Source organism: Amygdalobacter indicium (genome assembly GCF_029101545.1).
Classification (GTDB): Bacteria; Bacillota; Clostridia; order Saccharofermentanales; family Fastidiosipilaceae; genus Amygdalobacter; species Amygdalobacter indicium.
In genome coordinates, this window is sequence record NZ_CP118866.1 from 1,395,074 (window position 1) to 1,451,188 (window position 56,115).

The following is a 56,115-nucleotide window of genomic DNA, read 5'->3' on the forward strand; positions in this document are numbered from 1 at the left end:
AGTATCTTTGGTACAGGTGTTGATGCTTATGGGACGGGGCAGCATGTTAATGTCGCTGAATCCTTTAAGCATGAAAAATTGTCCCGGCTGTACTTCTCTTTTGCAGGCTACGGTCAACTCGTAAACTTCGCCGGCAATCGGATAATTGCCGATAATTTCCACTTTTTCATAAGCTGTTTTATGCGCCATAAATATCCTCACGCATTTTGATGACAGCTTCGCGCGTGTAGTTGGCAAATTTTGCCTCTGTCGTGTCACCGTCGGCGAATTTTTGATAGTACTTAATAATGCCGCGGGAAGAGTTGACCACGCCGCCGTTAAAATCCGTCAGATAATTTCTGATATTCTCGGCTTTGGCTCCCTGAGCGCCGTAACCGGGGAGGAGGAAGAACTGCTTGCTGTAGCGCTGTCTGATTTCGCTTGCTTCTTCAGCGTGGGTGGCGCCGACAACCAGGCCCAAGGGTGAATAAGGTTCGTTGTCAAATTCTGCTGTTAATTCCTGCAAAGCGTCGCCGATATGAAAATACAGCGGTTTGCCCTGATAGTCGAGACATTCTATATCTTCAGCGCCGGAGTTGGACGTTCTTAACAGAACGAAAACGCCTTTGTCGCCCCGTTTGAGGTAATCCAAATAAGGCGTGATGCTGTCCAGGCCCATATAAGGGTTTAAGGTCACAAAGTCGGCGGCAAATTCGCCGTCAAAATGGGCTCTTGCATATTCTTTGGCCGTGGCTGCTATATCGCCCCGCTTAATGTCGCCGATGCTGAGCAATTCGTGTTGTTTGAGATATTGCAAAGTGTTGCGGTAGGCTTTAAGTCCCGCAATGCCGTTAGCCTCGTAGTAAGCTATCTGTAATTTGTAAATGGCGGTGATGTCGCTTGTAGCGTCGATGATAGCCTGATTATATGCCGTTAAACAGGCTTCCGGATCATTGTTGTACTTTTTCTTGATATAAGTCGGGATATAGTCCATGTGGCTGTCGAGGCCGACACAAACAAAACCTTTTTCGCGGATAGTTTCGTATAATTTGCGGCTGATGTAACTCATTTGTCCGTTTCCTTTCTCCATTTAATTTTGCCGTTATGCATCGTCCAGAGGATTTCTCCCCGATATGTGCGGCCGGCAAAGGGGGTGTTATGACTTTTAGAATGGAATTTCTCCGGTTTGATTGTCCGGCTTGCCGTTAAGTCGACCAGAGTCAAATTCGCCTTGTAGCCCGGTAAAACTCGGCCTTGTTCCAAGTTAAGGATTTCTGCGCCGCGCAAGCTTAGCAGCTGTGACAGCTTTGAGAGACTGATTTTATTCTCTTCTACCAGGACGGTGTATAAAACGCTGAAGGCCGTTTCCAGACCGACTAAACCGGGAGCGCCGGCTGCTTTGTCCGCTTCGCTGTGCGGGGCATGGTCGGTACCGATAATGTCAACTGTGCCCTTTCTGATACCATCGATTAAAGCTTGACAATCTGCAGCGCTTCTTAGCGGCGGATGGACTTTGTAGGGGTTATCGGCCAAGGCCAGATGATGCGGCGTAACTTCACAAATCACCTGCACGCCGTTTTGTTTGGCAATTTCCACCATTTTCAAGGCTTTAGCCGTGCTGATATGGCAAAGGTAGACAGGTGCTTTTGCGGCAGCTGCCAAAGTTAAGTCGCGGGCGACCATGGTTTCTTCAGCTAAGCCGGTAATATCGGGGGCAAATTCCGGATTTTCTTCATGCAACTGTAATATTTTGCCGTTCGCTGCTGCTTGTTCGAGGGCCTTGTACATAAGTTTGTCGTCGGCAATGCCTTTGCCGTCATCGGATAATAACGGAGTCAGGGAGCTGCTGAAATCGGTTAATTCTTCTCCCTGCATATTGACAGTTATCGCCTGTGCCTGATAAATGTCGATTAAGTCCAAGGCTGCCGCTCTTTGCATAACGGCCGCCTGCTTCTCGCTTGTATCGCATACGGGTTTGGTGTTCGCCATCAAATTGACTGCCGTGTAACCGCCGGCTAATGCTGCCTGCGCTCCGGTTAGTAAGTCTTCTTTGTAAGTCAAGCCCGGGTCACGAAAATGGGCGTGCAGGTCGACAAAGGCCGGCATCAATGTTTGACCCTGTGCATCTATGACTGCAGCTTCCGCTTCCAAGGCACTGAAAGCGTCGATAGAACCGGTAGCGATTATGCGTTCATCCTGCAACAGAAGCGAGCCTTGGCGGTCAATTTCGCTGTCGACCAAGCGGGCGTTTTTAATAACAGTCAGCACTGCGAACCTCCGCACTTATATAAATTGTCACAATAATGGCAGCTGTACAAACCGGCACTTGCGCTCAGCAGGCTGAAGCGGTTGCCGATATTCTGATGGTTGGTGATGCAGCGGGGGTTTTTGCACTTGATAAAATCGTAAACTTCCGTCGGCAATTTGACGCTGTATTTGCGAATAATTTTCTCGCCGGCAATTTCGTTGATTGTAATGTTCGGGTCAAGCAGGCCCAGAACGCTGTAATCAATATCGTGCGCCTGTTCGATTTTAATCATGTCTTTCTTCCCCTCTTTGCAGGAATCCACGTTAATCAGTAAAGCGACGCTTTCACCGCATTTGTCCAATTCCAGCAGTTGGAAAATTTTGTAGCCCGAACCGGCTTTGATGTGGTCAATTACTACTCCGTTTGTGATGCTGTTTACCTGTAACATTATTTTTCCTCCAACAAAAACTTAATTAAGGCCATGCGAACATACATGCCGTATTTGACCTGGGCAAAATATTGCGCTCTGGGGTCACTGTCCACTTCTTCCGCTATTTCGTTGACGCGCGGCAGAGGGTGCAGGATAATCATGTCTTTTTTCGCCTGCAGCAATTTGCTTTGATTCAGAATGTAACTGTCTTTCAGACGGACATAATCAGCCTCGTTGAAAAAGCGCTCTCTCTGGACTCGAGTCATGTAAAGGATGTCCAAGTCGGCGATGACGTCTTCCAATTTGTTTACTTCCTGATAAGGGATATGATTTTCGTCCAGATAGAGGCGTAAATAGTCGGGGATGCGCAATTCTTCGGGGGAGATGAAGATGAAGCGGTTGTTCTTGAATTGGCTCAAAGTTTTGACCAAAGAGTGAACCGTGCGTCCGAATTTCAAGTCGCCGCACAAACCGACGACGGAATTTTCCAAGCTGTGTCGATTCTCATAAATGGTCAATAAGTCCGTCAAAGTCTGAGTCGGATGCTGATGGCCGCCGTCACCGGCATTGATGAAAGGCACGCAGCTGACTTCCGCCGCTAAAGTACCGGCACCTTCATGCGGGTGGCGCATGGCGATAACATCGGTGTAAGAGGCAACCGTGCGAATGGTATCTTTCAAGCTTTCGCCTTTAGTCGTCGAAGAAACGTTAGGTTCGGGAATAGTTACGACGCTGCCGCCCAGGCGCAACATGGCCGCTTCAAAACTTAATCTGGTTCTGGTTGAAGGTTCGAAGAAAAGTGAGCCCAAAACTTTGCCGCGGCAAACGTCCGCATACTTGGCCGGTTCTGCCGCAATCGCTGCGCCCGATTTAACTATTTCGAGCATTTCTGCGGGGCTTAAGTCGGCGTTAGTTACCAAACTTCTGATTTTCTGCATGTTTTCCTCCTAAAAAAAAGGAAATGAAAAAATCATTTCCTTCTATTGCTTTTTTATAATTATTGTTCATATGAATCTGAATTGGAGTTTGCATTTGTTCGAGGAAACAATTGCCGTAGCGGCGGTATACCCGATTAGCAGCAATGCAAACTCGGCTGCAAGGCAAAAATAAAGGACTGAACGATGATAAAACCATCAACTCAGTCCTGTTATTAACTGTATCGACAAAGGGAAAATGCGCCGCCGTCCAATCGCCTATGTGATTGGAGATATAAACTGCAGCTGCTGTCGTGCGCCCGTTGAGTTCTCTTCTCGGCATAATCATCCCTCCGCATTTCTTGTTATTCTAAAGGATAAGTTGCCGTCTGTAAAGGCTCAGGCGAGCTTCCGGCAGTTTATTGTTTATTAATTTCTGCCTGTCGGGTGTTCAGGCGAGAGATTAGCGGTCGGCAGGCAGAGCGGCGGCAGGAAGTTGCTCATCACTCTGTCTGTCGGATTTTAAACTTTTTATCGCCTTAAGATTTTACCCTCTTAATAACTTTGTTGACTTCATAATAAATACGTTCGACATCAAAATTGGCAGCGTATTGTCCCTTTTCATAAAGGATTTTGCCGTCAACCATAGTCAACAGAACATTACTTTTGCTGCCGCTGTAAACCACGTTTTTGACAATATTATTCAAAGGCTGCATGTTCGGCTGCTGCAAGTCCAGAATGATTAAATCGGCCAGTTTGCCGACTTGAAGGCTGTTTGCCGCCTTTAAGTTCAAAGCCTCGGCACCGTTGACGCACGCCATTTGCAAAACCTGTTGCGCCGGCACGCAGGCAGCGTCTTTTTCCCGAATTTTGGCCAAAGCTGTCACAAGGAACATTTCGCGGAACATATCCAGCGCATTGTTGCTCGCCGGGCCGTCCGTGCCGATAGCCAAATTGATGCCTTGCTCCAGAATTTTGCAAACGGGGGCTATGCCGGAAGCAAGTTTGCAGTTAGAGGCGGGATTGGTGACGATAGATAATTTGCGCTCCTTGAAAATCCGCAAATCTTCGTCGCTCATGTGGATGCAATGGTAAGCACCGCCGCCATAGTTGTAAATGCCGAGGCGGTCGAATAAAACTGTCGGTGTCAGCTCGTAGCGGCTCAAACAGTCCTTTACTTCCTGCGCCGATTCGGAACTGTGCATATACACGGGCGCCTGCAATTTGTTCGCTAAGGCGGCGATTTGACGCAGCAAATCAAGAGACGTTGTATATTCGGCATGGAAACCGAGGAAATACGAGATTAACGGGTTAGTGTTGTTGTAGCGGTGATATTCCTCTTCCATGTTAGCGACGGAAGAATAAAAGTTATTCAAAGCGGATACCAATACTGCTCTGTAGTTCGAGTCTATCATCGCTTGAACAAAGTTCTCCGGATAAAAATACATGTCAAAAATTGTCGTTATGCCGGAACTCAAGTACTCCAGCACGGCGAGGCGGCTGCACCAATATACGTCCTGCGGCTGCAGTTTGGCTTCTAACGGGAAAACCTGTTGGTGGAGCCAATCCAATAACGGTAAATCGTCGGCATAGGAGCGTAAGAAGGTCATGGCGGAATGGGTGTGGGCGTCTTTGAAGCCGGGCAGAATTAAGTTGCCCTGAACGTCTATTTCCCGATTGAATGGCGGTAAAGTTGCTCTTGCCGGGTCTTGCGCTGAGCCTGACAGCTCGGCGGGTGTTTTGCCGACATAAATAATTTTGTTGTCTTCGGTCCACAATTCGCCGTCAATGATATTTCGGTCCAATTCGCCTGTCGTTTGTTGTTCGGCAAAGGTGATGATGCGGGCATTGTAAAATCTGATTCTCATGTTACTTCTTTCTTCTTTTCGGCCGATTTTGGGGTGATTAGGGCCGGTTTTGGAGGCGCTTTTGGAGGCGACTTTCGGGTCGCTTTGGGGGCGACTTTTGAGCCGCTTGGGGGGCGACTTTCGAGCCGACTTTCGGGTCGCTTGGGGGGCGACTTCAAATCTCAAGCTTCAAGCGGCAATTTTCGCGGGCAGTTTCGCGCACGTTTAAGCCATTTGACGGATGACACTTAAAACCAGTTCTTGGAACTGTGCGCCGACTTTGTTCGCTATTTCTTTGACATCATCATCGCTCAAAGGAACTTTTGAAATGCCGGTTGCCAAGTTGGAGATGCAGGAAACACCGCAAATTCGCATTTTCATGTGGTTGGCCGCTAAAGCTTCACAGGCCGTGCTCATGCCCACGGCGTCTGCTCCCAACATGCTGTACATTCTGACTTCTGCCGGGCTTTCGAAGTTCGGGCCGCTTGTCTGCAAATATACGCCTTTCTGCAGGCGGATACCCTTATTTTGCGCCGTTTTGCTGATTAAGTTCTGCAATTCAAGATCGTAAATCTGCGACATATCGGGGAAGCGCTCGCCTAATTTATCGGCGTTGGGGCCGATTAGAGGGGATGGAACGAACGAGCTTATCTGGTCGGTTATGAGCATGAAATCGCCGACTGCAAATTCAGGGTTGATGCCGCCGGCCGCGTTGGTCAAGAAAAGGGTTTCTGCGCCCATAAGGTGCATCAGGCGGGTCGGCAAAACGACTTCTTCCATGCTGTAGCCTTCATAATAGTGGACTCGTCCCTGCATGATTACTGTCGGTACTTCGCCGATATAGGCAAAAACGAAACGGCCTTTATGCCCGGCTACGGTCGAGATAGGGAAGTTCGCTATCTCGCTGTACGGTATAGAAGCGACAATTTCGAGTTTTTCTGCCAAATCTCCCAGGCCCGAGCCTAAAATCAGGCCGACTTTCGGGAGAAATGGTAAGCGTTCCCGCACGCTTGTATAACATTGTTCCAATCTTTCCTGTGCTGTCATTTGGTACTCCTTCAGTTTAGTTGTAAGTGTAAATGAAATCATAAATTTTATCCAACCGCCGTATAAAAATACTGTACAGTTGAATTTATGATCATACTTACTATATTTTGCATATTATCTCTAACCAATAATCTATAAACGCTGATAAATCTATTCCGGTAGCAACTTTAGCCTTAGTTTTTTTATCAATTTCAGAAATAAATTCTTCTACTTGAAATTGCATAAAATCAACATTCGGATAGTTTTCAGCTATTACTTTGATTGTACCATAGGTCCACGTAAATAATTCCGGATGAGCAATAGCAAATATCGGTAAGCTATCCACAAGTAACGCCGATGCATCCATTTTATGGCAATTATAAGCAAATACGGAATTTCTTAATAATCGGGAAGATACCGTATTTATCTTAGTTGATGCATTAAACAATTTAAAAAAATCATGCTCTGACCAATTACCATATATATCCAAACCTGTAATTGTTAAATTTGGACATTCGGTAAATACTTTATTGGCCGCATTCGGATCCAACTTTATGTTATAACTTAATCTTGCTCGTTCTACAGGGCAAAGATTAAAGTAGCTTCCTAGAGTATAGATGGAAAAATTTTCATTTGACATTGCTCGATAAAGTGCAGAAATATCTGTAAGAGGTGCAATGGAAATTAGATCATATCCGTCTTTTTTTTCTTTCAATTTTACAATTAATTCAGTAATATCTCTTATTTCAGGATTTAAATTAGTTAGTGATTTTTTACCTGCTTCAAAGTCCTTAAATAAATCCACTTTACTTTGTTCTAACAAAGTAGTTAATTGTACACCGCATAAACCGTCATTATCACCATATCCCTGCCAATTTAACTTTAATTTAGTATTTATACCGGAAAAATCGGCACAAGCAGCACCCCTGTAAATAGAACAATTGATTTGAGGTAAAATTTTCAAAGCCATAAGACTGTTACGCAACGTTTGTTCTACATTAGTATTACCATATGTACTACAAATTCCTTTAACTCTATGTGGGAAAAAATATGCTGCTGCACATAAAGCTAATAAATCATCTAATCCGGGATCACAATCTATAACTATTCCTTTATTTTGCACACGCTACCTCTAAGAAACATGAAGGCCTCAATAGCAATATTACTATTGAGGCAAATAATTCTAACACATACTAAGAAGATTTATCTATGATTCCGGATTCAATTTGTAATATTCATCAAAAGCTTTCTGAACACCGGAAGCTAATTGAGTCTGTGCTTCATCCATACTTATTTCGTGCTTGCCAAATTTCAACATTGTTTCTTTAATAATCTTATTAACAATATTTTGAGCCGGAACAAAAGCAGAAACAACATTTTCGCCTGTGTTTTTCAACGTATTGAAAGCAACTGCAATTTGTGGATTATCTGTCAGCGCTTTTTTATACGCTTCAGACTCTAAAACTTTTTGATTAACCGGAACATAACCCGTCTTTTCTAACCACATTGATTGTGCCTCATTACTAATCATAAATTGATTAAAAATCCATGCTGCTTTAACCTTATTCTTATCATCACGATTAATAATGTACAGACCGGCACCGCTAGGAAAAGCTCCCTGTTTATCATCAGCATTAACGGTAGGTATAGGAGCGACATTCCATTTAAACTTATCACCAATTAGTTTCTTCATTGCCGGAATACGTGAACTGGTCATAATAACAATTGCACTGTCTTTATTAGCAAACTCTTCTTTTATACTATCATTCTGTGGCTTATAGGCATCAGTAGAAACAATGTTTTGCCATGCTTTCAAGAAGGAAGTAAGCGAGCCGTTTTCGGCAGCAGCAAATTTATTCAAAGGTCCTGCATGTCCACTATCATTATTTCCAAAGAAAGTACCTTTCTTTCCTTGTGTTGCAATCCAGTTTTCCAATTCAAACTGACTTACCTGTACATTAAGAGCATGTTTAACATTTGTTTTATCCTTAAGTTCTTTCATAGCTTGGGCTAAATCTGCTAAATTTTTGGGAACTTCTTTTATACCTGCTTTATCAAATAAATCTTCGTTATAATACATCAACAAAGCAGATATATTGTAAGGCACACCTATCATTCTCCCCTTTATAGAATATGAAGAAATTGTATTGGCTAACAAATCCTGCTTTTTAGTTAACTCAGAATATTTAGCAAACATATCTTCGGCCCAAACAGTCCGTTTATAATTACGAATTAAGCTGACATTCTCAGCGTACAATTGAATTATATCAGGCATATTAGCAATATCATCGGAAGACATGGCCATAGTTAAAGCGTTTGTACCCGGCCACTCTTGGAAAACAGCTGTGACATGTATGTTGTTCTTTTTGCCGATTCCTTCATTGAAAGTCTTAACTTGACGATTCAACACCTCCGCATAAGCTCCATCCATCGAATGCCAAAAAGTAAGTTCCGTCATTTTGTCATTGGCTGAATTCGGCTCTTGTTTTTTCTCTGCAACAGATGTTTGATTTAAGTCATTTTGCTTATTAGGCTGTTTAACACTCGAACATGCAACTAAGCCACAAATGCAAATAAGACTAAGTACAGTTGAAAAAAACTTTTTCATATAATTTATTACCTTTCTACCCCTACAAGAGGCATTTAATAATTTAATTAAATATTCATCCTTTAGCAGAACCTGACATCATCCCTGCTACAATTTTACGTTGGAATAAAGCAAAAATTAAAGCGGTAAAAACTAAAGAAACAACTACACCGGCCATTACCGGGCCAAAAGCTGTTGATTCACGGTCCTTAAGCATCGTAATACCGACTTGAATTGTCCTCATTTCATTTCTATTAGTTACAACTAAGGGCCAAACATATTGATTCCACAAATTAACGAATGAAGATAAAAAAATTGTAATTATTATCGGCTTAGCAACGGGTAATAAAATTCTACTAAAAAACTTAAATCTAGTACATCCATCAATCTGCGCTACTTCCCACAACGACTTATCTATTGACATAAAATACTGTCTAATAATAAAAATATTATTAGCTGATACCAAAAACACGACACATATACCTAAATAAGTATTAATTAAACCCAATCGTGACACGGTTGTAAAATTAGATACCATAACCACTTCGGTCGGAACCATCATTGTACATAAAGCCAACATAAAAAGTATTTTCTTACCTTTAAATTCAAAAAACACAAAAGCATACGCAGCCATTGCACCCAGTACAATTCTGGAGCAGCTGGAAATCATAGCTACAACGAATGAATTAAAAATATATCTGCCTAACAAAGTCCTGGAAAAAGCTTCTTTATAATTATCTAAAGTAAAACTCACCGGAAAAAAGTGCGGAGGATTGGTCAAGATGTCCTCAGGTCTCATAAAAGATACAAAAACAGCATATAAAATTGGGAAAATAACAACAAAAGCAACGAGCAAGCAGAACATCTGGTAAATATAGTTATTTAATTTTTGCCTAATCATTGATAATGAACTCCTTTCTTTTCAAATGCAAATCCTAATAAAATAAATCCCAGTGTAATTATAAAAGCAATCATCGTTGCGGCATTTGCATAAGTATTGTTTCCTACTAAAGCAATTTGATTATAAATATACAACATCACGGTCATAGTTGAATTATTAGGACCGCCCTGCGTCAAAACGTTGTTCAAACTTACCATCATAATACTAAAGGGAATATCCATGACTATTAAATAAAACATAGTTGGTGAAATCAAAGGTAATATAATGAATATCATTTTTCGCCAGCCGGTTGCTCCATCTATAGAAGCACTTTCCAATACTGCTTCAGGAATATTTCTAACAGCGGATAATAAGAAAACAAAAGCATATCCTGATGACAACCATATTTGAATCAAAGCAATAGAAAACATAGCTACTTTAGGATCAGTTAACCACCTTATTTGCAACCCTGTAATCCCATTTATAAAACCTAAAGTCGGTACATATAATAACTGAAAAATCATAGCTGCAGTCGAAGAAGCGATAGTCATCGGAATAGCAAAACTTGTTTCATACAAAATTGACAATTTATGTTTATGATAAGCCAGCATCGCTAATAATAATCCTATAATTTTCGAAGCAGGTACAGTCAACAATGCAAAATACAGTGTGTTCAAAATTGCCTGTATAAACTCCTTATCCTTCAAGATGTATAAGTAGTTACCGGCACCAACAAACTTGCGTACCGCTCCCAATGAATCAACAATATAAAAGCTCTTATAAAGCGTAATAAAGAATGGATAAAAGACAAATAAAGCAAACAGCACAAAACTTGGTGCCAACCACAAATAAGGTTCAATTTTACGCTTAACAGTTATATTCAAACTAAATACCTCTCTTAACCCTAATTTACGATTCATATATTTTTCGTAAGCAATTCAGTATTCCTTCTGCTCCTTTTTTCTCGCACAAAACATCTGCCACCGAGCACAAATCAGGATGTGCATTAGCAACAGCTATTCCTAAGTCGGCAGCTTTCAAAAAATCCACGTCATTAAGATCATCGCCACATGCAATTGCGCTTTTAGCACCTAAATATTCCATCAAATCTTTCAATCCTAAAGCTTTATCGGATTGTGCCGCAGTTATATCCACAGAGCGATCATTATAACGAATAATATTTAGTTTTTCTCTAAAATTAATGGGAATTGTCTTCAATACCGAATCTATTCGACCCGGTTTTTGGGGATCAATAATCATAATTTTATCCAAATTTAGTCTCGACCATTCAGTTCTATTCGCTGTCCAAATGGTTTTATAACGATCAAAACGGTCTATTTGATTTTGTAAATAGTCATTATACTTATAAGCATATTCATTCATACCTACAGTATAAACGATCAACATATCAAGTTGAGAAGCTGTCCAAATAGCTTGCCACAAAGGTTGTGCTGAAAATGAATGTGTCCAAAGTACCCTTTCATTGTAATAGGCTGTACCACCATTATTCCCCAGCACAGGAAGTTCCGGCTCAAAAAAATCAATTAATTTCTTCAAACCCGGCCAAGATCTACCGGAAACGAATGTAAAAGGAATTTTTTTCAGTTTAATAAATTGCTTCAGTTGTTGATGAACATCCGTCAATTGCTCATCATGATCAAGTAAAGTACCATCAATGTCACAAGCAACTAGATCATATAAAACCATTATTCACCTGCCATTATTACTATCGTCGACAATCAAAGTGGAAGAGTCGGCCAGGCAAAATAACTTTTGGCCAATTTGATGACACAACTCAAGTCCTGTAACTAGAACTTCATCCGGTAACCAATTAGTAAAATTATGAGATTCAAAACTAAAGCAACCTTTATACCCAATTTTATGTAAAACAGGCATAATGGAGCCCCAATTATTACCTCTGCCAAAAAAAGGAGGAACGTGCATCAAATCCGTATCTACATTACTCAGGCTATCTGAAACGTGAGTAGCAATCAACACTTTTTTTAACTCATAAAGGATTTCCTCTTGCTGATGTCGCATCAATAATCCATGTTCAAAATCCCAACACAAACCAAGCCGCGAATCATTAACCGTATCAAAGAAATCAGAAATCTCTTCAAAACTTACAAAATACTTTCGCTGATATGGAGAAAATTTATCGCACATATTTTCAACTGCAATTCTCATTCCATACTTCTCTGCATAATCCGCCAATCGTTTCATATATCTAAAAGCCAAAGACTTAGAATCTTTAACCAAATGAATAGTTCTACGAGTAGAAGGATGGGTTACACAAACTTTAGTTCCTAATATTGCTAAGCAGTCAAGTGAGCGCTCGACTAATTCCTGTTGAGACTGATATTCGCTACTCTCTTCAGATAAAGCGGCATAATCAAAAGTATAAGCATGTCCTTGGATAAAACTAACACCATTTTGTTCCGCTGTTCTTTTAACAGAATCAATCCAACTACGCCAGTTTGAAGTTAAAAACGGCGAGCCGGGTAAAGCCCAATCATAAAAATTCATATCTAAAATTTTAAAACCGGCCTGAGCCAAAAGTGGAATTGCCTTCTCTAAAGGCATAATAGATCTATCCGGACGTTCCCAACACAAATTCGTTGATGTGGTTAAAATCATAACAATAAGCCCTTCTATCCTATTCAATTTGGACAAAATACAGCAATTTTTTCTTTAATTGATCGATATTCATAATCATTTAAATACTTTAGCTGCTCATCTAAGTCATTAACGTTATCCAATTCAAATAATATTCTACATATGTTACGTTCAAAATTATTTTGGCATATATATCCTCTACGCAGTTGATCCAATTTATCCACTGTGAATAAAACAACACCGCGAACAAAACAGAATCTCTCCCAAGCCAATGCCACTTGATAATTAATATTATGCCATAAATAAGCAAATACAGCTTGCTCCCAAATCCTATTCACATTAGACAATTCTTTAGCTTTATTCTGCAAATAATCTGTAACAGACTCTTCCGCTTCTTTAGTATCTGAGCAAATACCATACACGCTCAAAGCTAGAAAGAAAATATCTACAGGGTCAAAATTCAATTTATACTTCTGCAAGATGTTGTTAAACCCATTCATCCAATTAAGTGATTTTTCCATCATACATTTTCTATGCAATCTGTAATTTAAGTTTCACAGGTCTGGAATGATAAGTTTTGCCTGTTTCATCAAGCGCCTCTGCTCTTAATTCCACATTTCCACGCCATTTAGAGTCTAACTTAAACTCATGCTCAAATTCCAATATTGATTGTCTCTTTCTGCCTTCTAATACACGTGTTAAGCCGATATTCTTAATTATAATTTCTTTCTGATTTCCCTTACTGATGATATAACGCACTGCAGACAAGCGGTGTTTAAAATCAAAAGTATTATCAGAATTGCTAATTATAGAAGATTGCACATTTTGAATAGGCTTAACTAAACCGGTAATAGCAAATTTTCGACCAACAGAAATAATTTCATTCTCTTTGGGTGATAATATTGAAGTAGATTTTTTCAACTTGCTCGGTTCCAGCATATTATCATTACCATCACTATTAAGATCCAATCTAGTTAAAGCTAAAAATTCATCACGATTAAACTTTAAAATTTCAGCCGACTTAGCACCTTCTATCTGTGGCTCGCCATAACTATAATAATATGACGTAAATCTATCATTGTTTTCAATAATTCCTTGCTTTTGAGCTGTACCTATTTCCACCTGATAAGTTGCTGAAGTTTCAGAAATATTATAATCAAACAAATGGATATGATTGTTTTGATATTCAGTTAAGTCGTTCCAACGCCATTTCGGCAATATTTCTGCAAACAGAGAACTATTATGAAATTCTGAAAAATTATCAGCAGGATGCCAAAATCCCACTAAAGGATCCGAAAGAATTTTTATGCCATTTCTTTTCGCATATTTTTCAATTTGGCGGTAATGATTAGCCGGAGAAAAACGAAAACATGCAATGTCCTTGCTGACTCCAATTTTTATATTTTTTACGTTTTTTGCTACTTCTGAGCCATCTTTAAGCAGCTTAACCACAATCTTATACTCTCCTTCGGGAAGTATTTTCCAACTATTTCCCCGCTCAGAATTAAGATTTAGATCTCTATTATATGCTCCACCTGAAACTAAAACGGCAAAATGGTGTGTATCAAAGCAAATTTTACGCCAAGCATCTTTAAATGTATCCGGATTATTTCTGTCATATACTAAGTCCGGCATCAAAGAACTATATAACGGTCTGCGATCTGTTCCGGCATAATAGCTAAGAAATTTATAATTAACGTTCGTATTTTCCGGCTTATGAAATGAAGTTGACCTAAAGCTGCGTACAGCATCACCTTTTAACGTGAGTAAATCCACTGTTAAAGTTAAATTATCTTTAGTATTGACACCATATAAGTCTCCCAAAACATAAAAATCTTTACCGGGAGGTATAACACAAGCTTGTTCTTTTGAAGGAATAGAAATATTAATAGAATATTCCGCCGCAACTTGAACACTAAAAGCGGAGCAAAGGAAACCTATTAAAAAAAGTAAATAAACACCAACATTTAATTTTTTTCTCATAAATTAATCTCCAATCCCACCATTACATTATATTTTTGATTATAGCACAATTTAGTATTTATATTATATTTTCAGGTAAAATCTCACATCTTTTTTCTTTTTTTAAGCGCTTATTTTGTGCATAATGCATATTTTCAGACCGTATATAAATTTTAGTCTGAATAAAGCATAAATTATTTAAGAATTAAAATATTTTCGATAAATGAGTCAATCTGCAATCCTATATCCGGTTCGTCGGAAAAAGAGAAACCAAAGGGATTAAGAGCCACTTTCTCACCTATCCTATCTAATTATTACAAAACTCATAGAAAAGCCTGCGCTTTTGACCTTTATTTTGGTAGTATAGCACAAAAAAACGCCTCAGGAAAAGGACATTCCCGAGGCGCGGATAAAATTAATATGAACGCTAGTTAAAAATTACTTGCGCTTACTGCAAGCAGCAGCAGCCAAAGTCAAAAGCAAACCGAAGCCGCTGACAACACCGGCAACTTCACCGGTCTTGCCGACCTGACCTTGTTTCATAGTCGAAGCGGCACCGTTATTCTGCGGAGCTGTCGTCTTCACATAATAAGCTTTAACTGTAAAGGCCGGAGCAGCATCAATATTGTTAGCCCATTGTTCGGACTTCTGAGGCTGTTGGTTACGAGCATCGTTTGCTAAAGCATAATAACCGAGCAAATTCTGCGGCAAGTTGGAGCCTGCTTCTACCACCATACTCGGATTAGCTACCGTCAAAGCGGTGACGAAACCGTGGACGCTGATATAATTGCGGCTGACAGTTGTGCTGTAAACGCCTAAACGATTACCGTTAGCATCATAAGCTTCAACGTTAATAGCAATAACCTTGGAAACTGCCAAAACATTGATATTCCCCGCCTTAACTTCCAGTTTGCCGCCGACAAAAGGCATTGTCTGCCGTTCTGCCAAAACATAACCGTTCAATCCGCTCTTTGCCAGTAATTCCGCCGGTGTGTATACACCTTCTGTAATATTGAAGTTAGCTACATCCTGATTGCTGGCAATATCAACAACCTTCACTGTTGCCGTACCGGCCTTCTTATTAGTGCTTGCACCGTTTAAGGTTGCAGTCTGTCCTGCTTGCGGAGCGTTAAGATGTACTGCACCGTTGTTGGACGCTGCTTGTGGACAAATGCTTAACCAGGCAGTTAGCGCCATCGCCATGGTTGCTGTTAAAATACGTTTCATTTTACCTACCTCCAAAGATAAAGTTGCTTCAGAGAATATGTCCTGTCGGAGCAACTTAACTACAACTACAATATAACACGATTTTGCCCGAAATTTCGGGCTGTTCGCAAACTATAATATAAGCCTAATATTTCGCAGCATTTTGTCTCAATTATGCAAAATTCGGCGCTTTTTGTAATAGTGGTGTAATGAGGCAGGCGGCAACCGCTGACAGTTACAGCGCTGCACTTAAGCGAAAAAAGGCACCGCCTGAAGCAGTGCCCTTTTATCTACTTTAACGCCTTAGAGGCGGCTGTTATAGTTCAGCGAACTTCCTGTCTGTTCGACAATTAATGACGCTTTGTAGCAACTACTACACCGGCTAATGTCATCAAAGCACCGATACCTGTAGCAACTGTAGCAACTTCACCGGTCTTACCGACTTGGCCGTTCTTTGTGCCCTTAACAGGTTTACCGTTCTTGTCTGTGTACTTCTTGGCTGTAGCCTTTGTGTAAACAGCATAAATGTCAACAACACCGCCCTTGGTGTAATTACCGACATAAACGTGCTTAGCATTTGCGGGGCTCTCTGTATCCAATACGAAGTAACCGTTTACATCTACGCCCTTAACGCCGGCTGCATCAAATGTCAATTCCTTCGGAGCAACTTCCAAAGCTGTAACGAATTTTGCAACTGTCTTCTTTGTAACATCAAAAGCATGACCTAATGAACGACCTTCTTCATCCAAAGGATGGATTGTGTACTTGATCAAAGGTTGAACCTTAACCAGGACATTAGCATGTCTGTGATCCTTGATTTCGAAAACAGCTTCTGAACCCTCAGCAGCTACTAAGCCGTCCTTGGAGTTCTTCTCAGCGCCTGTCAATTCGATCAATTGTGCCGGTGTATATGTGCCTGCAGGTACTTCTACTGCATCAGCGTATACTTTGCCGGTTTCTTCATCTTTGATTGTTACATAACCGTAATCGTTAGCTTGTAACTTCTTCTTGGCATCTTCGAGAGCTTTTTTAGCTGTCTCAACTGCTTTTTCTAATTGACCAAGCTTCTCTAAAGTTGTAGTCTTGTCTTTCTTTGCAGTTTCGACTGCTTCTTCAGCTGTTTTTACAGCTTTCTCAGCGTCTTTTACTTTCTTTTGCAACGAAGCATAGTTGTTGGAATCTGCCTTCGGCAATACTGTCAAACCTAATGTCATTACAGTAGCCAAAGCCAATGTGATAATCTTCTTCATGGTTATTTCCTCCATTTAATTTATTGAGTACGGTGGTTGATGTGCCCGTCTCAGTACACGCATACTTTAGCACAGCTTCTTACCCCTGAAACAACTTTTCCCGCAACCTCACTTTTGTCTCACCTTAACTTCACATTGTTTTCACAGTTGTGCATATTCTATAGGTAATTAAATTATTCCGGTAAATAAGAAAACACCGCCTGAGGCGGTGTCTTCTCATCAACTCTTGTTTAACGCCTTAGAGGCGGCTGTTATAGTTCAGCGAACTTCCTGTCTGTTCGACAATTAATGACGCTTTGTAGCAACTACTACACCGGCTAATGTCATCAAAGCACCGATACCTGTAGCAACTGTAGCAACTTCACCTGTCTTACCGACTTGGCCGTTCTTTGTGCCCTTAACAGGTTTACCGTTCTTGTCTGTGTACTTCTTAGCTGTAGCTTGCTTGTAGTAAGCATAAACATCAACAACGCCGCCCTTGGTGTAGTTACCTACATAAACATGCTCATGGTTTCTTGCATCTTCTTCATCCAATACGAAGTAACCGTTTACATCTACGCCTTTAACGCCGGCTGCATCAAATGTCAATTCTTTCGGAGCGACACCATCTTTACCTGCAGCTGTAACGAACTCTGCAACTGTCTTCTTTGTAACATCAAAAGTATGACCTAATGAACGACCTTCTTTATCCAAAGGATGGATTGTGTACTTGATCAAAGGTTGTACCTTAACTGTAAAATAAGAATGTTCGTGATCCTTGATTACATAAACAGCTTTTGCTTCCTTACCAGCTACCAAACCGTCTTTGGAGTTCTTCTCAGCGCCTGTCAATTCGATCAATTGTGCCGGTGTATATGTGCCTGCAGGTACTTCTACTGCATCAGCGTATACTTTGCCGGTTTCTTCATCTTTGATTGTTACATAACCGTAATCGTTAGCTTGTAACTTCTTCTTGGCATCTTCGAGAGCTTTTTTAGCTGTCTCAACTGCTTTTTCTAATTGACCAAGCTTCTCTAAAGTTGTAGTCTTGTCTTTCTTTGCAGTTTCGACTGCTTCTTCAGCTGTTTTTACAGCTTTCTCAGCGTCTTTTACTTTCTTTTGCAACGAAGCATAGTTGTTGGAATCTGCCTTCGGCAATACTGTCAAACCTAATGTCATTACAGCAGCCAAAGCCAATGTGATAATTTTCTTCATGGTTATTTCCTCCATTTAATTTATTGAGTACGGTGGTTGATGTGCCCGCCTCAGTACACGCATACTTTAGCACAGCTTCTTACCCCTGAAACAACTTTTCCTGCAACCTCACTTTTGTCTCACCTTAACTTCACACCGTTTTCACATTTGTGCACATAAATCCCGTTTCCGTCACCTGTTTGAAATTTAGCTCCGCCGGCCGCCGGCTGCCGGAGAATCTGAAAGAGAAGCAAAAAGGCGCTCAGGATAATAAACCTGCGCTAAAGTCAAACCTTCAGGCGGCATCGTCATCCCCGCCCGTGTCCGCTCACCGGCAGCAAGCAAAGCCGCAACTTCCGCGACAGACAGCCGCCCGCGGCCGACATCCGTCAACGTCCCGACAATAATACGCACCATATTATAGAGAAAACCGTCACCGCTGATAACAAAACGCAAACATGGCAAATTAAAAGGCGCCGCCAACGTAAACTCCCGCAGCTGCAAACTCAACACCCGCCGTCTGTAATCCGTCACCTGCGCCTTCGCCGCACAAAAAGCCCGAAAATCATGCTCCCCGACCAACAGCGCCGCCGCTTCCTGCATCTTATTCACATCCAACTGATAATAGCAGCGACAGAGACTTGGGCGCAGCAAAGCCGGCACAAAACGCGCCAAAAGCAAATCATAATAATACGTCTTAGCCAAAGTTGAAAAGCGGGCATTAAAATCATGTTCAACCTCCACCGCCTCCAACACGGACACGGACGGCGGCAACAGCGCCTGACAGGCTAGAGGAAAAGCGGCAAGCGGAATTGCCGCATCCGTATAAAAATTCGCCACATAAGCCAAGGCACTAACCTTAGCATCCGTCCGGGAACAACCGTAAATTAAAATATCCTCCCCGCACAAACGACTTAAGCAGCGCTCCAAAACCTCCTGCACCGACAAAGCATTCTTCTGCCGCTGAAAACCGGCAAAATCCCGCCCGTCATACTGCAAAAGCAAAGCAATATTCCGCCGCCTGTGATAATCACGGAAATTACAATTAAAAACCGGCTGCGGCGCCGCTTGCAAAAAAGCTGCAAGCTCAGGTGTCTCAGCCGGCATAAATGCCGCTTTCACCGCATCATCCGCCAACAACACATTTCACCTCACAAATAAACTTGCCCGAGCAACAAAAGCACCAAAGCTCCGATCAACGAAGAAGCCAACAAATAATCCCGCGCCTGCAATTTGAACTGCTGCAAACGTGTCCGATGCTCCCCCCCGTGATAACAGCGAGCCTCCATACTCGTAGCCAAATCCAGCGCCCGATTGATCGCCGAAACGAACAACGGCACAAGAATAACCACCATACCTTTAGCCTTTTTAATAATACCGCCGGTATCAAAATCAGCCCCGCGCGCCAACTGCGCCTTCTCCAAAGTCTCCATCTCCTCGGCAATCGTCGGCACAAAACGCAACGCAATCGACAGCATCATAGCAATCTCGTGGCCGGGAAACCCGAATTTGGAAAAAGGCTTAAACAAATCTTCCAAAGCGGCGGCAATAACTAATGGCGAAGTTGTCAACGTCAAAAATAAAGTCGAAGTCAAAACCAGATAAACAATCCGCAGCAGCATCTTAACCGCCTGCAACAAATTTTCCTGATAAATCACAATAAAACGCCAACGCCACAAAACCGTCTCGCCCGTACCGATAAACAGATTCATCAGAAAAATAACGGCCGAAATAGCGACAATCTGCTTCAAACTTTGCCAAAAACAGCTCCAGGGCAACTTGGCACAGGCGAACAACGCCAACAAAATCAAAGCATATGCCGCCAGCGCCCACAAACTTTGCAGACAAAAAATCAAAATCATCAGCACGAAAGATGTGACAATTTTCAGCCGCGGATCAAAATTATGAATCAGCGAATCGGCTCGATAATATTTACCTAATGTTATACGCACTGTATCTTGCCTCTTTCCGTCGCAGCGCTACTCTCCTGCCGCTTTACTTGCTGCTTTACCTGCTGCGCCTCGGCAACTGACGGAGCAATTGTCGTAGCAACTGTCGCGGCAACAAAATCCAGAATAACCTGCAAAGTCTGCAACAAAGTCGGAGCATACGTCGGCAGCTGCCAACCCAAACGCGCCTGCAAAAGCTGCAGACACGCCGTAAACGTCGGCTGCTCCAAAGCATTGGCCGCCAACAAATCCCGATCCGGGAAAATCACCTCAGGTTCTGCCAACTTCACAACCTTACCATGCTGCAAAATTAAAACCCGATCGGCAAACTCCGCCACATCTTCCATATTATGCGACACAACCACAACGGTCTTGCCCAAACTTTGCAACAACTTAATATAATTGAACATCTCTTTCCGCCCCAAATCATCCAAACCGGCCGCCGGCTCATCCAAAACCAGAATCTCCGGCCACATAGCAATAATTCCGGCAAAGGCCACCTTGCGCATCTGACCGCCGGACAACTCGAAAGGCGATTTCTGCAAAACATCTTTGTCAAAGCCCAACATCGTTACTGCCAGATTGACCATATTATCCACCTGAGCGGGCGAATACGCCAATTTCGTCGGCCCGTAGGCAATATCTTTATAAACAGTCTCGGCAAAAAGCTGATGCTCGGGATATTGAAAGAGCAATGAGACCTTGCGCCGAATTGCCAGCAAATTACTTTTCACGGAAGCATCAAGCCCGTCAATAATTACTTCTCCCGGCTTATTCGCCAACAACGCATTAAGGTGCATAATCAAAGTCGATTTGCCCGAACCGGAATGGCCGACAATCGCCAACACCTCGCCCCGCTTGACCTCGAACGAAATATCGTCCAATACCGGCGGCGTGTTTTTCTCCTGCTCCTCATAGCGATAAGTAAGATGTTCGACTTTAATAATAGGCTCAGGCTCAGCTTGAGCGGATTGCACAGCCCCTACGGCGCCTGCAGCCGCAAAAACCTGCATCAAAGACTTAACCTTCGCCGCCAAACGAGCCGCAAGCTCCTGTTCATCCTGCGCCAACAACGCCATCTGCCCGCGCAAGCGCTGCATAAGAAGCGCTCCTTCACCTTTATCGGTCGCCGCCTGCAACAACGCCGCCGCACTTTGCAACAACGCCTTTTGCACCGTCGCCGGCAACAAATCCGGCAAAGTTAAAAGCTCTCGTCCCTGTACCGTCTCCAAAACTTTCAACAGCGCAATCTCCCCCGGCACGCTGAGCTTCAGCTCCCGAATCAAAGCCGCATCGTTAAAAAGATCCAACGGCGAATAATTCCGCACCAAATGTCCTTGCTGCAAAACCAGAACCTTATCGGCTGTCAAAATTTCATCCAGATGATGCGTCACATTAACAATCGTCAAACCCTTGGACAAACGTAACTGCCGAATAAAAGCCAAAAGTTCCCGCCGCATCGACGGATCCAACATACTTGTCGCCTCGTCCAGCACGACAGCTTGCGGCTCCATCACCAAAATACCGCCGACGGCCAATTTCTGCTTTTGACCGCCCGACAAATTGCTCGGCGCCGTATCTTTATAAGCCTCCATATGTAACAACTGCAGCACCCGCTTAATCCGCGCCGCAATCTCAAGCGGCGGAATCGCCAAATTTTCAGGCCCGAAAGCCATATCCTCCGTCACGGTAGTCCCGATAATCTGATTATCCGGATTTTGAAAAACCATCCCGACCAAACGTCTCAGCTCAAACAGCTGCGTATCATCCTGACTGTCAATCCCGAAGCTGCGTACCTTGCCGCTATCGGGCAACAGCAAAGCATTCAAATGGCGTGCCAAAGTCGACTTGCCCGAACCGTTACGCCCGATCAAAGCCGTATAAGAACCCGGCACTAAAGAAGCAGTAACATCAGCCAATGTCACCTGCCCCTCTTCATAACTGAAATTAACATGTTTCAGCTCAAAAGCAATATCCGACTGCACAATTCACTCTCCCGCTTCAGTTTTCATCGTATTTTAACACAGAAAAAAAGTCGCAACCGAAAAAATTGCGACTTTTCTCACTTTCTTCAAAGCTGATACAACTATTATGACTAGTTAAAGCTGCATTACACCAACTCAACTAAAGCCATCTCGGCTGCATCACCGCGGCGCACACCCAACTTGGTAATTCTTGTATAACCGCCCTTGCGATCAACATAGCGGGGAGCAACAACATCGAAAAGATGATTCAAAGTGTAAACCTTATTACCGTCCGCATCGTTCATGGATGTAACATGCAACATAGCCTTACGTCTGGCAGCCAAACGAGCCGGGCTGTCAACTTTGACAGTCTTAGTCGTCAATTCACGACTGACAACATCATACTCCACCGTCTTACCGTTACGCTCAACCTTCTTGCGCTCCAAAACTTTCTTACCCTTACCGTCCAACTTGGCATGAGAAGCGACAACCTCACGAGTTGTGAACTTATCATGTACCGGAATAGCAATAGTAATCAATTTCTCGGCAATCTTCTGTGCTTCTTTGGCACGCATATATGTAGTTTCAACTTTACCGTCAACTAGCAAACGGGTAACAATTCCGTTCAACATCGACAAACGATGACTAGTCAGGCGTCCTAATTTGCGATGACCTGGCATTTAACTTTCCTCCTATATTCGCTTATTCGTTCTCAGTCTCGCCTTTGGAGAGGGCAAAACCTAAATCTTTCATCTTCTGCATAACTTCTTCTAACGACTTTTTACCCAGATTGCGAACTTTCATCATCTCATCTTCGCTTCTAACTGCCAAATCGCCCAACGTATTAATATTGGCACGCTTCAAACAGTTATAAGTCCGGACGCTGAAATCCAAATCTTCAATAGCCGTATCGTAGACCTCGTTATATTCCGGACCGGCAACGGGCTTACCGCTCGGTTCGTTAATAACGATATTACCGCTCAAATCCTTGAACAGGCTCAACTGTTCAATCAGAATGGATGCCGCCATCGCCAAAGCCTTGTCAGCTTCGATCGTGCCGTCTGTCCAAACTTCCATCGTCAAACGGTCAAAGTCGGTTACCTGACCGACACGGGTATCTTCAACCGCATATTTCACTCGCTTAATCGGAGTAAAAATTGAATCGATGGCGATAACGCCGATCGGTTGATTAACCCATTTGTTCTGTTCAGCCGTATTATATCCGGTTCCGTTCGTAACGGTAAACTCGGCGAACAAGCGCTCGCTGCCGTTCATCGTACAAATCAAATGATCCGGATTCATAATCTCAACTTCTTCATCCGTCGTAATATCGCCGGCGTAAACATCGCCCTTGAAGCCTTCAGCTCGAGCCAAGTAAATTGTCTTCGGGGCATCAACGTGCATTCTGGTGCGAATTCCTTTTACATTCAGAATGATTTCGGTCATATCCTGAACGACACCCTTAACAGTGGAGAATTCGTGCAATACATTATCAACTCTTAAAGAAGTTACAGCTGATCCTGGTAAGGAAGATAACAAAACGCGTCTTAAAGAATTGCCTAAAGTCTGGCCGTATCCCCGCTCCAGCGGTTCAATCACAAAGCGACCATATGACTTGTCACTTGACAATTCCACAGTTTCAATATTGGGCCTATTAGTATCTAACATTCATTTCCTCCCATCACCAACGTAAATAAAGTTATCATCAAATAAAGTAATGATTAAACCCTACGTTTCTTCGGCGGACGGCAACCGTTATGAGGAATAGGTGTCACATCTTTAATCAAGCTGACTTCCAAACCGGCTGTTGCCAAAGCTCTGATGGCAGACTCCCGACCTGAACCGGGTCCCTTAATGTAAACTTCAACAGTTCTCATGCCGTTGTCTTTAGCCACTTTAGCAGCCTCTTCCGAAGCCATTTGAGCGGCGAACGGAGTTGACTTACGTGAACCGTGCATACCTTGAGCACCGGCGCTGGACCATGCTACTACATTGCCCTGCATGTCGGATACGGTGACGATTGTGTTATTAAAAGAGGAATGAATATGCACCTGACCGCGCTCTATATTCTTCTTAACCTTGCGCTTTACGCGCCGACTTTTAACGCTTGTTTTTGTTGCCATGGCAATTTACCTCCTTTACTTCTTCTTACCTGCAATCGTATGACTTGGGCCTTTGCGTGTTCTGGCATTGGTCTTGGTGCGTTGGCCGCGAACCGGCAAACCGGCTCTGTGACGACGACCGCGATAGCAGCCGATATCAGTCAAGCGCTTAATATTCATAGCCACCTCACGTCTCAAGTCACCTTCTACTTTGTATTCATTTTCCAAAATATCACGAATTTTAGAAATCTCAGCCTCGCCGAGATCTTTCATGCGTGTATCGGGATTAATTTCGCATTTGCTTAAAATTTCCTTCGAGCTTGTCAAGCCGATGCCATAGATATAAGTCAAGGCAATCTCGACACGCTTTTCGTTCGGCAGATCAACACCTGCTATACGAGCCATTCTACATACCTCCGAGTTAAAAATATTGTATCTATATAGAAGATGAGCAGTTATATGCCGCGCTCATCCATTATTCAAAATAAAGGGCACTCAGGCGCCCTTAATCAACCTTGACGTTGCTTGTGCTTCGGGTCGCTGCAAATAACCATAACACGGCCATGGCGGCGAATAATCTTGCACTTTTCACACATAGGTTTTACAGATGGTCTTACTTTCATTTGAGTCACCTCCATCATTGTCAAAGCAGCGCAAAAGTGCTTTTTTGACATATGCTCTAATATTTTAGCAGAAAAAAAGGCATTTGCAAGCGATATAACCCTATATCGAGGCTATTATCCGCTTGTGTTAACTTTTTATTAACACTTTTGCGTTTCGCTTGTAATTTGTTCCGCTCTTTGTTCTGCTCTTTTACGTCCGTTCACCAAAACTTATTTGTCACGCCAGGTAATTCTGCCCCGATCCAAATCATAAGGCGATAACTCCATTTTCACCTTATCACCTTTAAGAATCTTAATATAATTCTGGCGCAAGCGTCCCGATACGTGGGCCAAAACAATATGATCATTGGGTAATTTCACCTTGAATTCGGCATTCGGGAGAACTTCCTCCACCACGCCTTCAACTTCAATCACATCCGATTTAGACATATTATCTGCCACTCAAAATGTGTTGAAATATACTCAAACACATCGAGAAATTGAAGTCCTTGCGGATACTTCTTACTGCTTCAACGTGTATGCTTTGGCGATTGTAAACAATACGCTACTCACAAGTTCTTGTACACTCCACAGTCGTAAATTCCTGCGATAGCCCGCAGTACATACTTACGTTTGCTTTCATTATGCAACTTCGTAAGTTAAAGCAGCTCTTAGATTAAGAGTTGTATATTCTTTTGAGTGGACTCTCCTTTCTTTAATTTCTCATACTTGCGTGAGAGACATCTTTGTTCTCTGCGCAATTTCTTTTTCATTTTTTACTCTTGCCGACTTATTGATGTTTTATAAGTCTTACCATTAACAATGATTTTGATTACTTAAAGTTACCTCCTTTTTCTCAGTTTGCAGTTTCTATTCTCTGCAAATAAAATCACACAACAATAAATAGTATTCCTGCATCATCTGTTCCAGCTTATTAAGCGGTACAGCAATCTCCTGCAGATTCTTATGCTCCCGACAGGCGGTAGCGACACGAATTTTCGAAGTTATCATCATCAGGGCCAATATATCAGCTTTGCGGCTCAGATACTCCTGCTCTTTCTCTGTCAATCTTGCCCAAGCATCCGTACCTTTCGCCATCAGCAGTAGATAAGAAGCTTTCATACAATGATTGATATTTTTCGGATGTTCCTGCAAAATTGTCTGTTCGCTCGGAGCGATAAAGTAGCGATACTTCCTATATCCCGGCTCAGCCTCTGCCGGTTTCAGCTTCCGCTCGCGGCCTTTGTTCACTTTCAACAGTTGTTCCCGGATCAAAGTCTCCAAATACTTGCGGTCCTCGTCATTTATAATTTCCAGCAGCAAATCGCCTTTATCACTGCCGATCATCGACAAATAGAAACCTTCAAGCGTACAATATTCCGCCATATCGACTTCCACCGGGTTATCTGAGGCAATTACCTGCTCCTGATACCTATCGAGCATTCTTTTGTAACCGTTGCGCGAATAGACAACATAGTAGTTATGCTCCGCCCGCTCCAACTCTTCTTCCGTCGGCTCCTGACCGTCGGGACGGTTGATCAATCTGCGCAATTCAACGAAACGGACATTGCGCAAAATTTCAGCTTTTCTTTCCGGACTAAGTTCCTGCGTTAAATTTTCCATATCGGCACCCCGTATTTCGCTCGTTCTGCCGGCGTCAAAGTGAAAATAAAAACTCCCTGATCCGTCAAAGCGAACGTATTTTCATAATGGGATGATTTACGACCGTCGGCTGTAACAATCGTCCAATCATCATCCATAACTTCAATATAGCGTTTACCGGCGGTAAACATCGGTTCACAGCACAGAACCATCCCCGGCTCGAAGCGCAAACCGTGCCCCGCTTTACCGTAATTCAGAACGTTCGGGTCTTCGTGCATCTCCTGTCCGATTCCGTGACCGCACAATTCCTGCACCACACCGTAACCGTATTTTTCCGCTACTTTCTGCACTGCGTGGCCCAAATCTCCCAGGCGCTTGCCGACCTGAACTTCTTTTATACCGGCGAAAAAGCCTTCTTCCGCCGCCTCCATCAACTGTCTGTCGGCCGCTGTAATCTCGCCTACCGCATAAGTTCTGGCCGCATCGGCACAATAGCCGTCCAAAGTTGCCACCATATCCAACGTTACAAGATCGCCCTCTTTAATAAAATGCTCCGGGTGCGGAATACCGTGCACCACTTCATCATTCACCGAAACACAGATAGCTCCGGGGAAAGGCGGATCACCGTAACCCTTACAGGTCGGGATTGCTCCGTGCGCCAAAATAATTTTCTCGGCAAAATCGGCCAAATCCTGCGTGCTCCTTCCCGGCACAATATAGGCGGGAATTTGCTCGAAAATGTCGACCAAAACCTGCGAAGCTTCCCAAATCTTCTGCATTTCCCGTTTCGTCTTCAAAACCACACTCATACAATCGCGCTTCCACTATTTAATATTGCGCAGAATTGCAGCCAACTTGGCATACGATGAAGCGTAATCACCGCTATTGTCCAAATGCTGCACCAAACCCCGTTGCGTATAATAAGCAATCAAAGGCTCCGTCTGCTTATGATAGGTTGCCAAACGTTCACGCACCGTCTTCAGTTCATCATCCGCTCTTTGTACAACTTCACCCTGACAACTGTCACAAACGCCGTCACTTTGCGGTTTCTTACTCTGTACATGATAGCTTGTACCGCAATCGACACAAACTCGACGCCCGCTCAAGCGTTCGACAATTTGTTCTTCCGGCACATCAATTGCCAGCACGGCCGATAAAGACAGGCCCAATTCCGGCAACATCTTCGCCAAAGCCTCCGCCTGCTCCAACGTTCTGGGGAAACCGTCCAGCAAAAATCCCTGCTTGACATCATCCTGCTGCAATCTATCGGCAACCATATTAATAGTAACACTATCAGGAACAAGTTGCCCGGCATCAATATAACGTTTCGCTTCCAAACCCAGAACCGTCTGATTTTTAATGTTATAACGGAAAATATCACCCGTCGCAATATGCACCAAATGATAGTCCTTCACGATGGTTTCCGCCATTGTACCCTTACCGGAACCGGGGGCGCCTAATAAAATCAAATTCATGGTAACCTCCATAAAATAAAAGCAGAGTCATTTGCTCTGCTTTTGTCTATTACCCCCAAGGGTAATGAATTAATCTAAGAATGTCTTGAGCCGTCTGGACGACATCTGCGACTGAATCTGAGCCAAAGTATCCATGCACACGCCGACAATAATGATAATTGCCGTACCGCCGAACCATAAGCCGTTAGTCTTAGTTACCGCACCGATAATCATCGGGAAAACCGTAACAAACGAGAGGAACAGACCCTCGAACCAGTTCAAGCGATTAGCACAGGTCCGAATAAAATCGGTCGTCGGACGCCCCGGACGAATACCGGGAATAAAGCCGCCGTTCTTCTGCATATTATTGGAAATCTCGGTCGGATTATATTGAATGGAAGAATAGAAGAAGGTAAAGCCGACAATAAGTAACACATGGAAAACATACTGCACGGGATTGCGCTCCAAATTTCTGAACCACATCACAATCGGACTGTCCGAATTTATGAAAGCGAACGAGGTAATCATCGACGGAATCTGGATAATAGCCATAGCGAAGATGACCGGCAAAACGCTCGATTGATTGACACGAATCGGCAAATAAGTACTTTGACCGCCCATCATCTTACGCCCGATAACACGTTTGGCATATTGTACCGGAATACGACGCTCGGCAATGTTGATATAGGTGACTAAGGAAACCATCGCCAAAGCAACGGCAATCAGTATCACCACATAAACAGCAGCCATAATGAAGTTGGATTGCTCCGTCCAAATATTAAAGTACGCTGTACCGGATGTAATCATCTGCGGCAAACGGGCAATAATACCGGCAAAGATCAAGATGGAAATACCGTTACCGATACCGCGCAAATTAATCAATTCGCCGATCCACATAACCACGGCCGTACCGGCGGTAAACGTCCCGACAACAACCAGGCAGGTCAACCACTTAGGTACTGAACTGACAGCAACTTCACTTGTAGCATACCAGAAAGCGAAAGCTTGGAACAAACCCAGAATTACTGTAAAAATACGCACAATATTCTGAATTTTCTTACGTCCCGTTTCACCTTCCTGACTCATTCTTTCCAAAGCAGGAATAGCTACTGTCAACAATTGAATAATAATCGAGCTGTTGATATACGGTTGAATACCCATAGCGAAGATTGACACGGAAGTCAACGCACCGCCTGAGATTAAGTCCATCATGCTGCCTAAAGTACCGAAACGTTTAATAATTTCCGTAAAAGCAACGCGGTCAATACCGGGAACCGGAATTGAACCGCCGATGCGGAACAGGACAAGCATGAACATTGTGAACAACAGGCGCTTGTGCAAATCTTCATTGCGCCAGGCAGCCTTTAATGTTGCCAACATATCACCCATGTTATACCTCCTCAGCTGTGCCTCCGGCCTGTTCGATAGCCGCCTTAGCTGATGCAGTAAAACGATTTGCCTTAACTGTCAACTTTTTCTTTAATTCGCCGCCACCTAAAATAACTAAGCTTGTTACCGCCTTAGAGAATTTCACAATACCTAAGTCATGTACGGACTGCAAAGTAACTTCAGCGCCGTCTTCAAATGCATTCAAACGAGAAACTACAATTTCGACACTTTGAGGAACAAAATTATAATTATTGAAACCACGCTTGGACATACGTCTGAATAACGGTGTCTGACCACCTTCAAAGCCCCAACGAGTGCTGCCGCCGCTACGAGCCATCTGGCCTTTCTGACCGCGACCTGCAGTCTTACCGTTACCGGTGGAAATGCCGCGACCTTTGCGCCATGCTTTCTTGTTGGAACCGACTGAAGGCTTCAATTCATTTAATTTCATATCTTGCCTCCTCTTATGCTTTCTCAACTTTTACCAAGTGACGAACTTTCTGAATCATGCCGCGGATAGCTGCATTATCTTCCTGCTCAACAACTTGACTGATTTTTCTCAGGCCCAAGGCTTGAACTGTTAATTGATGCTTCTTCAAGGAATTACTTGTACCCTTGATTAAAGTAATCTTTAATTTTGCCATGAGTTAAGCCTCCCTTAATGAATCTCACTTACGGACTTGCCGCGTTTCTTCGCAATTTCTTCAGCCGAACGCATAGCTTTCAAAGCAACAATAGTAGCGTTGACCACATTGTTGGGATTGTTGGTGCCCAAGCATTTAGCTGTAACATCCTGTACGCCCGCCAATTCCAAAATAGCACGCACGGCACCGCCGGCGATAATACCGGTACCTTGAACGGCCGGTTTCAAAAGTACTTTGGCAGCTCCGAAATCACCGACATACTCATGCGGCAATGTCGTACCGTCCAAAGGTACAGCCATCAAATTGTGCTTAGCGCTCTCGACGCCTTTACGGATAGCATCGGGAACTTCGTGAGCTTTACCGCTACCGACACCGACGTTACCTTTACGATCGCCTACTACCACCAGGGCTGCGAAGCGGAAATTTCTACCGCCTTTAACAGTTTTAGAAACACGTCCAATGTGAATAACACGTTCTTCGAGCTCTAAACCATTTGGATCATTGTAATTATTATTCATGCAAAGCTCCTCCCTTAGAACTCTAATCCGGCTGCACGAGCAGCTTCAGCCAATGCTGCAACACGTCCATGATATACATAGCCGCCGCGATCAAAGACAACTTCCTTGACGCCCTTGGCCAATGCTTTTTCTGCCAGTTCGGTACCTACCGCCTTAGCAGCTTCCACATTGCTGCCGAGCTGTAAGTTCAATTTTTTGTCCAAGCTGCCGGCTGCACATAATGTGACTTTGTTGACATCATCAATGATCTGGGCATAGATTTGCTTGTTACTGCGGAAGACACAAAGTCTGGGGCATGCAGGTGTACCGCTGATTTTTTTGCGAATTCTGGCATGCTTGCGTAAACGAATGACTTCTCTTGAAGTTTTAGTAATCATAATTTCACCTTGTCTCCCTTCACTTATTTCTTAGCGCCCGTCTTGCCTTCCTTCAGATGCAATACTTCATCCAGGTACTTAACGCCCTTGCCATGATATGCATCCGGTACACGGAAGCCACGAATGTTCGCTGCAACTTCACCGACGAGTTGCTTATTGGCACCCTTAACAATAATCTTATTGTTGTTAGGTACTTCAATCTTGATACCCTCGGGTGCGACATACTCAACAGGATGAGAATAACCTAAGTTCAAGACTAATTTGGAACCGGATAATTGAGCACGATAACCTGTGCCCTTAACTTCCAATTCCTTAACATAACCATGAGTTACGCCTGTTACCATGTTCTGAATCAAAGCACGAGTCAAACCGTGGAGTGCGCGTTCTTCTTTAGTTTCACCGTTTCTTGTAACGATAACTTCATTATCCTTAACCGCAACATTGATCAACGGATGGATTTTTTCTGTCAAAGTCTCCTTGCCGCCTTTAACAGTGACAAGGTGCGGTTCAACAGTTACTGTTACTCCTGCAGGAATAACGATTGGTTTTTTACCAATTCTGGACATTGTTTTTCCTCCTACCCTTAAAATTACGAAGCTGACGCTTCCTTTCAGAGTGTTCTAATTATTTTACCAGACATAAGCCATGACTTCACCGCCGATGTGCTTGGCACGAGCTTGTGCTGCAGTCATGATGCCCTGAGATGTTGAAACGATGGCAATACCCAAACCGCCTAAAACGCGCGGTAATTCTTCGCTGTTGGCATAAACTTTCAAACCCGGACGGCTGATACGCTTGATACCGGCGATAACAGGGGATTTTTCCTGATACTTCAAGGTTAAACGTAAAGTACCCTGAACATCCTCATTCAAAACCTCAACTTTTTTGATGTAACCTTCATCGAGCAAAATGTTGGCAATCGCTTGCTTTACGCGAGAAGCGGGAACATCAACAGTTTCCTTATGCGCTGATGAAGCATTACGAATTCTTGTAAGCATATCAGCAATACTATCTGTAACTACCATTGTTATTCTTCCTTTCTCTTACCAGCTGGCTTTGTTAACGCCGGGGATTTCGCCCTTGTAAGCCAACACACGGAAGCACAAACGACAAATGCCGTATTTACGAATGAAAGCATGCGGACGACCGCACAACAAACAACGGTTGTGATTGCGTGTTGAAAACTTTTGCTCACTTTGCGATTTGATAATTTGTGATTTCTTAGCCATTTAATTAAGCCTCCTGACGTGTGAAAGGCATACCGAAGAGACGTAACAGTTCACGGGCCTCTTCATCAGTATTCGCAGTTGTGACGAAGATGATATCCATACCGCGGATTTTATCAATCTTGTCGTAATCAATTTCCGGGAAAATCAATTGTTCCTTCATACCGACAGCATAATTGCCACGGCCATCGAAAGAATTGGGATTCATACCGCGGAAGTCACGGACACGGGGAATAGCCAAGTTAATGAAGCGATCCATGAATTCATACATTCTGTCGCCTCTCAAGGTAACCTTCGTACCGACGTTCATACCTTCACGCAAATGGAAGTTAGCGATGGACTTTTTAGCTTTGGTAATAACAGCCTTCTGACCTGTAATAACGGACAAATCGTTTGCCGCATTCTCACAGCCCTTGCTGTTTTCACGTTCGCTGACACCTACGTTAATAACAATTTTTTCCAACTTAGGGATTTGCATAACGCTCTTGTATTGAAATTTCTCTTTCATTGCCGGAGCAACGGTTTTCAGATAAAAATCTTTTAATCTAGCCATGTTTACCCCCTATCAGCGCTTATTGGTCAAGGTGTCGATCACTTCACCGGAACGCTTGCTGATACGCACGCGATCACCGTTTTCAAGTGTCTTCACGCCGACTTTGGTCGGTTGTTTGGTTTTCTCATCGACGAGCATAACATTGGAAATATGGATAGGTCCTTCCATATGAGCAATTTCACCCTGTTGATAAGAATTACCGGGTTTACGATGTTTTGTGACCATGTTTACGCCTTCGACGACAACTTGTTCCTTTTCAGGAATAACACGCAGAACCTTGCCTGTCATCGCACGATCTTTACCGGTAAGTACGTAAACTGTATCACCTGTTTTAATACGAAAATGTGCCATGCGTTCCTCCTAAAGTACTTCCGGTGCCAATGAGAGAATACGCATAAAGTTATGGTCTCTCAATTCACGGGCGATCGGTCCGAAAATACGGGTACCAACCGGGTTTTTATCATCTTTGATAATTACGGCTGCGTTCTCGTCAAATTTGATATAGGAACCGTCAGCACGTCTGACACCACGTTTGGTGCGGACGATAACGGCCTTAACTACTTGACCCTTACTGACTGTGCCGCCGGGAGCAGCTTCTCTGACGGAGCAAACGATTACATCGCCGATATTGGCGAATTTACGCCACGAGCCGCCTAAAACCTTAATGCACATTAATTCCTTAGCGCCGGTATTATCAGCTGCACGAAGCAAAGATTGGACTTGAATCATTTCTTACCTCCGATAGCTTATTTAGCTCTTTCCACAATTTTAACTAAACGCCAGCGTTTGTCCTTACTCAAAGGACGAGTTTCCATAACTTGGACTCTGTCGCCTTCGTTGCAGGTATTCTCGGCATCATGTGCCTTGAGGCGGATAGTTTTACGAATATACTTCTTATACAAAGGGTGTTTTACCAAGTCGGCAACTTCAACCACAATTGTTTTGTCCATCTTATTAGAAACAACCAAACCGGTACGGACTTTGCGTAAGTTTCTCTCGTTATTGTTTTCCATACATTAGTCCTCCTTATGCTTGTTCTTTCAGTTCACGTTGACGGATAACCGTTTTAACTCGTGCAATATCACGCTTAACTTCACGCAATCTTGCGGTGTTGGTTAATTGATGAGTCGCACTTTGGAAACGGAGCTTGAAAAGTTCTTCTTTCAAAGCTGCCAACTCTTCCTTCAGCTCAACATCCGTCTTTTCGATTAGAGTATTCATTTTCATTATTCTTGAACCTCCTGTTGACTACGAGCAATGATCTTCGTCTTGCAGGGCAATTTATGTTGGGCTAAGCGCAAAGCTTCACGAGCCTGCTCTTCTGTTGCACCGGCAACTTCAAACAAAACACGGCCGGGTTTAACAACGGCAACCCAGAATTCCGGAGCACCTTTACCGGAACCCATGCGGACTTCGGCGGGTTTCTTAGTAACGGGCTTGTCGGGGAAAACTTTAATCCAAACTTTACCGCCACGCTTCAAGAAACGGTTAATGGCAATACGGGCAGCCTCAATTTGATTACCCTTCATCCAGCACGGTTCAACGGCTTGAATACCGAAATCACCATAAGCCAGAGTATTACCTCTGGAAGCTTTACCTGTCATACGGCCGCGATGAACGCGTCTGTACTTGGCTCTTTTTGGCATTAACATTAGGCTTTGCCTCCTTCTGTTGCATTAGCTGAATTATTCTTATGTGCGAAAACTTCGCCCTTGTAAATCCAGACCTTAACACCGATCTGGCCATATGTTGTCAAGGCTTCAGCAAACCCGTAATCAATATCGGCTCTCAAAGTCTGCAGCGGAATGGAACCTTCATGATAGTGCTCGGAACGGGCAATATCGGCACCGCCCAAACGGCCGCTGACTTTAGTCTTGATACCCTTGGCGCCGTTCTTCAAAGCTCTTGAGATACATTGTTTCATCGCCCGACGGAAAGAAATACGTCTCTCCAGCTGATTGGCAATGTTCTCGGCTACTAATTGAGCGTCGGTATCCGGGGACTTAACTTCATTAACATTGACGAAGAAGTTCTTCTTGAATTCTTTTTGCAGATCCTTCTTCAATTGTTCGATACCGGCACCTTGACGGCCGATAACCATACCCGGCTTAGCTGTATAAATCGTGATAATAGTCTTATCGCTGCCCTTACGCTCAATATCAACATGAGACACGCCGCTAGCGAAAGCATATTTTTTCACGAAGCTTCTTAACTTCTTATCTTCGACCAGATATTTGCTGAAATCTTTTTTGTCAGCATACCATCTGGTGCTCCAGTCTTTAATTACACCAACACGTATACCATGCGGATTAACTTTCTGACCCATAGCTTCCTCCTTATGCTTTCTCTTTCAAAACGACTGTAATATGGCTGGAACGCTTCATAATGCTGAAAGCGCTGCCGCGGGAACGCGGCTGATAGCGTTTCATGAGAGCACCGGGATTGGCATAAGCTTCATGCAAATACAACTTATCACGGTCAAGTGAATTATTGTTAACGGCATTGGCAGCTGCCGACTCCAACAGTTTAATCAAAACTTCGGACGCCGCTTTCGGTGTAAATTTCAAAATTGCTAAAGCCTCTCTGAGCGACTTTCTGCGGATTAACTTCAAAACGATGTTAACCTTGCTGGGAGAAATACGGATGCTCTTGGCTGTTGCAACACCCTGATCTTTGCCGACACCGAGAACTTTACGCTCTTTCTTGGTCAGCAATTGGGGTCTCTTTGAACGTTTATGAGGAGCTGAAACGGTGCTCAAAATTTGTTCACGATTATTGAGCATGTACTCCTTACTCATAACTTTCTTTTCCACAATCTTTCTCCTTCCTCTTAACGCGTTGTCTTCTCGGAACCGGCATGGCCGCGGTAAGTACGTGTAGGAGCAAATTCTCCCAATTTATGACCGACCATTTCTTCCGTAATGTATACGGGAACGTGTTTCCGGCCGTCGTGTACCGCAATCGTGTGACCGACCATTTCAGGGAAGATGGTTGAGGTTCGGGACCAGGTCTTAATTACTTTTTTGTCATTGGCGGCATTCATAGCTGTGATTTTCTTCATCAAAGATTCAGCTACAAAGTAACCTTTTTTTGTTGAACGACTCATTTCCTCGGCCTCCCTTAGTCTTTACAACGCTTAATAATAAAGCGATTTGATTTCTTATTGTGCTTACGTGTCTTGTAACCCAATGTCGGTTTACCCCAAGGTGTTACAGGCGACGGCAAACCGATCGGAGATTTACCTTCACCACCGCCGTGCGGGTGGTCGTTCGGGTTCATAACAACACCTCTGACGTGCGGGCGACGACCCAAATGACGGGTCTTACCGGCTTTACCGATTTTGACGTTTTCGTGTTCCGCGTTGCTGACAACACCGACTGTTGCTCGACAATTCAAGGGAATTTGTCTCATTTCACCGGAAGGCAGACGCAAAACTGCGTATCCGTCTTCTTTAGCCAACAATTGAGCTGAAGCACCGGCTGTACGAACCATTTGTGCGCCTTTGCCCGGTTTCATTTCAATGTTGTGAATAACTGTACCGACGGGAATATTGTTCATCGGTAAGCTGTTGCCGACTTTAATATCGGCTTCTACGCCACTGACTACAGTGTCACCGACTTTTAAGCCGGCAGGTGCCAAAATGTAGCTCTTGGCGCCATCTGCGTAATGCAATAGAGCAATGTGAGCTGTGCGACCCGGATCGTACTCCAAAGCTTCAACTCTTGCCGGAACAACGTCTTTGCTGCGCTTCCAGTCAATAATACGGATCTTACTCTTGTTGCCGCCGCCATGATGACGAACGGTGATACGACCGTATGAGTTACGACCGGCTTGATGGCTCTTGCTGCGCAAAAGCGACTTTTCCGGCTCCTTCTTTGTCAGACCTGAGAAATCAGCTACCGTCATATTACGAACAGCTGGAGAAGTAGGTCTATAACTTTTTACTGGCATATTAATACACTCCTGTTCCTAACGGTTACTGTTGATTAAAACCGAATTCTTCAATGGTTGTTTTATATTTCTTGTCGCCTGCAACTGCCTGTCCGCCCTTAGCGAGGTAAGCCGGTTGCTTAGGTTCAAGATTAATTCTGACAATTGCTTTCTTCCAAGCAGCTGTCTTTCCCTGATGGACGCCGACACGTTTTGCTTTACCACGTTTGTTCATTGTGCAAACATCAAGTACCTGAACTTGGAAAAGCTTCTCAACCGCGTCTTTGATCTCCGTTTTGTTGGCATCAACCGCTACTTCAAAGGTATAACGGCCAACTGCCATTTCACTGCTTGAATGTTCAGTGATAATCGGTTTCAAGATTACATCATGAGCAGTTTTCATTACGCATATACCTCCTGAATTTTCAAGGCAGCTTCCTTAGTCAAAACCAGAACGTCTTTGCTCAATACATCATAAACATTCAAAGTATTGACACGTGTGGTTGCAACTTGCGGTAAGTTGCGGGCGGAATATTGCAAATTCTTATTATCGCCGGCTTCAACAATCAAAGAGCTTGTCTGATCCAACTTCAAAGCTTTCAAAACAGCCAGGAAAGACTTGGTCTTAATTTCCGGCAATTGCAAATCTTCAACGACTTTAATGTTGGAAGCTGTCAACTTGCTTGAGAAAGCGCTCTTCAAAGCCAGACGGCGCTGTTTCTTGGGAACTGTGAAAGAATAGTCGCGCGGTTTCGGTCCGAAGATAATTCCGCCGCCTACCCATTGTGCTGCTCTGATAGAGCCCTGACGAGCACGACCTGTGCCCTTTTGACGCCACGGCTTACGACCGCCGCCTCTAACTTCAGTGCGGGTTCTGGTGGAGCTTGTTCCCTGACGTTTGTTAGCTAATTGTTGTTTGACCACCTGATGCAGAACACTTTCATTCGGTTCGATTGCAAAAACAGCGTCACTCAACTCAATTTGGCCGACTACTTCACCCAACTTGTTGTATACATCTAATTTAGCCATTCTTCAGTTCCTCCTACGCCTGCTTGCCGCCCTTGACAGCAGCACGAATTTCCAGCCAGCCGCCGCGAGGACCGGGCACTGCGCCTTTGACAGCCAAAATATTACGTTCGCCGTCAACCAGCACAACTTCCAAGTTCTGAACTGTTACATTGCGGGCACCCATATGACCGGGCATCTTCTTGCCTTTACGAACACGTGCAGGATAAGCTGATGCACCCAACGAACCGACACGACGATGGTACTTGGAGCCGTGAGCTTCTTTACCGCCCTTTTGGCCGTGACGCTTAATGTTACCGGCAAAACCTTTACCTTTGGAAACACCGCTGACATCAACCAACATTCCCAAATTCATGTTGTCGGAAACGCTGATTACCTGACCCAGTTCAAACTCGTCGGTAGATTCCATCGGGCATTCTGCCAACAGTTTCAACGGCTCGGACTCAATCTTGTCGAACTGTCCCTTGTCCGGCTTGTTAACCTGATGGACGTTAGCCTCCAGGAAACCGAACTTAACAGCTGTGTAACCGTCAACTTCTTCACTCTTCTTCTGTACAACCTTGATCGGGCCGCACTCAATGACAGTTACCGGAACGGCTTTGCCATCTTCATTGAAAAGCTGGGTCATACCGGCTTTTCTTCCAAGCATATAAGCTTTCATTCTTTCTATACCTCCTGGTTATTGGTTCGAATAATCGAACTTGACCAAAGCTCGTTAGAGCTTGATTTCAATATTAACGCCTGCGGGCATATCCAAACTCATCAATGCCTCTACAGTCTTCTGATTCGGTGCGAAAATGTCGATCAAACGCTTATGCGTGCGTGATTCGAACTGTTCGCGGGAGTCCTTGTGCTTAAACGGGGAACGCAAAATTGTCACAATCTCCTTGCGTGTCGGCAACGGTACGGGGCCTGAAACGCTTGCACCGGTTCTCTCAACCGTCTCAATAATACGTTTTACGGACAAATCAAGAATCTCATGATCAAATGCCTTCAAACGAATTCTGATTTTTTGACTTTTAGCCATTTTCTTTCTCCTTTGCTGCTTTCGTTCTTCATTCTTGCCGGGTGTTTAATCTCAACCTATAACAAAACCCAGTTCACATGACTTGTGTCTGGGTTCAGTCACAGTCGCTTCCGTCAATCGCTGTTACAGCTCGGTCAACTACTGTTGCCGCGGAAGTCTGTTTCGACATTATACCCTGCTCAAACTAAAGTTCGTCGTCGGACTTAAAAGTCCGGCTGCATCCGTTCAAGTTCCCTAAGTCGTTGCAGTATTAACGCTTAGCCATCTCGAACATCATCTGCTGTATGTAAAAACATACTCGAATATTATAGTTTTTTTGCCATAACTGCGCAAGGTGATTTGTCCGTAAAAGGCGATTTCACCCCGCAAATTTGTAAATATTCAGTTAATTTTGCCGTGTCGGGCTTTCACCGCTGTGTTTTACTTGGATTTTTCCGACTTTCCGGCATCCGTTGTTGCCTCCGTCCCCGGTTTTACCGGCTGTTCCGCCGCCTTCTGTTCCACCGGTTTCTGTTCCGCCGCCTGCAAAAGTTCTTGCAAATCCGCCGCCGTGAAGGTGTATTGCCGGTGACAATATTCGCAGGCCAGAGTCAAATGTTCTTTTTTCGCCAAATCCTGCAAGTCCCGCCTATTCAAAGCCGCCAGAGCCGCCTTCATCTTGGCGACGCTGCAGGAACAGCTCAAAGATATCGGCAGACAGGCTAAGTATTTAATCGCCGGATCCATGACCAGCATATCCAAAACCTGTGCCGGATCGAATTTATTCTCATAGAACCAGCTGACTGCCGGCATATTGTTAATTCTCTGTTCCAAGTAATTCAGAGTCTGCTCCGTCGCTGCCGGCAAAGCTTCCAAAAGAAAGCCCCAGGCGAAAGTTATGCCGTTTTTATCCATACCGACTTGCAAAATCAGGCAGCTGCGACGCTGTTCGCTCTTGGCCAAATAATAAGCTAAAGTCTGGGTTAAGCCCTGCTGCTGCCAGGGAATACGACTGACAAAAGGCTCATCCGCCCCGAAACTGCGCAAAACCGCCAGTCTGCCCGTGCCGATATTGGCGTTAATGTCCAATTGTTTGGCGGCATTCAGGTGCACTTCAGGATGCGGCGATGACGTTTTGGCCCGTAAAGTCATGTTTTGCCGGCATTCAACTACGACTTTTCCCAGATCACCGTCCGCCTGCAAAATCAAAGACAGCCAGGCATCTTTATCCTTCAAATCGCCGGCCAGAATCATGCCGGTCAACGCCAGTTCACCCATAGCTACGCAGGCTGCCGGACTTAAGTCGTGCAGGTCACGCAGAGATTTCATCGAAGTGGTCAAATCGACGGCAATCAGACGCAGCTGACCGTTACAAGCTTCAGCGAAAATAGCATGGTCGCCTTTCTGATGAATATCCTGTTGATCACGTATATCATTAAATGTATTTTTTTCTTCCGTCATTTTTACACTTTCCTTCATTTTAACTTTTTCGGCGGCATTCCCGCCTTTGCAGCTGCAACTGAAAAACCGGCCCACCGACATGCAGCCGACGACCCGGTCTTCCTGTATTTCTCTATCAACTGACGTAACCCAAAGGATTCTGCAGTTCGCCGTTTACCTGCACTTCAAAATGCAAGTGCGGACCGGTCGAATTGCCCGTAGAACCGCAAAGTCCGATAACTTGTCCGGCCTGTACCTGCTGCCCGGCCGAAACCAGCACGCTCTTCATGTGGCCGTATAAAGTGCACAATCCGCCGCCGTGGTCAATTACTACATAGTTACCGTACGAACCGCCGGAATAATTCTGGCCTTCAAAAGGATTGTACGCCTTGACTACCGTGCCGCCGCGCGCCGCCACAATTTTAGAACCGAAAGCTCCCTGAAAGTCAACGCCGCGATGGAAAGACGAATTGCCCAGCACATTATCACCGTAACCGAAGGGGCAGGTAATCGTATGACTGTAAGTGTTCGGGAAAACCCAACCGCCGCCACCGACTGCCGGAGCGGCCCCGCCGATAATACCGCCTTGCGGAGGGGTGGGCGCATTTTTGAAATTGCCGGAATTGACCTGATTCTTAGCGAAGGCCTGTTGTTGCATTTTCAGCAAAGCTTCCGCCTGTGCTTTACGCTGCTGCCCGATTTGCTTCAGTTGCGCATCAAAGCTCGCATTGGCAGCTTCCAATGATTTGATCGAACCCTGAGCTTGCGCCAGTTTATTCTGCTGTTCCAATAAGTTTTCTTCCTGCAGACTGATATCATTCCGCAAGTTTTCCAGCTGTTTCTTCGCATTCTTCAGCAACTTGTCCGCCTGATCCTGGACATTTTTGGCATTATCCTGATTGCGTTTGGCATATTCCATACTGGATTCCAGACTGTCGAGCGCCTGTTTATCGTTGTCGGCGATAATCTGGCTTAACTCATAACGAGTATGCAGAGATTCCAAGTTTTTAGAACTTATCAAAATATTAATCCAGCTGTTGTCATTACGCGTTTCAAAAATCGCTACCAGGCGTTCCTCGTACAGCTTCTGCTGCCGTTCCATCTCACTTACGGCTTTCTCGTAAACTTCCTGCGCCTGTGTCAGCTCCTGCAAAGCTTTATCGAAAGTTCCCTGCAAATATTCCACTTCACCTTCCGTGGCTTTGCCCTTCTCTTTCAACTCTTCGACTTCTTTCTTCAAAGATTCAAAACTTTTCGTTTGGCTGCTGACTCTTTGCTTTGCCAGTTGCAAATTACGTAAAGCCTGCTGCTTACTTTGCTTAATTTTGTTTTCTTTCGCCGTCAAATCATCCGCTGCCCGGCTGACTTTACAAGGCCAACTTGTTGCCAAGGCTACCAGTAAAGCTAAAACCGCCGCCGTCAGACGACTCTTACTTTTCTTCATTTTTCACTCCTTCTTACACCCGAACATAACGTTTCACAGAAACGGCACTGCCGACGGCCCCGATTAACACGCCGAAAAGCAGGCATATCAAGGCTGCCGGCCAAAAAGCCGCGCCTATCTGTACTAAGGCATAATACGAATTTACATCTACACCGTTCATCAGTTTATGATACACCCCGGTATAGATAAAATACACAAATATGCTGCTGATAAAAGATCCCAGGCAGCCGACAATCGCCCCTTCAAAAACATAAGGGATTCTGATATAAAGGTTGGTGGCACCGATATACTTCATAATCTGAATTTCTTCCCGCCGAGCCAGAACTGAAACACGTACCATGTTGGAAATAATAAACATAGCAATCAAAGCCAGCGCGACAAAAGCGACAATGAAGGCGATATTCACACTTCTCTGAGCTTTGGCGAAGAAATTAAGCAGTTCGCCGGCATAGCGCACATCCCGCACACCTTGTTGCGAGCTGATTTCTACCCGAAAATTATCCAACAACGACGGATCTTTAAGTTTGACGCTGAAACTGTAAGGCAGTCTGTCGGCTTTCAAACGATCCAGAGCTCCGGCTTTGTCACCCAAAGTTTTCTTGAAAATTTCCAAATTCTGGGAAGGAGAACGCATCTGCGAACTTTGAACGTTCGGAGAATTTTGCAAACGTTGCTGAATGCCCTGCAGCTCCGCCTCCGTGATGTCGTAGTCGGCATAAATCTCGACTGTCGGCTGTTGACCGGCGCGATAAAGGATTTGCGTTATATTCATGGAAAATATCGTAAATATGCCTAAAATCAAGAGCATCAGCGCCACGGTCGTGATGGAAGCGATGGTGACCAACGGATGGCGGATACTGTTCTTGATACTCTCCTTAAATAAATTTCCTACTGTGTTAATCCTCATAATCCTACCTATTCAAATACAACTGAACCGGCTACAAGGCTGCTACCGGTCTAATTATGCTTGCACAAGCTGCGATTAAAGTCAAATAAACGCAAAGACTGCAAGCTGATTTTGTGCAAAAAGTAAAAGAGCGCTCCGGCTGTTTCAGAAGCGTCTTTTGCCCCAACGCTCGATTCTTTCGGCACTGAGGTTACTGGGTGAATTTTCGGCTTTGGCTGCAGCTTCCGCCTGTTCTTCATATTTTACTTCATCTTTGTACAAAGTTTGTTTCACTGATTGCAACCAGTTACGGTGTTCCGCCGGCGTTTCTTTACCGGCCTCATTCGCCTGCCGGCGATATGTTTCTTCTTCGAATTCCGTACGTTGAGTCCAAGTTGCCGGAACATTCTGCGCCGTTTGTTCGACCCGGTTGAAAGGTTTCAGGGACGGGACTGCAATTTCCGGTCTTCTTAAACCGGCGCTCTCCTGCTGTTTTTCGTCCGTGCCGTTATTAGTCGGCTTAAAAGTTATTTCAGGTTCGCTCATAATTCCGGCTGCCGAATTTGCTGATTTCAGAGTTTCGGTAGCGGCTGTTGCGCCAGCAGGCTGCGAGCTTGCAGTATCAATCCGATTGATATGCAAACGCTCCGGCTTGTTTTCCGACACTGTCGCTTCTGGGGCCGATGCCGGCTGTTTATGGACAGAATCTGTCGCTTGCAGGGCCGGTGTTGCCGCTTGTGCCAGCGATGTTGACGGCACGTTGTTGAAGCGGGCGGCAGAATTTTCCGTTGCGGCAGCAGGCGACTGCAAGTCTACGGTACTTTCTGAAGTTACAGTGCTTGCCGCGTCGTCGCTCGAAATTGCAGCTCTTGCGGCAAACGGGCGGACAGGTGCAGAAGCAGCTGCCGTTTGCTGTTCAGCGTTCAAATTGCTCGTCATAGACTGCTTATTAGTCGGCGTCTCTACCGGCGCCGGCGGCTGTAAGTTCGGCGTTGCAGTCAAGCCGTCAGGCAGCGTATATTGGCCGTCCTGCTGTTCATAAAAGCCGCCGTTGGCATCGTCACGAATCTTCATACCGTCATTAATTAAAATAACCCGTTTCTTCATCCGATTGACCAACTCTTTATCGTGCGAACAGACAAGAACGGTCGTCCCGTTTTTGTTGATCTCCGCCAACAAAGCCATAATACTTTCAGAGTTGGCCGGATCCAAGTTACCTGTAGGCTCATCCGCCAGAATCATCATCGGCTTGTTAACCATCGCCCGAGCGATAGCCACGCGTTGCTGTTCGCCGCCGGACAACTCGTAAGGATAGGCATTTTGCCGATTGCGCAAACCGACAATCGACAGAACCATCGGCACCTGGTGCAAAATAGCCCTTTTACCGGCCCCGACAATTTCCATAGCATAACTGACATTTTCAAAAACGGTTTTGGACGGGATCAAACGGAAGTCCTGGAAAACCATGCCGATATTCCGGCGTAAATAAGGAATTTGTTTTTTCTTAATCGTATTTAAGCTGAAACCGTTAACTATAATCTCACCTTTCAGCGGTCGCTCTTCACAAGTTAAAAGCTTAATAATGGTTGATTTACCGGAACCGCTGGAACCGATTATAAAAACGAACTCGCCGCGTTCAACTTTGAAGCTGACATTTTTCAGTGCTAAATCTTCACTTAATTGATAAGCCATACTGACGTGATCAAATTCTATCATGCTTACCTCCTGTATTAATACTCGAATCTCAAAGTATATTGTGGCACAAACGGCCGGCGCTAATTGGACAAAAACGCAACATTTAAAAGACATTTTGCATTTCTCTAATTTTAGACCGTAAAATGCCGCTTGGCAAAAAAAGCCCGTCAAGTCGTTGACGGGCGGACATGAGAATGGAGTTTTCCCACGAATATTATGACATTGTAACTTTTTATTCCCGATTCAAATCTTCCGGCGTCGTGAAACTTTGGCGCTCCTGATATTCCAAATACAGGCGTACCATACTGGCCAGCTTGAACAGAACGGCGTCGTCAAATTTCCGCAAATCCAAGCGGGTGAGTTTCTGCACTTTATCCAGACGATAAACTAAAGTATTGCGATGGACGAAAAGCTGCCTTGAAGTTTCGGAACCGTTCAGGTTGTTTTCAAAGAATTTGTCAATTGTCAGCAAAGTTTCGTTATCTAACTGAAAATAGGAGTTGTCCGGAAAAACCTCATCCAGAAACATCTTGCACAGAGTCGGCGATAACTGGTAAATCAAGCGTCCCAAACCTAATTGCTCGTACTTCATAATATCGCTTTCGGGCGAAAATATCCGACCGATAACCAAAGCCAAAGTTGCTTCCCGATAGGACTTGGCCACATCTTTCAAAGTCTCAATCACCAAGCCGACACCGATATGGAAAGTTGTCATTAATTCACTTTTCAAAGTACCGAGGACGCTCTCAGCCACAGAATCGCTGGTCACGTTGACGGAAAAGTTGCCGTCCTGATCCCGCTGCAGATCTTTTAAGAGGACAATATTCTCCTGATCGAGGGGTAAAATGAAATCCTGTTGGCGGTTGGGGAACATATTGCGCAAAATATCGACGACACTTTGGCAATCATTCTCTTTGACACAAATTAAAAAGGCGCAGCGCTTCGTCGCATAGGCAATCTTATAATCACGAGCTTTGAGCGGGATATCTCCCGGCAATTCATTTTCCAAAAGAATATTTTTCAAAAAGGAATTAAAATCAGCTTCATGCACTTCATCTTCCAACTCCGCCAATAACCAACGATTAATCAAGCTGACATAGGTATGGGCCTGATTATCCGTACCGTCGATGACTATGGCAAACTTAGGCTGACCGTTAATATAAAGCTTAATCATTGTTGTTTCATCCTGGACGGCGATTTTGTCGGCGCTGGCGAAAAACACGGCCACATTGGGATACACTCTGCCTACTTCACCGTCGTTGGTCGCGGCGATAACTTTACCGTCAGGACTGACTACGGCTACAGTGCGATCCAGTATAACCTGCATCTCGTGCATACATCTCTCCAGTACATCTAATTCCATATTAAGTACTTCCTTTGTTCTTCGCTTATCATTACTCTGTCTATTTTAACAAAAATCCATATAATATTAAACCTTTTTCCGCTCATTTTGCCGAAAAAATGACCCGCAGCGTCATTTTTTCACGGCAGTTGCGGGTCATAAAGAACAATATTTACAAATTTTACTTATGAAATAATCGTTTTTTCCGTCTCTTTGTCAAAGAGAACAATGCGATCGGTACTTACAACCAATTCAATTTGGTCGTTAACTTTGGTCGCTGAAGTGGTCGGATCGACGCGAGCCACCAAATTCTCGTTATCAACGGAAACATACAAGTAAGTCTCGGCGCCCAAGCGTTCCAGCACGTCAACATTGGCTTGGAAAGTTGCGTGTGTTTCACGACCTTTGGCTACTTCTTCCTGCGCATCGCTGATTGTTTCAGGACGTAAACCCAAAATAATGTTTTTGCCGATATAAGCTCGAACGGTGTTATTGTCATACTTGGCGCTCGGTAAAGCTAAGCGGGTACCGGCGAAAGAAACGTAGAGTTTGCCGTTCTCTTCTGTCAAAGTGGAGTCGACAAAGTTCATCGGCGGCATACCGATAAAGCCGGCAACGAAAGTATTGACCGGATGTTGGTAAATCTTGGTAGGATCGTCAACTTGTTGGACGACGCCGTCTTTCATAACGACGATTCTTGTACCCATGGTCATAGCTTCCGTCTGGTCGTGAGTGACGTAAATAATAGTTGTAGCCAGACGTTGATGCAACTTAGTAATTTCAACACGCATCTGAACACGCAATTTAGCATCCAAGTTGGACAACGGCTCATCCATCAGGAAGACTTTCGGATTACGGACAATAGCACGACCTAAAGCGACACGTTGACGTTGACCGCCGGACAAAGCCTTGGGCTTACGTTCCAACAGGTGGCTGATTTCCAAAATCTTGGCTGCTTCTTCAACGCGACGTTTAATCTCATCTTTAGGAATCTTACGCAATTTCAAACCGAAAGCCATGTTGTCGAAAACGGTCATATGCGGATACAGGGCATAGTTTTGGAAAACCATAGCAATATCGCGATCTTTGGGCGGTACATCGTTAACCAATTTGTCACCGATATAAATCTCGCCTTCAGTAATATCTTCCAAACCGGCAACCATACGCAATGTAGTCGATTTACCGCAACCTGACGGACCGACCAAAATAATAAATTCTTTGTCTTCAATCTCCAAGTTAAAATCGGAAACCGCTACGAAACCGCCTTCATAGCGTTTATACACATTCTTCAATGAAACTTTTGCCATATCTGCCTCCAAGCATGCATGTATGTTTTTCTAATAAAAGTCTACCTGAACTAAGGGAATTAAACAATTAATGAAAGTAACAAAAAAATCGGCTTTTTTTTGTGTAATAAGGTGCTTTTAGCGAAATTACAACATGAAATTCCCGAATTTTTATGCAATCAGGCTAATAAAATCGCCATTTTCCCAAGTTATTATTGCATGCATTTATCAATTTGCTGCTTAATTTTATCATTTTTTTCTTAATTTCAGTTATCCGTCTCCGGGGAATTTCAGCTTCGGGACAAGCTGCGCGCCAAAAATGCCGGCTGCACAGAAAATTACACCTACGGTCCGGCCTGTATTTGTTGACCGTTACGCAGATAAATCCGCGGAACTCTTGCCGTAATACTGCACGTAACTTCCAAATCGAAAGAATCGGCCATTGCAGCCATTTCCCAGGCCGTCATCTCCCCCCGGCTACCGTCTCCCAAAAGTTCTGCCGGCTGTAATTCGCTCAAATCCCGCTGTAAATAAACGGCATATGTCTCCGGCAGCTCCACCATGCAATAATCCATACAGATTCGGCCGCGAATCGGCGCCTTTTCGCCCTGCGGCAAAATCACATAAGCTTTGGAACTTAAATTGCGCCGATAACCGTCAGCATAACCGACAGCCAACACCCCGATCAGAACTTCCCGTTCGCTTTGCCACAAACCGCCATAGCTGACAGGAGTATGCGGCGGTAAGCGAAATATCCGGGCAAACTTGGCATACCAGGAAGCAATAGGCTGCACCAAGCTTAATGTCGGCGTCAGGCAATTAGCCGGCGGCAGACCATAAAGCAAAGAACCGGGTCTGATCATATCGAAGCGACAGGCAGGATAGCGCAGAGCTCCGGCACTTTGAGCCAAGTGACAAAGAGGAATTTTATACCCCATAGCCGCCAAAACTTCCTTAAAAGCCGAAAACAGCAATCTCTGTCTCTCAGTTCTTAAAGCCGCTTCTTCTCCGACACAATCGGCAAATGCCAAGTGGGAGAACATCCCGTTGCAACGTAACTCCGGGGCTTGCAAAACTTCTAAAATCGTCGTCCAGGAAGCAGCTGCATTTTCCGCTTCCGCCGGCGTTAAAGACGCCAACAAAAATCCCTGTTTCTGCAAAAGTTTGAAATTCGGGCAGGCATCCTGCTGCTCAGATGTTAAAGTCTGCGGCAAAGCACTTAGCAACAAGCGGCTGTCAAAGCCGATCCGGCTCATTCCCGTGTCAATTGCCAGATGAAATAAACCTTGCCGACCTGTAAGTTGAGCCGCTGCCTGCAACTTGCGCCCGGCGGCAGCCGAATACAATGATATGTTAATACCGGCAGCTACCAATTCGGGATAATGCAACTGCTCCGCCTCGGAAAAAAGTAAAATCGGGGCGGTAATGCCACCTTTTCTTAAAGTTAAAGCAGCTGACCCTGTAGCCACTGCCAAATAATCAGCTCCACCGGCCAAAAAAGCACGCGCACAAGGCAAAAGGCCGTGACCGTAAGCATCCGCCTTCACCACCGCCGCCAATTTGCTCTTACCGGCCAATTGTTTCAAAGCTGCGGCATTCTTCTCCGCCTGTGCCAAATCGACAACTAAAAAATTTCGATCTAAATTTTTATATATTTCCGGTGTTAATTTTGCCATAAACTTACTCCCGCTTTGTCTAAATATTATAACGCTTTCCCGGAAGCTTGGCGGCAGAAAAAAAGCCGAGATGAACACTCGGCTTGTAATCTTAATCGTAATCTTAATCGACTTTAGGGCTTGCGTATAACCGGAGTCGGAGTTTCGTCCGGTTGATTAATTCTGACAGGTTCCCGCTTTTTCTCAGGTTGCGGCTGAAGTTGCGGTTTATCATTTTCGCTCTGCGCATTATCTTCCGGTAATTCCAACTTCTTAATAACCGGGGTAGAACTGCCGGCGGGAGCGAAGAAGACTTGTGACGCATGCCAGACAATCTGTTTCAAACTATGTTTGAAGAAACTCGGACCTGTCTTGTAATAATTAACCGTGCAATAGTAAATAACGTCATGCGGTAAAACATAGCCGCCTGTAGGTCTGCCGGCCAATGCGGCATCGCAAATTCTTTTAACTTTCTCAGTCGGGGCATAGCGCTTATAGCTGCCGTTTTCATAACAGGTGAACTGATCCGGCGCTGTCAGTACCGCGCGCAAACTCTGATGCAAATAACGGGTACGGTTGACGATAATTTGAGCTACCAGTGAAATTGAAGTTTCATCGGTATAGCCCGTCTCCGCCATAACAATGTAGTACATCAACTGTGTATCGGTTAATTCTTGTGCGAAGTCATCATCAGTCACAGTCGAAGCAGCTGAATCGGTGGCTCTTTCGGCGTTTGCGGATTTAGGTGCTTGGGCGGCAGACTCGACCGGCAATTGACCGGTTGTCAAATGAATTGCCGCTTTAGGTAGAACCGTTTGCGGTAATTTACCTGTTGTTACTGCAAGCTTACCGGTAGCAGCAACACGCGTTACCTGTGCTTTCGGCTCACTTTTCGACACTGCAGCTTTTTTCTGCAAGTTACTGCCCTGTTCGCCTGTCTTCGAGCTCTTGGACGGAGTAATTGCAGCCGGAGCTTCTTTTACCTTGAGCACTTCTTCACTCTTATGTTCACTGTTCAACAAGGAAAGCAGCGCCCGTTCCTGTTCGGAGTCACTGCGGGTAACCGATTCCTTACCGTAATCGGCAAACAATTTATTCTCATCACTCAGCTTGCTCAGGCTCTCTTTAACTGTTGTACTTGCAACTGCAGTCGGCTGTACCTGCCCGGCATTCAAAGCATAAATCTCATCATCATGGCCTTTTTTAGCAATATTCGGCAAAATCAAAGCTACACTCAACAAAGCCGAAACGGTAACTGCCGCCACACTGCTGTAACTGACAAAATGACGTTGGCGGTTCTCTTCGTGTCTGGCCCGTAAGCGCTCTCTGACAACGCCGTTAGGCGCTGCATCGAAAATTGCTAAATGATCAAAGTTATTCTGTTTCACTATTCCTCCTGCCGGCCGCTAAAGCCTAAACTTAATCGGCGGCGATAACTTGTAATAAGAAAACAATCAGCTTTAGATTACAGGTTCATTACAAATTTAACATTGCTTTAATATAGGCATTCTACCAGTTCAACAAAATTTCTGCAAGTTTAATTGAAAATTATGCTGCAAATAGTGCATCTGCACTAAATTTACCTGCTTTTTTTGTTGATTATGTCAAAAAAATGCCGATTTTAAGCGCCTACAGCTTGATTTTTTCTTAATTCGGCCCTTAGGCGAGAAAGCGGAAAGCATAAAAGATAAATATTACGTTTGTAATACTACAGTAAAAAAAGACTGCCGGCCTGCAAGCAGCAGGAGCGACAGCCTTTTATCAACCCTTCAGACGGATTTCTCCGCCGACAATAAGGGCAGCAATTTCAAGGGCAAATTAACGATTGAAGGAAAAAGCTTCAATTCCCTTGTATGTAGCCTTTTCGCCCAAAGCTTCTTCAATGCGGAGCAATTGGTTGTACTTGGCAACACGGTCGGTACGGCAAGGAGCACCGGTCTTAATCTGGCCGGCATTCATAGCTACTACCAAGTCGGCAATCGTTACATCCTCAGTTTCACCGGAGCGGTGCGAAACAACACTTGTATAACCGTGTTGAGCTGCATCGTTCATTGTTTGCATTGTTTCGGTCAAAGTACCGATTTGGTTGAGCTTAATCAAAATTGAATTAGCAGCTTTCTTCTCAAAGCCTTTAGCCAAACGCTTAGGATTGGTAACGAACAGATCGTCGCCGACCAGTTGGACTTTCTTGCCCAATTTCTCGGTCATCAGCTTCCAACCTTCCCAATCTTCCTCAGCCAAGCCGTCTTCCAAGGAAATAATCGGATACTTCTCAATCAAGGAAGCAAACCAGTCGATCATTTCGGCGCTGGTCTTTACTTCGCCCGTCTTCCAGAAGAAATACTTGCCTTCATGACCGGCAGCTTTCGCATGATCATATAATTCCGTTGTTGCCGGATCCATAGCGATATGGAAATCTTTGCCCGGTTCAAAACCTGCAGCTGTGATAGCTTTTACCAGGTATTCCAAAGCAGCTTCATCATGTTCAAAGTTCGGAGCAAAGCCGCCTTCATCGCCGATAGCTGTGGAATAACCGTCTTTCTTCAACAAGCTCTTCAATGTGTGGTAAACTTCGGAACACCAACGCAAAGCTTCGGAGAAAGAATGAGCGCCTGTAGGCATGATCATGAACTCCTGCAAGTTGATGTTGTTATCGGCATGAGCACCGCCGTTGATAACGTTCATCATAGGTACAGGTAAAGTATGAGCATTCAGGCCGCCTAAATATACATACAGAGGTACATCCAAAGTTTCGGCAGCAGCCTTGGCGCAGGCCAGAGACACGCCGAGCATAGCGTTAGCACCTAATTTACCTTTGTTCTCGGTACCGTCCAACTCAATCATAGTTTGGTCGATAGCTAACTGATCAAAGACATCCATACCTACCAGAGCTTCCGCAATTACCGTGTTGACATTCTCAACCGCCTGCAAAACGCCCTTACCTTGATAACGAGTTTTGTCGCCGTCTCTTAATTCAACAGCCTCAAAAGCACCGGTGGAAGCGCCTGACGGTACAGCTGCACGACCTAAAGCGCCGTGTTCTGTCACAACATCAACTTCTACTGTCGGATTACCGCGAGAATCCATAATTTCACGAGCATGAATTTCAGTGATTAAACTTGAAAACATTTTATCAATACCTCCTAAAATCTACCGTAGCAAATTCACTTCTGATTATAACGGACTTGGAGAGAATAAAAAAGCTCAAAAAGCCTTTTTTTTGCAATTTTGCTAAAAATTAGTCATTAGCACTTATATGTATGATTATTTATCAGAATAATTTTGCAAATCCTGAACTAATTCCGGAATGAAGCGAGCTTTTACTTGACTGAAAATCTCCTGAAATTTTGTTTTATCCTTCTCAGCCGGAGTATAACTGTACTTTTTGCCTTTGTAAGTTACAGTTAAGCAGTCGTCGCTCAAGCTTACGGTAGCTGTTGCATTATCTACTATTACATAGCTGACAGCCGCTTGCTTATCGGCGTCCTTCCCCGTCAAGGTCTGCAAATTGAATTTGATTGCACTCAATTGCAGCATTTGCTGTTTGAAAGCCTGAAAGTCCTGTTTGCTTTTCTCATTAGTTTGTAAATTGTATTTTGAGTAACCGCCGGACAAGGTGATAACACCTTTGTCTTTGCGGATTTTGCAGGTAAGTGAACCGTCCATTTGCGGGACGATATTTTGCAGCAAGGTTTGCGGATTTTCCGCTTTCAGCTCGCCGTTATTCCCGCAAGCGCTCAAGAGGGAGCAAAACAGGATGCCGGCTAAGATGTAGTTCCATATTTTCAGCTTTTTTTCCATATTATTTTTGCCCTTTCCAATCTCTGTATTTCTTATCTCTGTATTTAATCAAAATTTTTCTTATGCTTTCTTCTTCGTCCGCCGGTAAAACGACGGTGCGAACATAATCATAGAGATTTTTCAATTTTGCTTGGCTTTCCGGCTTGATTTTATAGTGACGGAGCTGTGGTGCTTCTTCGACTGCAATTTCCGCTTTGTGGAAATAGAAATTGCGGGTGCCGAATTTCAGTTTGAAATACGTTAATCCTTTTTTCGTCTCTTTTGTTTCGGTAAAGTCGCTTTCTTTCAAGCTGCCGAACAATTTTTGCACCTGCTTAAATTCGTTCTCCGCTCCTGCCTGCGTCAATTCTTTTTCATATCCGACGCTGATAGGGCCATCTATTTCATAATAAACGCGCGTCTGCATGGCACGGACGGAATAATTAAAGAAATTAGTCCGCTGTCGTTGATAAAAGTACAAAGCAAACGCCAGAACAACTATTATTACTATTGAAAATAAATAATATTTTTTTCGCATCAGCATCTCTCCTTCACTCTCTTTGAGTTGTTTTTTTGCTATACTTTTATATTATATTTTTGATATTGTTTTGTCAACAGTTAATGTGTCAACCTGGATTGAGAGAACTCCAAGTATAGCTACACTTTTTTGAGTGTACACTATGGATATTGGGTGCACCTTTTAACGATAGGAAAATTATCGCAAAGGTATCATTTTATTTCTTAAATAATTCTGAATGTGTACCCAGCCTATATAACATCAAAACAAGAACTTCATTCTTAATTTCATAAACTAAAAGCCAATCCGGTTCAATATGACATTCTCTTGTTCCGCTATATTTTCCGGACAGACCGTGATCACAATATTTAGCTTCTAGCACACCACCGTCAGCTAAAACATCAATTACTTTTAAAAGACTATCCGTATTTTTATTTTGTTTCTTAGCTAATTTAAGGTCTTTTTTGAATTGATTCGTGAATTTTACTTCGTATTTCATAAATCAAGTGCCGCCTTAAGATCTTCCATATTTCGATAACCCTTTACACTAGGATCAGACGCAAGCCGTCTCCCTTCCTCAATGGCAGCAATCGTTGTATCATTCGGAACCTCTAATTTAAGAGAAAAAGGAATCCCGTTCTCACGAATCGTTGTTCGCAAAAATATATTTATCGCTGTCGTCATATTGAGCCCGAGTTCTGAAAAAATCTTATCAGCTTGTTCTTTAATTTCCTTGTCTGTTCTGATATTTAAATTCGTAGTAGCCATATACGATACCTTCCTTTTCTTTTATCATACACAAATATTAGTTTATATTCAACACCTTGTCATTACAATGCATACAATTTAGACTCTTTTATCCATTAAGCATGTATTATGCTGTAAAATTGATTGTTTCAAAAAAAGAGAGACCTAAACAAAAATCTTCAAATCAACAAAGCATATAGGAGGAATGCACCATAGCTAAAATCAATCCTTAGTCACACTCACTCATCGCTATAAGCACTTTTACGATAGCTACCGCCAAGCCTTGCTACACAAGTGCAAACTTGCACCCACCTAATCAGCCTTTGACATCAACACAACACTCTCCAATGTTCAAACCCGTACACCATAGAAAAATAAGAGTTTACAGCGCTTAGGCCGGGGCTGTGTTAGAATTAAGATTCAAATATGAGATAAAGCGAAGGATTTTATAAATGCGGATTTCTCCCGAAAAACTCTTGCCCCCGCTGCAAAAAATAGATTTAATTACCTGTGATATTGACGGCACATTGCTTAGTAACAAAGGTTTGGCTGATGAAAATTTGGATATTTTAGCTGATTTTATCCGGCGCCATAATATACCTTTTACTATAGCTTCCGGACGCAGCCTGGAAGGTTTAACCAAAGTCGCCCACCGGCTGCAGTTAGCCGATTACCCTTTAATCGGAGATAACGGCGCTGTCGTTTACAGCAATGTAACGGACGCGGAAATTTTATACGAGGAATTACTCTTTGCGCCGCAGACAGGAACGGCTGTTGCGCAGCTGACGGCTGCATACGGGTCGCATTTGGAGAACTTGATTTTACCGTATACTTTTCCGTCCAACATGAACACGCAGACGGGAGAAGCGGCTTTAGCGCCGCAGAAATATAGCGTTGATCTGCTTAAAGCTATCTACATTTATAAAGTATTACGTTTCGCTGCTGCAAATAATATTGCTTCTTCTTATGCTTCCTCGCATCGGGAACGGGCCTTTGCGCCCCACGCTTTATGGGAAGTGGAATATTTGACCGACGATTTGGCAACAACTTATGTTCCCTTGGATTTCGCAGCTTTCAGTCGTTTACCTGTTTACAAAATTTTCCTGCTGACGGATGAAAAGCACAGCGAACAGAAAGAGGTTTTCGACCAAATATCAGCCTGGCTGGCACCTTTGGCGCAGGAATTGAATATCATTCGCTACGGCTCGTACATGCTGGATATTATGCTGAAAAACGTTGATAAAAGTAAAGGCGTTATTTTCCTGCAGAAGCACAGCCCGTATCGTCATATTGCCGCTATCGGTGACGCTCTGAACGACTTGGGGATGCTGAAAGCTGCCGATATAAGCGGCTGTGTCGCCAATGCGCAAGCGGAATTGTTCGCTTGGACCGATTTTCATGCTTCCGGTTCTTATAATGCCGGCGTGCTGGAGTTTTTGAAATTTCTGCTGCGGGAAAATTATCTTTGAGCGGCGACAAAATCAGTTTGGAGCTGCGCTTGGAGCGGCGGGATGCGAAATTATTTAAGCGGTATCACGCCTTAGCCGAATATTTACAATAGTTAAGGTTATTCATGCTACACTTAAAGAAGAACGCTTGCTGTTACCGAGTTTTCGGTCGGTCAAGCGGAATGAGGAGGCAATATGGAACTCAAATTAAACAGTGCTAATTTTCAAAAAGAAGTAATGGATGTTAAAGACAAATTGGTTATGGTCGATTTCTGGGCAACTTGGTGCGGTCCGTGTCGGGCTTTAGGTCCGGTTGTCGAAGAGCTGGCGGAAGCTTACGCAGGTAAAGTTGTTGTCGGTAAGGTTAATGTAGATGAAGAACCGGAGTTGGCAGCACAATTCAAAGTCAGCAGCATTCCCAGCATCTTTTTCCTGAAGAACGGTGAAGTTGTCAAGCATTGTGTCGGTTTCCAGGAGTATGAAAACTGGGTACAGATTATTGACAGTCTGCTTTAATTTTTAGAAGCTGAAAAATTTTGAAACTCCGAATTTCGCTGACTTGCAGTTATCGTTTTCGGAGTTTCGACTTATAGTTGCGGCTGATGACAGGGAGGGCAATAGCGCGTGTGGCAATTAAACGAGATTACAAAGCAAAGTTTGCAACAACAAGCGCAGCAACGGCCGGCCGATATTTATAAGAGTATCGCCGGCAAGGTTCTGCTTTTAACCGGCAGTTTTGAGTATCCGGGAGCGGCGCTTCTGAGTTTGGCTGCAGCAAGGAAAAGCGGCGTCGGTTATGCCTGTTTGGATGTGGCGCGGGAGCTTATACCGGCTTTTGCCGCCCGTTATCCCGGAGCTTTGTATCAGCCGCGAATCAGTGCCGATTCTGCCGAGTTTTCCGACACTTTGTCGTCACTTTTATCTAATTATGATGCTGTCTTAATCGGTTGCGGCCGGGGGATCAATTCCACGACCGGGCAAGAGTTGAAGTTCCTGCTTACGCATGCGAATAACTTGATAATTGATGCTGATGCTTTGAGGCTTTTAGCTGAATTACAAGCTCAGGGGGAGCTTGCTCCGCTGCTTGCAACAAGGCAGAGGCTTAATTTGGCTACACCCGTCATTTTGCCGCATTATGGTGAGTTGAAAAGCTTATATCAGGTTCTTGCATCCGCCGGCTGCTCTCTAACTGCCGCCGATTATGCGCTTTTATCTCAAATTGAGGACGAAGCGGCACGTAGGCGTTTGACTGCGGCTTTACTTGTGCAAAAGGCATATCAGGTAAATATAGTTGTTAAGGGGGTTCCGACTTATTGTCTGGTCGATAATCAATGTTGGTGCAATACGGACGCCTGTAATGCTTTGGCTAAAGCCGGCAGCGGAGATGTTTTGGCCGGATTACTCGCCGGGCTTCT

69 protein-coding genes (2 of these 69 only partly in view) are annotated in these 56,115 nt (G+C 44.1%); 3 read left to right on the forward strand and 66 right to left on the reverse strand.

What is annotated here, in order from left to right:
• The 66 genes from PYS60_RS05875 to PYS60_RS06200 all read right to left on the reverse strand — a co-directional run.
• On the reverse strand, positions 1–189 hold the 5' end (the start) of the coding sequence (locus PYS60_RS05875) for a dihydroorotate dehydrogenase electron transfer subunit (RefSeq protein ID WP_315568421.1). It extends 603 nt beyond the left edge of the window; the window shows 189 of its 792 coding nt (coding positions 1–189); its start codon is at positions 187–189; the stop codon falls past the left edge of the window.
• Positions 179–1,048, reverse strand: coding sequence for an orotidine-5'-phosphate decarboxylase (gene pyrF / locus PYS60_RS05880; protein ID WP_315568423.1), 870 nt, complete (start codon positions 1,046–1,048; stop codon positions 179–181). The genes PYS60_RS05875 and pyrF overlap by 11 nt, the downstream gene beginning before the upstream one ends.
• Positions 1,045–2,247: a dihydroorotase gene (locus PYS60_RS05885; RefSeq protein WP_315568425.1), complete on the reverse strand. Its 1,203-nt coding sequence runs from the start codon at positions 2,245–2,247 to the stop codon at positions 1,045–1,047. Before PYS60_RS05885 ends, pyrF begins: the two co-directional genes overlap by 4 nt.
• The gene (locus PYS60_RS05890) at positions 2,241–2,675 is read right to left on the reverse strand and encodes an aspartate carbamoyltransferase regulatory subunit (protein WP_315568426.1); all 435 of its coding nucleotides are present in this window, start codon (positions 2,673–2,675) and stop codon (positions 2,241–2,243) included. Before PYS60_RS05890 ends, PYS60_RS05885 begins: the two co-directional genes overlap by 7 nt.
• Complete coding sequence (pyrB, locus tag PYS60_RS05895; protein WP_315568428.1) at positions 2,675–3,595, reverse strand: aspartate carbamoyltransferase; 921 nt, start codon at positions 3,593–3,595, stop codon at positions 2,675–2,677. Before pyrB ends, PYS60_RS05890 begins: the two co-directional genes overlap by 1 nt.
• Entirely contained in the window at positions 3,567–3,914 is a 348-nt protein-coding gene (locus PYS60_RS05900) for a hypothetical protein (protein ID WP_315568430.1), read from the reverse strand. The genes pyrB and PYS60_RS05900 overlap by 29 nt, the downstream gene beginning before the upstream one ends.
• A 196-nt stretch (positions 3,915–4,110) precedes the next feature.
• Positions 4,111–5,439 (reverse strand): amidohydrolase family protein, encoded by a 1,329-nt coding sequence (locus tag PYS60_RS05905; protein WP_315568432.1) that lies wholly within the window; start codon positions 5,437–5,439, stop codon positions 4,111–4,113.
• A gap of 204 nt (positions 5,440–5,643) precedes the next feature.
• Entirely contained in the window at positions 5,644–6,465 is an 822-nt protein-coding gene (locus tag PYS60_RS05910) for a purine-nucleoside phosphorylase (RefSeq protein ID WP_315568434.1), read from the reverse strand.
• 100 nt (positions 6,466–6,565) lie between these two features.
• Positions 6,566–7,567: a nucleoside hydrolase gene (locus PYS60_RS05915; protein ID WP_315568436.1), complete on the reverse strand. Its 1,002-nt coding sequence runs from the start codon at positions 7,565–7,567 to the stop codon at positions 6,566–6,568.
• An 84-nt stretch (positions 7,568–7,651) separates the two neighbouring features.
• The gene (locus PYS60_RS05920; protein ID WP_315568437.1) at positions 7,652–9,052 is read right to left on the reverse strand and encodes an extracellular solute-binding protein; all 1,401 of its coding nucleotides are present in this window, start codon (positions 9,050–9,052) and stop codon (positions 7,652–7,654) included.
• A 55-nt stretch (positions 9,053–9,107) separates the two neighbouring features.
• Positions 9,108–9,932: a carbohydrate ABC transporter permease gene (locus tag PYS60_RS05925; protein ID WP_315568439.1), complete on the reverse strand. Its 825-nt coding sequence runs from the start codon at positions 9,930–9,932 to the stop codon at positions 9,108–9,110.
• Entirely contained in the window at positions 9,929–10,831 is a 903-nt protein-coding gene (locus tag PYS60_RS05930; RefSeq protein WP_315568441.1) for a carbohydrate ABC transporter permease, read from the reverse strand. The genes PYS60_RS05925 and PYS60_RS05930 overlap by 4 nt, the downstream gene beginning before the upstream one ends.
• Positions 10,821–11,618, reverse strand: a complete 798-nt coding sequence (locus PYS60_RS05935; protein ID WP_315568443.1) for an HAD-IIB family hydrolase — start codon at positions 11,616–11,618, stop codon at positions 10,821–10,823. Before PYS60_RS05935 ends, PYS60_RS05930 begins: the two co-directional genes overlap by 11 nt.
• A 3-nt stretch (positions 11,619–11,621) precedes the next feature.
• Positions 11,622–12,548, reverse strand: a complete 927-nt coding sequence (locus PYS60_RS05940; RefSeq protein WP_315568444.1) for a sugar phosphate isomerase/epimerase family protein — start codon at positions 12,546–12,548, stop codon at positions 11,622–11,624.
• Between the two features lie 23 nt (positions 12,549–12,571).
• Entirely contained in the window at positions 12,572–13,051 is a 480-nt protein-coding gene (locus PYS60_RS05945; protein ID WP_315568445.1) for a hypothetical protein, read from the reverse strand.
• Between the two features lie 7 nt (positions 13,052–13,058).
• Complete coding sequence (locus PYS60_RS05950) at positions 13,059–14,510, reverse strand: hypothetical protein (protein ID WP_315568447.1); 1,452 nt, start codon at positions 14,508–14,510, stop codon at positions 13,059–13,061.
• A gap of 417 nt (positions 14,511–14,927) precedes the next feature.
• Positions 14,928–15,716, reverse strand: a complete 789-nt coding sequence (locus PYS60_RS05955; RefSeq protein ID WP_315568449.1) for a hypothetical protein — start codon at positions 15,714–15,716, stop codon at positions 14,928–14,930.
• A 329-nt stretch (positions 15,717–16,045) separates the two neighbouring features.
• The gene (locus tag PYS60_RS05960; protein WP_315568450.1) at positions 16,046–16,945 is read right to left on the reverse strand and encodes a hypothetical protein; all 900 of its coding nucleotides are present in this window, start codon (positions 16,943–16,945) and stop codon (positions 16,046–16,048) included.
• A 285-nt stretch (positions 16,946–17,230) separates the two neighbouring features.
• Positions 17,231–18,139 carry a hypothetical protein gene (locus tag PYS60_RS05965; protein WP_315568451.1) on the reverse strand — a complete coding sequence of 303 codons (909 nt, stop codon included), beginning with the start codon at positions 18,137–18,139 and terminating at the stop codon, positions 17,231–17,233.
• 186 nt (positions 18,140–18,325) lie between these two features.
• A complete protein-coding gene (gene truA, locus PYS60_RS05970; RefSeq protein WP_315568453.1) occupies positions 18,326–19,261 on the reverse strand; it encodes a tRNA pseudouridine(38-40) synthase TruA in 936 nt (311 codons plus the stop codon).
• Positions 19,262–19,269: 8 nt separating this feature from the next.
• The gene (locus PYS60_RS05975; RefSeq protein WP_315568454.1) at positions 19,270–20,070 is read right to left on the reverse strand and encodes an energy-coupling factor transporter transmembrane component T family protein; all 801 of its coding nucleotides are present in this window, start codon (positions 20,068–20,070) and stop codon (positions 19,270–19,272) included.
• Complete coding sequence (locus PYS60_RS05980) at positions 20,061–22,052, reverse strand: ABC transporter ATP-binding protein (RefSeq protein ID WP_315568456.1); 1,992 nt, start codon at positions 22,050–22,052, stop codon at positions 20,061–20,063. Before PYS60_RS05980 ends, PYS60_RS05975 begins: the two co-directional genes overlap by 10 nt.
• Before the next feature lie 125 nt (positions 22,053–22,177).
• Complete coding sequence (locus tag PYS60_RS05985) at positions 22,178–22,711, reverse strand: bL17 family ribosomal protein (RefSeq protein ID WP_315568458.1); 534 nt, start codon at positions 22,709–22,711, stop codon at positions 22,178–22,180.
• 22 nt (positions 22,712–22,733) lie between these two features.
• Positions 22,734–23,699 carry a DNA-directed RNA polymerase subunit alpha gene (locus PYS60_RS05990; protein ID WP_315568460.1) on the reverse strand — a complete coding sequence of 322 codons (966 nt, stop codon included), beginning with the start codon at positions 23,697–23,699 and terminating at the stop codon, positions 22,734–22,736.
• A 53-nt stretch (positions 23,700–23,752) separates the two neighbouring features.
• Positions 23,753–24,154 carry a 30S ribosomal protein S11 gene (gene rpsK / locus PYS60_RS05995; protein ID WP_315568462.1) on the reverse strand — a complete coding sequence of 134 codons (402 nt, stop codon included), beginning with the start codon at positions 24,152–24,154 and terminating at the stop codon, positions 23,753–23,755.
• 15 nt (positions 24,155–24,169) lie between these two features.
• Positions 24,170–24,538, reverse strand: a complete 369-nt coding sequence (gene rpsM / locus PYS60_RS06000) for a 30S ribosomal protein S13 (RefSeq protein WP_315568463.1) — start codon at positions 24,536–24,538, stop codon at positions 24,170–24,172.
• A gap of 104 nt (positions 24,539–24,642) precedes the next feature.
• Positions 24,643–24,756: a 50S ribosomal protein L36 gene (rpmJ, locus tag PYS60_RS06005; protein ID WP_066715144.1), complete on the reverse strand. Its 114-nt coding sequence runs from the start codon at positions 24,754–24,756 to the stop codon at positions 24,643–24,645.
• Between the two features lie 210 nt (positions 24,757–24,966).
• The gene (gene infA, locus PYS60_RS06010; RefSeq protein ID WP_315568465.1) at positions 24,967–25,185 is read right to left on the reverse strand and encodes a translation initiation factor IF-1; all 219 of its coding nucleotides are present in this window, start codon (positions 25,183–25,185) and stop codon (positions 24,967–24,969) included.
• 420 nt (positions 25,186–25,605) lie between these two features.
• Positions 25,606–26,358 carry a hypothetical protein gene (locus PYS60_RS06015; RefSeq protein WP_315568467.1) on the reverse strand — a complete coding sequence of 251 codons (753 nt, stop codon included), beginning with the start codon at positions 26,356–26,358 and terminating at the stop codon, positions 25,606–25,608.
• Entirely contained in the window at positions 26,346–27,146 is an 801-nt protein-coding gene (map, locus tag PYS60_RS06020; protein ID WP_315568469.1) for a type I methionyl aminopeptidase, read from the reverse strand. The genes PYS60_RS06015 and map overlap by 13 nt, the downstream gene beginning before the upstream one ends.
• Before the next feature lie 15 nt (positions 27,147–27,161).
• Positions 27,162–27,812 carry an adenylate kinase gene (locus tag PYS60_RS06025; protein ID WP_315568470.1) on the reverse strand — a complete coding sequence of 217 codons (651 nt, stop codon included), beginning with the start codon at positions 27,810–27,812 and terminating at the stop codon, positions 27,162–27,164.
• A 69-nt stretch (positions 27,813–27,881) separates the two neighbouring features.
• Complete coding sequence (secY, locus tag PYS60_RS06030) at positions 27,882–29,180, reverse strand: preprotein translocase subunit SecY (protein WP_315568472.1); 1,299 nt, start codon at positions 29,178–29,180, stop codon at positions 27,882–27,884.
• Between the two features lies 1 nt (position 29,181).
• A complete protein-coding gene (gene rplO, locus PYS60_RS06035) occupies positions 29,182–29,631 on the reverse strand; it encodes a 50S ribosomal protein L15 (RefSeq protein WP_315568473.1) in 450 nt (149 codons plus the stop codon).
• A 13-nt stretch (positions 29,632–29,644) separates the two neighbouring features.
• Entirely contained in the window at positions 29,645–29,824 is a 180-nt protein-coding gene (rpmD, locus tag PYS60_RS06040; protein WP_315568475.1) for a 50S ribosomal protein L30, read from the reverse strand.
• A gap of 14 nt (positions 29,825–29,838) precedes the next feature.
• Positions 29,839–30,342 (reverse strand): 30S ribosomal protein S5, encoded by a 504-nt coding sequence (gene rpsE, locus PYS60_RS06045; protein WP_315568476.1) that lies wholly within the window; start codon positions 30,340–30,342, stop codon positions 29,839–29,841.
• 14 nt (positions 30,343–30,356) lie between these two features.
• On the reverse strand, positions 30,357–30,719 hold the full coding sequence (rplR, locus tag PYS60_RS06050; protein ID WP_315568478.1) for a 50S ribosomal protein L18: 363 nt from the start codon (positions 30,717–30,719) through the stop codon (positions 30,357–30,359).
• Between the two features lie 23 nt (positions 30,720–30,742).
• On the reverse strand, positions 30,743–31,285 hold the full coding sequence (rplF, locus tag PYS60_RS06055) for a 50S ribosomal protein L6 (RefSeq protein WP_315568479.1): 543 nt from the start codon (positions 31,283–31,285) through the stop codon (positions 30,743–30,745).
• A gap of 63 nt (positions 31,286–31,348) precedes the next feature.
• On the reverse strand, positions 31,349–31,744 hold the full coding sequence (rpsH, locus tag PYS60_RS06060) for a 30S ribosomal protein S8 (RefSeq protein ID WP_315568480.1): 396 nt from the start codon (positions 31,742–31,744) through the stop codon (positions 31,349–31,351).
• Between the two features lie 18 nt (positions 31,745–31,762).
• The gene (locus tag PYS60_RS06065) at positions 31,763–31,948 is read right to left on the reverse strand and encodes a type Z 30S ribosomal protein S14 (protein WP_315568482.1); all 186 of its coding nucleotides are present in this window, start codon (positions 31,946–31,948) and stop codon (positions 31,763–31,765) included.
• Between the two features lie 4 nt (positions 31,949–31,952).
• A complete protein-coding gene (gene rplE / locus PYS60_RS06070) occupies positions 31,953–32,498 on the reverse strand; it encodes a 50S ribosomal protein L5 (protein ID WP_315568484.1) in 546 nt (181 codons plus the stop codon).
• 12 nt (positions 32,499–32,510) lie between these two features.
• Positions 32,511–32,849 (reverse strand): 50S ribosomal protein L24, encoded by a 339-nt coding sequence (gene rplX, locus PYS60_RS06075; RefSeq protein ID WP_315568485.1) that lies wholly within the window; start codon positions 32,847–32,849, stop codon positions 32,511–32,513.
• A 9-nt stretch (positions 32,850–32,858) separates the two neighbouring features.
• A complete protein-coding gene (rplN, locus tag PYS60_RS06080; protein ID WP_315568487.1) occupies positions 32,859–33,227 on the reverse strand; it encodes a 50S ribosomal protein L14 in 369 nt (122 codons plus the stop codon).
• 17 nt (positions 33,228–33,244) lie between these two features.
• Positions 33,245–33,511 (reverse strand): 30S ribosomal protein S17, encoded by a 267-nt coding sequence (gene rpsQ / locus PYS60_RS06085; RefSeq protein WP_315568488.1) that lies wholly within the window; start codon positions 33,509–33,511, stop codon positions 33,245–33,247.
• A gap of 13 nt (positions 33,512–33,524) precedes the next feature.
• Positions 33,525–33,725 carry a 50S ribosomal protein L29 gene (gene rpmC / locus PYS60_RS06090; protein WP_315568490.1) on the reverse strand — a complete coding sequence of 67 codons (201 nt, stop codon included), beginning with the start codon at positions 33,723–33,725 and terminating at the stop codon, positions 33,525–33,527.
• On the reverse strand, positions 33,725–34,150 hold the full coding sequence (gene rplP, locus PYS60_RS06095; RefSeq protein WP_315568492.1) for a 50S ribosomal protein L16: 426 nt from the start codon (positions 34,148–34,150) through the stop codon (positions 33,725–33,727). The genes rpmC and rplP overlap by 1 nt, the downstream gene beginning before the upstream one ends.
• The gene (gene rpsC / locus PYS60_RS06100; RefSeq protein WP_315568493.1) at positions 34,150–34,824 is read right to left on the reverse strand and encodes a 30S ribosomal protein S3; all 675 of its coding nucleotides are present in this window, start codon (positions 34,822–34,824) and stop codon (positions 34,150–34,152) included. The genes rplP and rpsC overlap by 1 nt, the downstream gene beginning before the upstream one ends.
• Before the next feature lie 10 nt (positions 34,825–34,834).
• Positions 34,835–35,311 (reverse strand): 50S ribosomal protein L22, encoded by a 477-nt coding sequence (rplV, locus tag PYS60_RS06105; RefSeq protein ID WP_315568494.1) that lies wholly within the window; start codon positions 35,309–35,311, stop codon positions 34,835–34,837.
• A gap of 17 nt (positions 35,312–35,328) precedes the next feature.
• On the reverse strand, positions 35,329–35,604 hold the full coding sequence (gene rpsS, locus PYS60_RS06110; RefSeq protein ID WP_315568495.1) for a 30S ribosomal protein S19: 276 nt from the start codon (positions 35,602–35,604) through the stop codon (positions 35,329–35,331).
• 14 nt (positions 35,605–35,618) lie between these two features.
• Positions 35,619–36,449 (reverse strand): 50S ribosomal protein L2, encoded by an 831-nt coding sequence (rplB, locus tag PYS60_RS06115; protein ID WP_315568497.1) that lies wholly within the window; start codon positions 36,447–36,449, stop codon positions 35,619–35,621.
• 25 nt (positions 36,450–36,474) lie between these two features.
• Positions 36,475–36,831 (reverse strand): 50S ribosomal protein L23, encoded by a 357-nt coding sequence (rplW, locus tag PYS60_RS06120; RefSeq protein ID WP_315568499.1) that lies wholly within the window; start codon positions 36,829–36,831, stop codon positions 36,475–36,477.
• Positions 36,831–37,457: a 50S ribosomal protein L4 gene (gene rplD / locus PYS60_RS06125; RefSeq protein WP_315568500.1), complete on the reverse strand. Its 627-nt coding sequence runs from the start codon at positions 37,455–37,457 to the stop codon at positions 36,831–36,833. The genes rplW and rplD overlap by 1 nt, the downstream gene beginning before the upstream one ends.
• 13 nt (positions 37,458–37,470) lie before the next feature.
• Positions 37,471–38,115: a 50S ribosomal protein L3 gene (gene rplC / locus PYS60_RS06130; RefSeq protein WP_315568501.1), complete on the reverse strand. Its 645-nt coding sequence runs from the start codon at positions 38,113–38,115 to the stop codon at positions 37,471–37,473.
• Positions 38,116–38,169: 54 nt separating this feature from the next.
• Positions 38,170–38,481: a 30S ribosomal protein S10 gene (gene rpsJ, locus PYS60_RS06135; protein WP_315568502.1), complete on the reverse strand. Its 312-nt coding sequence runs from the start codon at positions 38,479–38,481 to the stop codon at positions 38,170–38,172.
• Between the two features lie 420 nt (positions 38,482–38,901).
• The gene (locus PYS60_RS06140; protein WP_315568503.1) at positions 38,902–39,939 is read right to left on the reverse strand and encodes an Hsp33 family molecular chaperone HslO; all 1,038 of its coding nucleotides are present in this window, start codon (positions 39,937–39,939) and stop codon (positions 38,902–38,904) included.
• 97 nt (positions 39,940–40,036) lie between these two features.
• A complete protein-coding gene (locus tag PYS60_RS06145) occupies positions 40,037–41,344 on the reverse strand; it encodes a peptidoglycan DD-metalloendopeptidase family protein (RefSeq protein ID WP_315568505.1) in 1,308 nt (435 codons plus the stop codon).
• A gap of 13 nt (positions 41,345–41,357) precedes the next feature.
• Positions 41,358–42,251, reverse strand: a complete 894-nt coding sequence (gene ftsX, locus PYS60_RS06150; protein ID WP_315568507.1) for a permease-like cell division protein FtsX — start codon at positions 42,249–42,251, stop codon at positions 41,358–41,360.
• A gap of 144 nt (positions 42,252–42,395) precedes the next feature.
• Entirely contained in the window at positions 42,396–43,946 is a 1,551-nt protein-coding gene (gene ftsE, locus PYS60_RS06155; RefSeq protein ID WP_315568509.1) for a cell division ATP-binding protein FtsE, read from the reverse strand.
• Positions 43,947–44,157: 211 nt separating this feature from the next.
• Positions 44,158–45,288, reverse strand: coding sequence for a PucR family transcriptional regulator (locus tag PYS60_RS06160; protein ID WP_315568511.1), 1,131 nt, complete (start codon positions 45,286–45,288; stop codon positions 44,158–44,160).
• A 164-nt stretch (positions 45,289–45,452) separates the two neighbouring features.
• On the reverse strand, positions 45,453–46,574 hold the full coding sequence (locus PYS60_RS06165; RefSeq protein WP_315568513.1) for an ABC transporter ATP-binding protein: 1,122 nt from the start codon (positions 46,572–46,574) through the stop codon (positions 45,453–45,455).
• Between the two features lie 323 nt (positions 46,575–46,897).
• The gene (locus PYS60_RS06170) at positions 46,898–48,229 is read right to left on the reverse strand and encodes an alanine racemase (RefSeq protein WP_315568515.1); all 1,332 of its coding nucleotides are present in this window, start codon (positions 48,227–48,229) and stop codon (positions 46,898–46,900) included.
• A gap of 113 nt (positions 48,230–48,342) precedes the next feature.
• Positions 48,343–49,596: a cell wall hydrolase gene (locus PYS60_RS06175; RefSeq protein WP_315568516.1), complete on the reverse strand. Its 1,254-nt coding sequence runs from the start codon at positions 49,594–49,596 to the stop codon at positions 48,343–48,345.
• A 430-nt stretch (positions 49,597–50,026) separates the two neighbouring features.
• Positions 50,027–51,337: a phosphopyruvate hydratase gene (eno, locus tag PYS60_RS06180; RefSeq protein ID WP_315568517.1), complete on the reverse strand. Its 1,311-nt coding sequence runs from the start codon at positions 51,335–51,337 to the stop codon at positions 50,027–50,029.
• Positions 51,338–51,472: 135 nt separating this feature from the next.
• Positions 51,473–52,009, reverse strand: a complete 537-nt coding sequence (locus tag PYS60_RS06185; protein WP_315568520.1) for a hypothetical protein — start codon at positions 52,007–52,009, stop codon at positions 51,473–51,475.
• 1 nt (position 52,010) lies between these two features.
• The gene (locus PYS60_RS06190) at positions 52,011–52,526 is read right to left on the reverse strand and encodes a hypothetical protein (RefSeq protein ID WP_315568522.1); all 516 of its coding nucleotides are present in this window, start codon (positions 52,524–52,526) and stop codon (positions 52,011–52,013) included.
• Positions 52,527–52,722: 196 nt separating this feature from the next.
• Positions 52,723–53,004, reverse strand: coding sequence for a type II toxin-antitoxin system YafQ family toxin (locus PYS60_RS06195; RefSeq protein ID WP_315568524.1), 282 nt, complete (start codon positions 53,002–53,004; stop codon positions 52,723–52,725).
• Positions 53,001–53,273: a type II toxin-antitoxin system RelB/DinJ family antitoxin gene (locus PYS60_RS06200; protein ID WP_315568526.1), complete on the reverse strand. Its 273-nt coding sequence runs from the start codon at positions 53,271–53,273 to the stop codon at positions 53,001–53,003. Before PYS60_RS06200 ends, PYS60_RS06195 begins: the two co-directional genes overlap by 4 nt.
• A gap of 431 nt (positions 53,274–53,704) precedes the next feature.
• Between PYS60_RS06200 and PYS60_RS06205 the strand changes: the two genes are divergently transcribed.
• From PYS60_RS06205 to PYS60_RS06215, 3 genes are all read left to right on the forward strand, one after another.
• Positions 53,705–54,721, forward strand: coding sequence for an HAD hydrolase family protein (locus PYS60_RS06205; RefSeq protein ID WP_315568528.1), 1,017 nt, complete (start codon positions 53,705–53,707; stop codon positions 54,719–54,721).
• A gap of 174 nt (positions 54,722–54,895) precedes the next feature.
• The gene (trxA, locus tag PYS60_RS06210; protein WP_315568529.1) at positions 54,896–55,216 is read left to right on the forward strand and encodes a thioredoxin; all 321 of its coding nucleotides are present in this window, start codon (positions 54,896–54,898) and stop codon (positions 55,214–55,216) included.
• A gap of 108 nt (positions 55,217–55,324) precedes the next feature.
• A protein-coding gene (locus tag PYS60_RS06215) for an NAD(P)H-hydrate dehydratase (RefSeq protein ID WP_315568531.1) crosses the window boundary here: on the forward strand, positions 55,325–56,115 show its 5' portion. 166 nt of this gene lie beyond the right edge of the window; only the first 791 of its 957 coding nucleotides appear in the window; the start codon lies at positions 55,325–55,327; the stop codon falls past the right edge of the window.

Coding starts and splice junctions, on each gene's coding strand:
- pyrF (WP_315568423.1), bottom strand. CDS start 1,048: ATGAGTTACATCAGCCGCAAATTATACGAAACTATCCGCGAAAAAGGT.
- PYS60_RS05890 (WP_315568426.1), bottom strand. CDS start 2,675: ATGTTACAGGTAAACAGCATCACAAACGGAGTAGTAATTGACCACATC.
- pyrB (WP_315568428.1), bottom strand. CDS start 3,595: ATGCAGAAAATCAGAAGTTTGGTAACTAACGCCGACTTAAGCCCCGCA.
- PYS60_RS05900 (WP_315568430.1), bottom strand. CDS start 3,914: ATGCCGAGAAGAGAACTCAACGGGCGCACGACAGCAGCTGCAGTTTAT.
- PYS60_RS05905 (WP_315568432.1), bottom strand. CDS start 5,439: ATGAGAATCAGATTTTACAATGCCCGCATCATCACCTTTGCCGAACAA.
- PYS60_RS05910 (WP_315568434.1), bottom strand. CDS start 6,465: ATGACAGCACAGGAAAGATTGGAACAATGTTATACAAGCGTGCGGGAA.
- PYS60_RS05920 (WP_315568437.1), bottom strand. CDS start 9,052: ATGAAAAAGTTTTTTTCAACTGTACTTAGTCTTATTTGCATTTGTGGC.
- PYS60_RS05925 (WP_315568439.1), bottom strand. CDS start 9,932: ATGATTAGGCAAAAATTAAATAACTATATTTACCAGATGTTCTGCTTG.
- PYS60_RS05930 (WP_315568441.1), bottom strand. CDS start 10,831: ATGAATCGTAAATTAGGGTTAAGAGAGGTATTTAGTTTGAATATAACT.
- PYS60_RS05935 (WP_315568443.1), bottom strand. CDS start 11,618: ATGGTTTTATATGATCTAGTTGCTTGTGACATTGATGGTACTTTACTT.
- PYS60_RS05940 (WP_315568444.1), bottom strand. CDS start 12,548: ATGATTTTAACCACATCAACGAATTTGTGTTGGGAACGTCCGGATAGA.
- PYS60_RS05945 (WP_315568445.1), bottom strand. CDS start 13,051: ATGATGGAAAAATCACTTAATTGGATGAATGGGTTTAACAACATCTTG.
- PYS60_RS05950 (WP_315568447.1), bottom strand. CDS start 14,510: ATGAGAAAAAAATTAAATGTTGGTGTTTATTTACTTTTTTTAATAGGT.
- PYS60_RS05955 (WP_315568449.1), bottom strand. CDS start 15,716: ATGAAACGTATTTTAACAGCAACCATGGCGATGGCGCTAACTGCCTGG.
- PYS60_RS05960 (WP_315568450.1), bottom strand. CDS start 16,945: ATGAAGAAGATTATCACATTGGCTTTGGCTACTGTAATGACATTAGGT.
- PYS60_RS05965 (WP_315568451.1), bottom strand. CDS start 18,139: ATGAAGAAAATTATCACATTGGCTTTGGCTGCTGTAATGACATTAGGT.
- PYS60_RS05985 (WP_315568458.1), bottom strand. CDS start 22,711: ATGCCAGGTCATCGCAAATTAGGACGCCTGACTAGTCATCGTTTGTCG.
- PYS60_RS05990 (WP_315568460.1), bottom strand. CDS start 23,699: ATGTTAGATACTAATAGGCCCAATATTGAAACTGTGGAATTGTCAAGT.
- rpsK (WP_315568462.1), bottom strand. CDS start 24,154: ATGGCAACAAAAACAAGCGTTAAAAGTCGGCGCGTAAAGCGCAAGGTT.
- rpsM (WP_315568463.1), bottom strand. CDS start 24,538: ATGGCTCGTATAGCAGGTGTTGATCTGCCGAACGAAAAGCGTGTCGAG.
- rpmJ (WP_066715144.1), bottom strand. CDS start 24,756: ATGAAAGTAAGACCATCTGTAAAACCTATGTGTGAAAAGTGCAAGATT.
- infA (WP_315568465.1), bottom strand. CDS start 25,185: ATGTCTAAATCGGATGTGATTGAAGTTGAAGGCGTGGTGGAGGAAGTT.
- PYS60_RS06015 (WP_315568467.1), bottom strand. CDS start 26,358: ATGGAAAATTTAACGCAGGAACTTAGTCCGGAAAGAAAAGCTGAAATT.
- map (WP_315568469.1), bottom strand. CDS start 27,146: ATGAGTGTGGTTTTGAAGACGAAACGGGAAATGCAGAAGATTTGGGAA.
- PYS60_RS06025 (WP_315568470.1), bottom strand. CDS start 27,812: ATGAATTTGATTTTATTAGGCGCCCCCGGTTCCGGTAAGGGTACAATG.
- secY (WP_315568472.1), bottom strand. CDS start 29,180: ATGGGTGATATGTTGGCAACATTAAAGGCTGCCTGGCGCAATGAAGAT.
- rplO (WP_315568473.1), bottom strand. CDS start 29,631: ATGAAATTAAATGAATTGAAGCCTTCAGTCGGTTCCAACAAGAAAGCA.
- rpmD (WP_315568475.1), bottom strand. CDS start 29,824: ATGGCAAAATTAAAGATTACTTTAATCAAGGGTACAAGTAATTCCTTG.
- rpsE (WP_315568476.1), bottom strand. CDS start 30,342: ATGAATAATAATTACAATGATCCAAATGGTTTAGAGCTCGAAGAACGT.
- rplR (WP_315568478.1), bottom strand. CDS start 30,719: ATGATTACTAAAACTTCAAGAGAAGTCATTCGTTTACGCAAGCATGCC.
- rplF (WP_315568479.1), bottom strand. CDS start 31,285: ATGTCCAGAATTGGTAAAAAACCAATCGTTATTCCTGCAGGAGTAACA.
- rpsH (WP_315568480.1), bottom strand. CDS start 31,744: ATGGTAGTTACAGATAGTATTGCTGATATGCTTACAAGAATTCGTAAT.
- PYS60_RS06065 (WP_315568482.1), bottom strand. CDS start 31,948: ATGGCTAAGAAATCACAAATTATCAAATCGCAAAGTGAGCAAAAGTTT.
- rplE (WP_315568484.1), bottom strand. CDS start 32,498: ATGGCTAGATTAAAAGATTTTTATCTGAAAACCGTTGCTCCGGCAATG.
- rplX (WP_315568485.1), bottom strand. CDS start 32,849: ATGGCACATTTTCGTATTAAAACAGGTGATACAGTTTACGTACTTACC.
- rplN (WP_315568487.1), bottom strand. CDS start 33,227: ATGATTCAAGTCCAATCTTTGCTTCGTGCAGCTGATAATACCGGCGCT.
- rpsQ (WP_315568488.1), bottom strand. CDS start 33,511: ATGGAAAACAATAACGAGAGAAACTTACGCAAAGTCCGTACCGGTTTG.
- rpmC (WP_315568490.1), bottom strand. CDS start 33,725: ATGAAAATGAATACTCTAATCGAAAAGACGGATGTTGAGCTGAAGGAA.
- rplP (WP_315568492.1), bottom strand. CDS start 34,150: ATGTTAATGCCAAAAAGAGCCAAGTACAGACGCGTTCATCGCGGCCGT.
- rpsC (WP_315568493.1), bottom strand. CDS start 34,824: ATGGGTCAGAAAGTTAATCCGCATGGTATACGTGTTGGTGTAATTAAA.
- rpsS (WP_315568495.1), bottom strand. CDS start 35,604: ATGAGTCGTTCAACAAAAAAAGGTTACTTTGTAGCTGAATCTTTGATG.
- rplB (WP_315568497.1), bottom strand. CDS start 36,449: ATGCCAGTAAAAAGTTATAGACCTACTTCTCCAGCTGTTCGTAATATG.
- rplW (WP_315568499.1), bottom strand. CDS start 36,831: ATGAAAACTGCTCATGATGTAATCTTGAAACCGATTATCACTGAACAT.
- rplD (WP_315568500.1), bottom strand. CDS start 37,457: ATGGCTAAATTAGATGTATACAACAAGTTGGGTGAAGTAGTCGGCCAA.
- rplC (WP_315568501.1), bottom strand. CDS start 38,115: ATGAAAGCTTATATGCTTGGAAGAAAAGCCGGTATGACCCAGCTTTTC.
- rpsJ (WP_315568502.1), bottom strand. CDS start 38,481: ATGGCTAAAAGTCAAAAAATCAGAATTCGTTTGAAGGCATTTGATCAT.
- PYS60_RS06140 (WP_315568503.1), bottom strand. CDS start 39,939: ATGAAGGAAAGTGTAAAAATGACGGAAGAAAAAAATACATTTAATGAT.
- PYS60_RS06145 (WP_315568505.1), bottom strand. CDS start 41,344: ATGAAGAAAAGTAAGAGTCGTCTGACGGCGGCGGTTTTAGCTTTACTG.
- ftsX (WP_315568507.1), bottom strand. CDS start 42,251: ATGAGGATTAACACAGTAGGAAATTTATTTAAGGAGAGTATCAAGAAC.
- ftsE (WP_315568509.1), bottom strand. CDS start 43,946: ATGATAGAATTTGATCACGTCAGTATGGCTTATCAATTAAGTGAAGAT.
- PYS60_RS06160 (WP_315568511.1), bottom strand. CDS start 45,288: ATGGAATTAGATGTACTGGAGAGATGTATGCACGAGATGCAGGTTATA.
- PYS60_RS06165 (WP_315568513.1), bottom strand. CDS start 46,574: ATGGCAAAAGTTTCATTGAAGAATGTGTATAAACGCTATGAAGGCGGT.
- PYS60_RS06170 (WP_315568515.1), bottom strand. CDS start 48,229: ATGGCAAAATTAACACCGGAAATATATAAAAATTTAGATCGAAATTTT.
- eno (WP_315568517.1), bottom strand. CDS start 51,337: ATGTTTTCAAGTTTAATCACTGAAATTCATGCTCGTGAAATTATGGAT.
- PYS60_RS06185 (WP_315568520.1), bottom strand. CDS start 52,009: ATGGAAAAAAAGCTGAAAATATGGAACTACATCTTAGCCGGCATCCTG.
- PYS60_RS06190 (WP_315568522.1), bottom strand. CDS start 52,526: ATGCGAAAAAAATATTATTTATTTTCAATAGTAATAATAGTTGTTCTG.
- PYS60_RS06195 (WP_315568524.1), bottom strand. CDS start 53,004: ATGAAATACGAAGTAAAATTCACGAATCAATTCAAAAAAGACCTTAAA.
- PYS60_RS06200 (WP_315568526.1), bottom strand. CDS start 53,273: ATGGCTACTACGAATTTAAATATCAGAACAGACAAGGAAATTAAAGAA.
- PYS60_RS06205 (WP_315568528.1), top strand. CDS start 53,705: ATGCGGATTTCTCCCGAAAAACTCTTGCCCCCGCTGCAAAAAATAGAT.
- trxA (WP_315568529.1), top strand. CDS start 54,896: ATGGAACTCAAATTAAACAGTGCTAATTTTCAAAAAGAAGTAATGGAT.